Source organism: Streptomyces sp. NPDC002742 (assembly GCF_042888885.1).
In the GTDB taxonomy this organism is placed as follows: Bacteria; Actinomycetota; Actinomycetes; order Streptomycetales; family Streptomycetaceae; genus Streptomyces.
In genome coordinates, this window is the sequence record NZ_JBIAQF010000014.1 from 114,135 (window position 1) to 162,801 (window position 48,667).

At 71.1% G+C, this 48,667-nt stretch carries 49 protein-coding genes and 2 pseudogenes (1 of these 51 running past the window's edge); 24 read left to right on the forward strand and 27 right to left on the reverse strand.

All coding sequences use genetic code 11. From position 1 onward, the window contains the following. The 5 genes from ACFYW8_RS25410 to ACFYW8_RS25430 form a co-directional block, all read right to left on the reverse strand. Positions 1 to 1,839 carry the 5' portion of a 3-hydroxyacyl-CoA dehydrogenase NAD-binding domain-containing protein gene (locus tag ACFYW8_RS25410; RefSeq protein WP_389080314.1) on the reverse strand. It extends 354 nt beyond the left edge of the window, so 1,839 of the gene's 2,193 nt are visible here — the first part of the coding sequence; its start codon is at positions 1,837 to 1,839; its stop codon lies off the left edge, out of view. A 38-nt stretch (positions 1,840 to 1,877) separates the two neighbouring features. Next, positions 1,878 to 3,092: an acetyl-CoA C-acetyltransferase gene (locus ACFYW8_RS25415; RefSeq protein WP_389080316.1), complete on the reverse strand. Its 1,215-nt coding sequence runs from the start codon at positions 3,090 to 3,092 to the stop codon at positions 1,878 to 1,880. Positions 3,093 to 3,112: 20 nt separating this feature from the next. After that, positions 3,113 to 4,255: an acyl-CoA dehydrogenase family protein gene (locus ACFYW8_RS25420; RefSeq protein ID WP_389080318.1), complete on the reverse strand. Its 1,143-nt coding sequence runs from the start codon at positions 4,253 to 4,255 to the stop codon at positions 3,113 to 3,115. Between the two features lie 118 nt (positions 4,256 to 4,373). Then, positions 4,374 to 5,510, reverse strand: a complete 1,137-nt coding sequence (locus ACFYW8_RS25425) for a CaiB/BaiF CoA transferase family protein (protein WP_389080321.1) — start codon at positions 5,508 to 5,510, stop codon at positions 4,374 to 4,376. Between the two features lie 128 nt (positions 5,511 to 5,638). Then, positions 5,639 to 6,019 (reverse strand): MmcQ/YjbR family DNA-binding protein, encoded by a 381-nt coding sequence (locus tag ACFYW8_RS25430; protein ID WP_389080324.1) that lies wholly within the window; start codon positions 6,017 to 6,019, stop codon positions 5,639 to 5,641. A gap of 144 nt (positions 6,020 to 6,163) precedes the next feature. Between ACFYW8_RS25430 and ACFYW8_RS25435 the strand changes: the two genes are divergently transcribed. Next, on the forward strand, positions 6,164 to 7,336 hold the full coding sequence (locus ACFYW8_RS25435) for a saccharopine dehydrogenase NADP-binding domain-containing protein (RefSeq protein ID WP_365869678.1): 1,173 nt from the start codon (positions 6,164 to 6,166) through the stop codon (positions 7,334 to 7,336). Between the two features lie 87 nt (positions 7,337 to 7,423). Here the strand turns inward: ACFYW8_RS25435 and mmpA are convergent, their stop codons facing one another. The 4 genes from mmpA to ACFYW8_RS25455 form a co-directional block, all read right to left on the reverse strand. After that, on the reverse strand, positions 7,424 to 7,570 hold the full coding sequence (gene mmpA / locus ACFYW8_RS25440) for a morphogenic membrane protein MmpA (RefSeq protein WP_389080677.1): 147 nt from the start codon (positions 7,568 to 7,570) through the stop codon (positions 7,424 to 7,426). A 144-nt stretch (positions 7,571 to 7,714) separates the two neighbouring features. Next, positions 7,715 to 8,404 carry an endonuclease V gene (locus ACFYW8_RS25445; RefSeq protein ID WP_389080328.1) on the reverse strand — a complete coding sequence of 230 codons (690 nt, stop codon included), beginning with the start codon at positions 8,402 to 8,404 and terminating at the stop codon, positions 7,715 to 7,717. A 210-nt stretch (positions 8,405 to 8,614) separates the two neighbouring features. Beyond that, positions 8,615 to 8,953, reverse strand: coding sequence for a hypothetical protein (locus ACFYW8_RS25450; protein WP_389080331.1), 339 nt, complete (start codon positions 8,951 to 8,953; stop codon positions 8,615 to 8,617). Between the two features lie 116 nt (positions 8,954 to 9,069). Then, on the reverse strand, positions 9,070 to 9,699 hold the full coding sequence (locus tag ACFYW8_RS25455) for a DUF3887 domain-containing protein (RefSeq protein WP_389080334.1): 630 nt from the start codon (positions 9,697 to 9,699) through the stop codon (positions 9,070 to 9,072). A gap of 269 nt (positions 9,700 to 9,968) precedes the next feature. Between ACFYW8_RS25455 and ACFYW8_RS25460 the strand changes: the two genes are divergently transcribed. Both ACFYW8_RS25460 and ACFYW8_RS25465 read left to right on the forward strand, forming a co-directional pair. After that, complete coding sequence (locus tag ACFYW8_RS25460) at positions 9,969 to 10,955, forward strand: LLM class flavin-dependent oxidoreductase (RefSeq protein ID WP_389080337.1); 987 nt, start codon at positions 9,969 to 9,971, stop codon at positions 10,953 to 10,955. A 145-nt stretch (positions 10,956 to 11,100) separates the two neighbouring features. Next, positions 11,101 to 11,907 (forward strand): hypothetical protein, encoded by an 807-nt coding sequence (locus ACFYW8_RS25465; RefSeq protein WP_389080339.1) that lies wholly within the window; start codon positions 11,101 to 11,103, stop codon positions 11,905 to 11,907. A gap of 208 nt (positions 11,908 to 12,115) precedes the next feature. Here ACFYW8_RS25465 and ACFYW8_RS25470 read toward each other — a convergent pair whose 3' ends face one another. Beyond that, positions 12,116 to 13,219, reverse strand: coding sequence for a WD40/YVTN/BNR-like repeat-containing protein (locus ACFYW8_RS25470; protein ID WP_389080342.1), 1,104 nt, complete (start codon positions 13,217 to 13,219; stop codon positions 12,116 to 12,118). A gap of 282 nt (positions 13,220 to 13,501) precedes the next feature. Here ACFYW8_RS25470 and ACFYW8_RS25475 point away from each other — a divergent pair, with 282 nt between their 5' ends. Beyond that, complete coding sequence (locus ACFYW8_RS25475; RefSeq protein WP_365869670.1) at positions 13,502 to 13,918, forward strand: SsgA family sporulation/cell division regulator; 417 nt, start codon at positions 13,502 to 13,504, stop codon at positions 13,916 to 13,918. Positions 13,919 to 13,942: 24 nt separating this feature from the next. Here ACFYW8_RS25475 and ACFYW8_RS25480 read toward each other — a convergent pair whose 3' ends face one another. Further along, positions 13,943 to 14,779: an isocitrate lyase/phosphoenolpyruvate mutase family protein gene (locus tag ACFYW8_RS25480; protein WP_389080347.1), complete on the reverse strand. Its 837-nt coding sequence runs from the start codon at positions 14,777 to 14,779 to the stop codon at positions 13,943 to 13,945. A gap of 225 nt (positions 14,780 to 15,004) precedes the next feature. After that, the gene (locus ACFYW8_RS25485) at positions 15,005 to 15,685 is read right to left on the reverse strand and encodes a GPP34 family phosphoprotein (RefSeq protein WP_365869668.1); all 681 of its coding nucleotides are present in this window, start codon (positions 15,683 to 15,685) and stop codon (positions 15,005 to 15,007) included. 329 nt (positions 15,686 to 16,014) lie between these two features. Between ACFYW8_RS25485 and ACFYW8_RS25490 the strand changes: the two genes are divergently transcribed. From ACFYW8_RS25490 to ACFYW8_RS25505, 4 genes are all read left to right on the forward strand, one after another. Then, the gene (locus tag ACFYW8_RS25490) at positions 16,015 to 17,649 is read left to right on the forward strand and encodes an ABC-F family ATP-binding cassette domain-containing protein (protein WP_389080351.1); all 1,635 of its coding nucleotides are present in this window, start codon (positions 16,015 to 16,017) and stop codon (positions 17,647 to 17,649) included. 127 nt (positions 17,650 to 17,776) lie between these two features. Continuing rightward, on the forward strand, positions 17,777 to 18,553 hold the full coding sequence (gene ddaH / locus ACFYW8_RS25495) for a dimethylargininase (protein ID WP_365869666.1): 777 nt from the start codon (positions 17,777 to 17,779) through the stop codon (positions 18,551 to 18,553). A gap of 216 nt (positions 18,554 to 18,769) precedes the next feature. Next, the gene (locus tag ACFYW8_RS25500) at positions 18,770 to 19,747 is read left to right on the forward strand and encodes an acyl-ACP desaturase (protein ID WP_365869665.1); all 978 of its coding nucleotides are present in this window, start codon (positions 18,770 to 18,772) and stop codon (positions 19,745 to 19,747) included. Positions 19,748 to 19,862: 115 nt separating this feature from the next. Further along, on the forward strand, positions 19,863 to 20,276 hold the full coding sequence (locus ACFYW8_RS25505; protein WP_389080355.1) for a hypothetical protein: 414 nt from the start codon (positions 19,863 to 19,865) through the stop codon (positions 20,274 to 20,276). 11 nt (positions 20,277 to 20,287) lie between these two features. On the opposite strand, the gene ACFYW8_RS25510 is transcribed toward ACFYW8_RS25505, so the two are convergent. Next, positions 20,288 to 20,533 (reverse strand): WhiB family transcriptional regulator, encoded by a 246-nt coding sequence (locus ACFYW8_RS25510; protein ID WP_365869663.1) that lies wholly within the window; start codon positions 20,531 to 20,533, stop codon positions 20,288 to 20,290. Positions 20,534 to 20,803: 270 nt separating this feature from the next. Between ACFYW8_RS25510 and ACFYW8_RS25515 the strand changes: the two genes are divergently transcribed. Beyond that, on the forward strand, positions 20,804 to 21,595 hold the full coding sequence (locus ACFYW8_RS25515; protein ID WP_389080359.1) for a VOC family protein: 792 nt from the start codon (positions 20,804 to 20,806) through the stop codon (positions 21,593 to 21,595). Between the two features lie 157 nt (positions 21,596 to 21,752). Here the strand turns inward: ACFYW8_RS25515 and ACFYW8_RS25520 are convergent, their stop codons facing one another. The 8 genes from ACFYW8_RS25520 to ACFYW8_RS25555 form a co-directional block, all read right to left on the reverse strand. Continuing rightward, positions 21,753 to 22,790, reverse strand: coding sequence for a LacI family DNA-binding transcriptional regulator (locus ACFYW8_RS25520; protein ID WP_365869661.1), 1,038 nt, complete (start codon positions 22,788 to 22,790; stop codon positions 21,753 to 21,755). Between the two features lie 404 nt (positions 22,791 to 23,194). Further along, positions 23,195 to 24,226, reverse strand: a complete 1,032-nt coding sequence (gene ligD, locus ACFYW8_RS25525) for a non-homologous end-joining DNA ligase (RefSeq protein WP_365869660.1) — start codon at positions 24,224 to 24,226, stop codon at positions 23,195 to 23,197. Positions 24,227 to 24,628: 402 nt separating this feature from the next. Further along, the gene (locus ACFYW8_RS25530; RefSeq protein WP_389080364.1) at positions 24,629 to 24,838 is read right to left on the reverse strand and encodes a hypothetical protein; all 210 of its coding nucleotides are present in this window, start codon (positions 24,836 to 24,838) and stop codon (positions 24,629 to 24,631) included. Continuing rightward, the gene (locus ACFYW8_RS25535) at positions 24,835 to 25,044 is read right to left on the reverse strand and encodes a hypothetical protein (protein WP_389080367.1); all 210 of its coding nucleotides are present in this window, start codon (positions 25,042 to 25,044) and stop codon (positions 24,835 to 24,837) included. Before ACFYW8_RS25535 ends, ACFYW8_RS25530 begins: the two co-directional genes overlap by 4 nt. Further along, complete coding sequence (locus ACFYW8_RS25540) at positions 25,041 to 25,505, reverse strand: hypothetical protein (protein ID WP_389080370.1); 465 nt, start codon at positions 25,503 to 25,505, stop codon at positions 25,041 to 25,043. Before ACFYW8_RS25540 ends, ACFYW8_RS25535 begins: the two co-directional genes overlap by 4 nt. Positions 25,506 to 25,592: 87 nt before the next feature. Further along, entirely contained in the window at positions 25,593 to 26,438 is an 846-nt protein-coding gene (locus ACFYW8_RS25545) for a helix-turn-helix domain-containing protein (RefSeq protein ID WP_389080373.1), read from the reverse strand. Then, a complete protein-coding gene (locus ACFYW8_RS25550; RefSeq protein ID WP_389080376.1) occupies positions 26,435 to 26,971 on the reverse strand; it encodes a DUF6879 family protein in 537 nt (178 codons plus the stop codon). The genes ACFYW8_RS25545 and ACFYW8_RS25550 overlap by 4 nt, the downstream gene beginning before the upstream one ends. Before the next feature lie 3 nt (positions 26,972 to 26,974). Beyond that, a complete protein-coding gene (locus ACFYW8_RS25555) occupies positions 26,975 to 27,178 on the reverse strand; it encodes a hypothetical protein (RefSeq protein WP_389080379.1) in 204 nt (67 codons plus the stop codon). 226 nt (positions 27,179 to 27,404) lie between these two features. Here ACFYW8_RS25555 and ACFYW8_RS25560 point away from each other — a divergent pair, with 226 nt between their 5' ends. Beyond that, positions 27,405 to 27,911 carry a hypothetical protein gene (locus ACFYW8_RS25560; RefSeq protein WP_389080382.1) on the forward strand — a complete coding sequence of 169 codons (507 nt, stop codon included), beginning with the start codon at positions 27,405 to 27,407 and terminating at the stop codon, positions 27,909 to 27,911. Between the two features lie 840 nt (positions 27,912 to 28,751). Further along, entirely contained in the window at positions 28,752 to 28,967 is a 216-nt protein-coding gene (locus ACFYW8_RS25565) for a hypothetical protein (RefSeq protein ID WP_389080385.1), read from the forward strand. Positions 28,968 to 29,070: 103 nt separating this feature from the next. On the opposite strand, the gene ACFYW8_RS25570 is transcribed toward ACFYW8_RS25565, so the two are convergent. Beyond that, complete coding sequence (locus ACFYW8_RS25570; RefSeq protein WP_389080387.1) at positions 29,071 to 29,583, reverse strand: hypothetical protein; 513 nt, start codon at positions 29,581 to 29,583, stop codon at positions 29,071 to 29,073. A 243-nt stretch (positions 29,584 to 29,826) separates the two neighbouring features. On the opposite strand from ACFYW8_RS25570, the gene ACFYW8_RS25575 reads away from it, so the two are divergent. Further along, positions 29,827 to 30,453, forward strand: coding sequence for a hypothetical protein (locus tag ACFYW8_RS25575; protein ID WP_389080390.1), 627 nt, complete (start codon positions 29,827 to 29,829; stop codon positions 30,451 to 30,453). A gap of 82 nt (positions 30,454 to 30,535) precedes the next feature. Beyond that, positions 30,536 to 31,057: pseudogene (locus ACFYW8_RS25580) on the forward strand (hypothetical protein). Between the two features lie 60 nt (positions 31,058 to 31,117). Here the strand turns inward: ACFYW8_RS25580 and ACFYW8_RS25585 are convergent. Both ACFYW8_RS25585 and ACFYW8_RS25590 read right to left on the reverse strand, forming a co-directional pair. Next, complete coding sequence (locus ACFYW8_RS25585) at positions 31,118 to 31,357, reverse strand: hypothetical protein (RefSeq protein ID WP_389080393.1); 240 nt, start codon at positions 31,355 to 31,357, stop codon at positions 31,118 to 31,120. Positions 31,358 to 31,550: 193 nt separating this feature from the next. Beyond that, a pseudogene (locus ACFYW8_RS25590) lies at positions 31,551 to 31,814 on the reverse strand (hypothetical protein); the annotation flags it as partial. 498 nt (positions 31,815 to 32,312) lie between these two features. Here ACFYW8_RS25590 and ACFYW8_RS25595 point away from each other — a divergent pair. Both ACFYW8_RS25595 and ACFYW8_RS25600 read left to right on the forward strand, forming a co-directional pair. Continuing rightward, the gene (locus tag ACFYW8_RS25595; RefSeq protein WP_389080396.1) at positions 32,313 to 33,383 is read left to right on the forward strand and encodes an ATP-dependent DNA ligase; all 1,071 of its coding nucleotides are present in this window, start codon (positions 32,313 to 32,315) and stop codon (positions 33,381 to 33,383) included. A 182-nt stretch (positions 33,384 to 33,565) separates the two neighbouring features. Next, positions 33,566 to 34,555, forward strand: a complete 990-nt coding sequence (locus ACFYW8_RS25600; protein WP_389080398.1) for a DUF3048 domain-containing protein — start codon at positions 33,566 to 33,568, stop codon at positions 34,553 to 34,555. A 143-nt stretch (positions 34,556 to 34,698) separates the two neighbouring features. Here ACFYW8_RS25600 and ACFYW8_RS25605 read toward each other — a convergent pair whose 3' ends face one another. Then, positions 34,699 to 35,187: a MarR family transcriptional regulator gene (locus ACFYW8_RS25605; protein ID WP_365869653.1), complete on the reverse strand. Its 489-nt coding sequence runs from the start codon at positions 35,185 to 35,187 to the stop codon at positions 34,699 to 34,701. Between the two features lie 316 nt (positions 35,188 to 35,503). On the opposite strand from ACFYW8_RS25605, the gene ACFYW8_RS25610 reads away from it, so the two are divergent. The 6 genes from ACFYW8_RS25610 (at position 35,504) to pcaD (ending at position 40,869) form a co-directional block, all read left to right on the forward strand. Continuing rightward, the gene (locus ACFYW8_RS25610) at positions 35,504 to 36,286 is read left to right on the forward strand and encodes a CoA transferase subunit A (protein ID WP_389080402.1); all 783 of its coding nucleotides are present in this window, start codon (positions 35,504 to 35,506) and stop codon (positions 36,284 to 36,286) included. Continuing rightward, positions 36,286 to 36,933 carry a CoA transferase subunit B gene (locus tag ACFYW8_RS25615; protein ID WP_389080406.1) on the forward strand — a complete coding sequence of 216 codons (648 nt, stop codon included), beginning with the start codon at positions 36,286 to 36,288 and terminating at the stop codon, positions 36,931 to 36,933. Before ACFYW8_RS25610 ends, ACFYW8_RS25615 begins: the two co-directional genes overlap by 1 nt. A gap of 114 nt (positions 36,934 to 37,047) precedes the next feature. Next, a complete protein-coding gene (pcaH, locus tag ACFYW8_RS25620) occupies positions 37,048 to 37,824 on the forward strand; it encodes a protocatechuate 3,4-dioxygenase subunit beta (protein ID WP_389080409.1) in 777 nt (258 codons plus the stop codon). After that, a complete protein-coding gene (pcaG, locus tag ACFYW8_RS25625) occupies positions 37,821 to 38,384 on the forward strand; it encodes a protocatechuate 3,4-dioxygenase subunit alpha (protein WP_389080412.1) in 564 nt (187 codons plus the stop codon). The genes pcaH and pcaG overlap by 4 nt, the downstream gene beginning before the upstream one ends. Continuing rightward, a complete protein-coding gene (gene pcaB, locus ACFYW8_RS25630) occupies positions 38,381 to 39,730 on the forward strand; it encodes a 3-carboxy-cis,cis-muconate cycloisomerase (protein WP_389080415.1) in 1,350 nt (449 codons plus the stop codon). Before pcaG ends, pcaB begins: the two co-directional genes overlap by 4 nt. Next, positions 39,727 to 40,869, forward strand: coding sequence for a 3-oxoadipate enol-lactonase (pcaD, locus tag ACFYW8_RS25635; protein WP_389080418.1), 1,143 nt, complete (start codon positions 39,727 to 39,729; stop codon positions 40,867 to 40,869). The genes pcaB and pcaD overlap by 4 nt, the downstream gene beginning before the upstream one ends. Positions 40,870 to 41,152: 283 nt before the next feature. Here pcaD and ACFYW8_RS25640 read toward each other — a convergent pair whose 3' ends face one another. Then, a complete protein-coding gene (locus ACFYW8_RS25640) occupies positions 41,153 to 43,819 on the reverse strand; it encodes an ATP-binding protein (protein ID WP_389080421.1) in 2,667 nt (888 codons plus the stop codon). 636 nt (positions 43,820 to 44,455) lie between these two features. Between ACFYW8_RS25640 and ACFYW8_RS25645 the strand changes: the two genes are divergently transcribed. Then, positions 44,456 to 45,448 (forward strand): DUF2510 domain-containing protein, encoded by a 993-nt coding sequence (locus ACFYW8_RS25645; RefSeq protein WP_389080424.1) that lies wholly within the window; start codon positions 44,456 to 44,458, stop codon positions 45,446 to 45,448. A 161-nt stretch (positions 45,449 to 45,609) separates the two neighbouring features. Here the strand turns inward: ACFYW8_RS25645 and ACFYW8_RS25650 are convergent, their stop codons facing one another. Beyond that, on the reverse strand, positions 45,610 to 46,227 hold the full coding sequence (locus tag ACFYW8_RS25650; RefSeq protein ID WP_365869644.1) for a TetR/AcrR family transcriptional regulator: 618 nt from the start codon (positions 46,225 to 46,227) through the stop codon (positions 45,610 to 45,612). Positions 46,228 to 46,456: 229 nt separating this feature from the next. Here ACFYW8_RS25650 and ACFYW8_RS25655 point away from each other — a divergent pair, with 229 nt between their 5' ends. Together ACFYW8_RS25655 and ACFYW8_RS25660 are read left to right on the forward strand one after the other, a co-directional pair. Further along, positions 46,457 to 47,365 (forward strand): phosphatase PAP2 family protein, encoded by a 909-nt coding sequence (locus ACFYW8_RS25655; protein ID WP_389080427.1) that lies wholly within the window; start codon positions 46,457 to 46,459, stop codon positions 47,363 to 47,365. Continuing rightward, positions 47,362 to 48,330 (forward strand): hypothetical protein, encoded by a 969-nt coding sequence (locus ACFYW8_RS25660; RefSeq protein WP_389080429.1) that lies wholly within the window; start codon positions 47,362 to 47,364, stop codon positions 48,328 to 48,330. The genes ACFYW8_RS25655 and ACFYW8_RS25660 overlap by 4 nt, the downstream gene beginning before the upstream one ends. Positions 48,331 to 48,667 lie beyond the last annotated feature (337 nt).

The following is a 48,667-nucleotide window of genomic DNA, read 5'->3' on the forward strand; positions in this document are numbered from 1 at the left end:
CAGCCTGGTGCGCTTGCCGTCCTCGCCGTACTCGTAGAAGCCCGCGCCGCCGCTGCGGCCGGGGCGCCCGAACTCGTCGACCATGCGGTCGATGACGGCCTCGGCGGGGTGGGTCTCCCACGTGCCGCCCGCCTCCTCGACGGCCTGCTTCGACTCCTTGCGGATCTTGCGCGGCAGGGTGAGCGTCAGCTCGTCCATGAGGGAGAGCACCTTGGCCGGGTAGCCGGCCTGGGCGGCGGCCTGCTCGACGGAGGCGGGCTCGATGCCCTCGCCCACCATCGCGACGCCCTCGTTGATGAAGTGCCCGATGACCCGGGAGGTGAAGAAGCCGCGCGAGTCGTTGACGACGATCGGGGTCTTCTTGATCTGCCGTACGAGGTCGAAGGCACGGGCCAGTGCCTCGTCGCCGGTGCGCTCGCCCTTGATGATCTCGACGAGCGGCATCTTGTCGACGGGCGAGAAGAAGTGCAGCCCGATGAAGTCCTCCTGCCGTTCCACGCCCTCGGCGAGCGCGGTGATGGGCAGCGTCGAGGTGTTGGAGCAGAGCAGGGCGTCGGGCTCGACGATGCCCTGGATCTCCTGGAACACCTTGTGCTTGAGCGCGGTGTCCTCGAAGACGGCCTCGATGACGGCGTCACAGCCGGCGAGGTCGTTCGGGTCGGCGGTGGGCGTGATGCGGGCGAGCAGCTGGTCGGCCTTCTCCTGGGTCGTACGTCCCCGGGACACGGCCTTGGCGCAGAGCTTCTCGGAGTACGCCCTGCCCTTGGCCGCGGCGTCGGCGGAGACGTCCTTGAGGACGACGTCGATGCCCGCGCGGGCGCAGGAGTACGCGATGCCCGCGCCCATCATCCCGGCGCCGAGGACGGCGACCCTGCGGACCGGGCGCGGCTCGATGCCCTGGGGGCGGTTGGCGCCGGAGTTGACGGCCTGGAGGTCGAAGAAGAACGCCTGGACCATGTTCTTCGACGTCCGGCCGGTGACCAGCTCGGTGAAGTAGCGGGCCTCGATGACCAGCGCGGTCTCGAAGTCGACCTGGGAGCCCTCGACGGCGGCGGCGAGGATGTTGCGCGGGGCCGGGTAGGGCGCGCCGCCGAGCTGCTTGCGCAGGCTGGCCGGGAAGGCCGGCAGGTTCGCCGCGAACTTCGGGTTGGCGGGTGTTCCGCCCGGGATCCGGTGACCCGGCTTGTCCCAGGGCTGCTGGGACTCGGGGTTGGCGTCGATGAAGGCGCGCGCCTTGGCGAGCATCTCCTCGCGGGTCGCGGCCACTTCATGGACGAGACCGTTCTCCAGGGCTCGCCGCGGCGCGTACTGGGTGCCCTGGAGGAGCACCTTCAGGAGCGCGTCGGCGATGCCCATGAGGCGGACCGTGCGGGTGACACCGCCACCGCCGGGCAGCAGGCCGAGGGTTACCTCGGGCAGGCCGATCTTGGAGCCGGGCGCGTCGAGGGCGACCCGGTGGTGGGAGGCGAGGGCGATCTCGTAACCGCCGCCGAGGGCCGCGCCGTTGATCGCGGCGACGACCGGTTTGCCCAGGGTCTCGATGCGGCGCAGCGAGGACTTGATGGCGGTGCTTTCCTCGAAGACCCGCTGGGCGTCCTCGGGACCCGCCTGGATCATGTCCTTGAGGTCGCCGCCCGCGAAGAAGGTCTTCTTGGCGGAGGTGTAGATGATGCCGCGGATGGAGTCCTTCTCGGCCTCGGCGCGCTCGGCGACCGCCGCGATCGAGTCCTTGAAGGCCTGGTTCATGGTGTTCGCGGACTGGTTGGGGTCGTCGAGGACGAGGGTGACGACGCCGGTCTCGTCCTGTTCCCAGCGGATGGTGGTGGGCTCAGTGCTCATCAGGGGATGCTCCGTAGATCCTTGATCCGTTGGGGAGGTCAGACGCGCTCGACGATCGTGGCGATGCCCATGCCGCCGCCCACGCACAGGGTGGCGAGGCCGTACCGCTTGTCCTGGCGCTCCAGTTCGTCGACGAGGGTGCCGAGGATCATCGCGCCGGTGGCACCGAGCGGGTGGCCGAGCGCGATGGCGCCGCCGTTGACGTTGACCTTGTCCAGCGACAGGCCCATGTCCTTCACGAAACGCAGGACGACGGCCGCGAAGGCCTCGTTGATCTCGACGAGGTCGATGTCGTCGATGGTCAGCCCGGCCTTCGCGAGCGCCTTGCGGGTCGCGGGCGCGGGCCCGGTGAGCATGATGGTGGGCTCGGAGCCGGAGACGGCCGCGGAGACGATCCGCGCGCGCGGGGTGAGGCCGTAGCGCTCGCCGACCTCCTTGGAGCCGATGGCGACGAGTGAGGCGCCGTCGACGATGCCGGAGGAGTTGCCCGCGTGGTGGACGTGGTCGATCTGCTCGACCCAGTGGTACTTCTGCAGGGCCACGGCGTCGAAGCCGCCCAGTTCGCCGATGTCCGCGAACGACGGCTTCAGCCTGGCGAGCGAGTCGGCCGTCGTGCCGGGGCGCAGGAACTCGTCGTGGTCGAGGACCGTGAGACCGCTGCGGTCCTTGACGGGGACGACGGACTTCTCGAAGCGGCCGTCCTTGACGGCCGCGGCGGCGCGCTCCTGGGAGAGGGCCGCGTACTCGTCGACGTCGCGGCGCGAGAAGCCCTCGATGGTGGCGATGAGGTCGGCGCCGATGCCCTGCGGCACGAAGTTGGTGGCCAGGTTGGTCATCGGGTCGGCGAACCACGCGCCGCCGTCCGAGGCCATCGGCACCCGCGACATCGACTCGACGCCGCCCGCGAGCACCAGGTCCTCCCAGCCCGAACGGATCTTCATCGCGGCCAGGTTGACGGCTTCCAGGCCCGAGGCACAGAAGCGGTTCTCCTGGACGCCGGCCACCGTGTCGGGCAGTCCGGCGGCGATCGCCGAGATACGGGCGATGTCGGAGCCCTGGTCGCCGACCGGGCCGACGACGCCGAGCACGATGTCGTCGATGGCGGCCGGGTCGAGGCCCGGGAAGCGGCGCTGCACCTCGTGGATGAGCCCGACGACCAGGTCGATGGGCTTGGTTCCGTGCAGGGCGCCGGTCTGCTTGCCGCGACCGCGCGGGGTGCGGATCGCGTCGTACACGTACGCTTCGGTGCTCACTGGTAAGCCTTTCGGGGAGGTTAGCCGAGCAGGGAGCGGCCGATGATCTCCTTCATGATCTCGGTCGTCCCGCCGTAGATGGTCTGGATGCGTCCGTCCGTGAAGGCCCGTGCGACCCGGTACTCCGTCATGTAGCCGTAGCCGCCGTGCAGTTGGAGGCAGCGGTCGGCCACGCGCTTCTGCAGTTCGGTCGCCCACCACTTGGCCATCGAGGCGTGCACCGCGTCGAGTTCGCCGTTCGAGTGGTCGACGATGCAGCGGTCCAGGAAGGTGCGCGTGACGGCGCACTCGGTGGCCATCTCGGCTATCTCGAAGCGGATGTGCTGGAGTTTCGCGAGCGGCCGCCCGAACGCCTCGCGCTCCTTCACGTACTGCGTGGTGATCTCCAGCAGGTGTTCGGCTCCGGCGATGGCGGCGACGGCGATGCCCATGCGCTCCTGCGCCAGGTTCGTCATCAGGTGGACGAACGCGCCGTTCAGCTCGCCGAGCAGGTTCTCCTTGGGCACGCGCACGTCGTTGAAGAACAACTCGGCCGTGTCCTGCGACTTCTGGCCGATCTTGTCGAGGTTGCGGCCGCGCTCGAAGCCCTCCGCGCCGCGTTCGACGACGAGCAGCGACAGACCGCGCGCACCGCCTTCGGGGGTGGTCTTCGCGACCACTATCACCAGGTCGGCGAGGATGCCGTTGGAGATGAAGGTCTTGGAGCCGTTGAGCAGGAAGTGGTCGCCCTTGTCCTCGGCGTGGGTCGTGATGCCCTGGAGGTCCGATCCGGCGCCGGGTTCGGTCATGGCGATCGCCGTGATGAGCGTGCCGTCGCAGAAGCCGGGCAGCCACCGCCGCTTCTGCTCCTCGGTGGCGAGGTCCGTCAGATACGGCCCGATGATGTCGTTGTGCAGCCCGAGGGCGAGTCCCGCCGCTCCCGCGCGCGTGAACTCCTCGGCGAGTACGGCGCTGTAGCGGAAGTCGGTGGTGCCGCCGCCTCCGTACTCCTCGGGCACGGCGAGTCCGAGCAGGCCCTGCTTGCCCGCCGCCCGCCAGGCCTCGCGCGAGACGATGCCGTCCTTCTCCCACTGCTCGTAGTGGGGCAGCACCTCCTTGGCCAGGAAGGTGCGCACCGTCTCGCGGAACGCGTCGTGCTCGGCGGTGAAGATCTGCCGCTTCATGCGGGAAACGCCTTCCTGGAGGTCGCGGGGGAACCCTCGTGAAGCGCGGTTCCGGGGCTCGCGGGGGTTCCCGCGGGCGCGCGGTCCGCGCCGGGGGCGGGCGGTCGGTCGAGCTCCATCAGCCGCCGTCCTTCGTCAGCCGGGGTACGTCCCAGTCGCGTGCCACGTCCGCGGTGTCGGCGCCCGGCTGGGCGGGACCGCCGCGGACCGAGGTGGGAGTGGCCGAGAAACGCGGCGCGGGGGCCGGCTGGGTGATGCCGCCGTGGTCCACGAAGGTGCCGCGGGCGGCGAGGTGCGGGTGCTCGGGGGCCTCGCGCAGCGACAGGACCGGCGCCACGCAGGCGTCGGAGCCCTCGAAGACGGCGGTCCACTCGTCCCGGGTACGGGTCCTGAAACGGGCGGCGACGCTCTCGCGCAGTTCCTCCCAGCGGGCCGGGTCCTGGCGGGCGGGGCCGAGTTCGGGGATGCCGAGCAGTTCGACGAACTCGTCGTAGAACCGCTGCTCCAGGGGTCCTACCGCCATGTACCGGCCGTCGGCCGTCGCGTAGGTCCCGTAGTAGGGGCAGGCGCCGTCGAGGAGGTTCGCTCGACGCCGGTCCTGCCAGGCGCCCGCGGCCATCATGCCGTGGATCATCGTGGAGAGGTGCGCGGCGCCGTCGACGATGGCCGCGTCCACGACCTGCCCGACTCCGGTCACGCGCGCGTGCTGAAGGGCCGCCAGGACGCCGACGACGAGGTAGAGGGAGCCGCCCGCGTAGTCGCCGAGGAGGTTCGCGGGGACCGCCGGCGGCTCACCCGGCTCACCGATCATGCCCAGGGTGCCGGTGAGCGCGATGTAGGCGATGTCGTGCCCGGCCCGGTGGGCGAGCGGGCCTTCCTGGCCCCACCCGGTCATCCGGCCGTACACGAGCTCCGGGTTGCGGGCACGGCAGGCCTCGGGGCCGACACCCAGACGCTCGGCGACCCCGGGGCGGTAGCCCTCGATCAGGATGTCGGCCCGTTCGGCCAGGTCGAGCACGCTCGCCGCGCCGTCCTCGGACTTGAGGTCCACGATCACGGACCGCTTGTTGCGGTTGGTGACGTCGTAGGCCGGATCGACCCCGATCCCGGGGCCGCCGGGCCGGTCCACCCGGACGACGTCCGCTCCGAGATCGGCGAGCATCATGGCGGCGAACGGGCCGGGACCGATGCCCGCCAGCTCGACCACGCGCACCCCGGCGAGGGGACCGTGCCCCGGCGTTCCTGCCGCTGTCATCAAGCCCCCAGCACTGTGACACCACTGATGTGACATCAGCGATGTTAAGAACGTGTTCCACTTCGAGCAAGCCCTTGGCGAGCAAGCGCTTAGTTAAATTCCGGACGGGTATCGGACCGGTTCCGGGATCAGCGTCGGTCCAGCTCCGCGATCACTCTCTTGGGCGCTATGACGCGATAGCTCTCCTCGACCCAGTCGCACAGCAGCTCCGCCGCGGGAGCCCCTTGGTCCTCCAGGGGTACGCGCACCCAGCCGGCCTTGCCCAGGCCGTACCCGGCGGGCTCCGCACCGGGTGAGGTGAGCGCGTGGGCGTGCGCCGCCTCGTCCTTGAGCTTCACCGTGACGCCCAGGGGATAGCTGCCGTCGTCGAGACCGAGGAAGACGAAGACCTTCTTGTTGACCTTCGCGACCGTCTCGCCCCAGGGGAACTCCTCCGTGGCGCCGGGCAGGCCGAGCGCGAACTCGCGCACCTTCTGCCACTTTTTCAGCGCGTTTTTCGACACGGCCACGGCTGCCTCCGGCCTGTTCGTGCGACCTCGTCGTCCGACTGTTCGTACCTCACGCTAGCCTCAGCCACCGACAACGGCGCTTCGCGCACGACGTGGCGGGCGGGCACCGCACGATCGAGCGCAGCCCACAGTGCGGAGGGTGTCATGAGCAGGCTGATCGAGTCGGACCGCGCGTACGACATCGTGCTCTTCGGAGCCACGGGGTTCGTCGGGGAACTCACGGCGGAGTACCTGGCCGCTCACGCGCCCGAGGGGCTCCGGTGGGCGATCGCCGGGCGCAGCGCGGAGAAACTGGAGCGACTGCGGGAGCGGCTGGGCGGCGTACCCGCTGTGCTGCGGGCGGACGTGACGGACCCGGATTCGGTACGCGAACTCGCCCGCCACGCGCGCGTGGTGGCCACGACGGTGGGGCCGTACATCACCTACGGGGAGGACCTGGTGGCCGCCTGCGCGGACGCCGGGACCGACTACCTGGACCTGACCGGCGAGCCCGAGTTCGTGGACCTGATGTACGTCCGGCACGACGCACGCGCGCGGGAGACGGGCGCGCGGCTCGTGCACGCCTGTGGCTTCGACTCGATCCCGCACGACCTGGGCGCCTACTTCACCGTGCGGCAGCTCCCGGAGGACGTGCCGTTGCGGGTCGACGGATTCGTGCGCTCCCAGGCGATGTTCTCGGGCGGCACCTTCGCCTCCGCGCTCAACCAGTTCGCCCGTGGCCGCCACATGCTGGCCGCGGCGAGGGAGCGCAGGCATCACGAACCGCGCCTGATGGAGCGCCGAGTCACAGCCCCGCTGGGCGCGCCACGGTTCGCCGCGGAGGTCGGGGCGTGGGCCCTGCCGCTCCCCACGATCGACGCCCAGGTCGTGCAGCGCTCGGCGCGCGCACTGGCGCGGTACGGGCCGGACTTCCGCTACCGCCACTACGCGGCCGTCGAGCGGCTGCCCATCGCCCTCGGCGGGGTCGCCGGAGTGAGCGCGGTGTTCGCCGCCGCCCAGCTGCCGCCCGCGCGCCGCTGGCTGTCCGACCGGATCAAGCCGGGCGAGGGGCCGAGCGCCGCACGCCGTGCGAAGAGCTGGTTCTCGGTGCGCTTCGTGGGTGAGGGCGGCGGCCGGCGCGTGTTCACCGAGGTCTCGGGCGGCGACCCCGGCTATGACGAGACCGCGAAGATGCTCGCGGAGTCCGCGTTGTCCCTCGCCCTCGACGAGCTGCCGAAGACGTCCGGCCAGGTCACACCGGCGGTGGCAATGGGCGACGCGCTGCTGGAACGGCTCGGCGCGGCGGGGATCACCTTCCGGGTGGCGGCGGTTCGGTAGGGACGGGAAGTCAGGTGGGGCCCGGAAGAATCCCGAAGGGCCGGGTACTCCGGCGGGTGCGACGCGGGCGTGAGGGTTGGGTGACCCTCACGACGCCCAGGCCATGACCGTGTAGATCATCCCGCCCATCCAGGCGAGTCCGGCCGGAACGGCGAGGACCAGTGCGGCCGTCACGGCGCGTTCGGCGGGCCGAGCGGGGTCGGCGGCGGGCTTCGGGGCACGGTGCGTCGTCATACGGATCAGTTTGCCGATCATGGCGGCTTCATACATCCGTACGAGTACTCAGAACACGTACTCAGACCGTCCCGGCCGCCGCGTGGGAGGCACCGGGCGGGCCGGCGGTCGAGGGACGCCGGACCGGCCGACAGTCCGAAGACGTCAGGCGGTTGCCTCCTGGAGGGCCCGTCTGCACAGCGAGTCCGCGCGTCGGGTGGATTCCGGCAGGCGGTACTTAGGGCTGAGCGCGAGGGTGTGCGCGCAGGCGTTGTCGAGGTCCACGCGATGGCCGACGGACACGAACACGGGCTTGATCCCGTCCTGGGTGCGCAGGGCGCGGCCCACCTCGTCCGTGCCGGCGAGGAGCGGCGACGCGCTGCCGCGCCGGACGCCCGGCTCCTCGTAGGAGAAGGTGAACGGGTTCTTGGCGACCCCGATCACGGGGAGCCCGGTGAGGACGCCGAGGTGACTGGCGAGGCCGAAACGGCGCGGGTGGGCGAGTCCGTACCCGTCGCAGACGACCAGTCCGGGCGGGCAGGGCAGGGCGTCCAGCGCGGCCAGGACGGCCGGGATCTCGCGGAAGGCGAGCAGTCCGGGGACGTACGGAAAGGAGACCCGGCCGACGGCGGTGGCCTCCGCCACGACCTCCAGGGTCGCCGCGTCGAGGACCACGGCCGCCGCGACCACGACGTCCCGCTCGTCGTCGTAGGCGACGTCGACGCCCGTCACCCGGCCGGTGCCGGGCGGCGGGCCCGGCTCGTCGAGCACCACCCGCTCACGCAACTCGTCCTGCACGAGGCGGGCTTGTTCCTCGGTGGCGGGCCAGCCCGCGGGAATCCTCACGGTCGTCATGATGGGGACGAGCCTAATGACTGATCGACGTCCCCGATGACGAGGTCCACGGCCCTCCACTCCGCGGCCCTCCTCTCCGCGGGCCCGCGGACGAGCCGACTGGGGCCGGCTCAAGCCGTTCCGGCCGGGACTGAACCAGCCCGGCAGCTCTACGGGCCCGCCTGAGGACACCTGCGAGTGCGCGCGCTCCGGCAAGCCGGCCGGTCCCGATCACCCGCCGTCGACACGCTCGGCGAGGATGCGCCGGACGGCGTCCGGGTCGTCGGGCGTGATCGTGGGACGTACACGGTGTCCGACGTCCATCACGAGCGCCATGTCCTTACGGGGCCGCCGCGCATCGAGGTTCCACCAGTGGACGAGGTCTCCCGACCCCCAGATGCGCCACTTCCGGACCGAGTTCGCGCCGGTCAGGGGAAGCGTGGTGACCCCTCTGATCGAGGTGTAGGGGATCCACTTCGTCCCCCACGGGTAGTAGCGCCGGATGGTGAGGCCCTGCTCGTCGCAGCGGATCCCGCCGTCGGCATAGGGAGTCGTGCTCTCGTGGCTCAACTGCGTCTCCTCGTGTTCGCTGCGGGCCGATCGTCCGCTGCTGTCGGCGCGTCAGCGGATCCGCGCCCTGGCCGCGGACGCACGTGGACGAACAGGAACGGATAAGGACGCACACGTCACGGGGTCTCGGGCGCGAGGACGAAGATTCCGGCGACCTTCTCGTCGGAGTCGAACGCGACCCGGGCCTTCATGTCACCGGCCTCGTAGCGCAGCGGGATGTCGACGACGGTGTGGTCGCCGACGCGCCGGACGAACGGCTCGCCTTCCGCGAAGCCCTCGAACGCGCCGACGAGTCCGGCGACCGTGGCCAGGCCGTCGGCCCGGACCTTGTCGGTGAAGGCCTCAAGGACCTGCGCGTTGAACGACGGCCGGGCGTCGTCCATGCGGTCCTCCAGGACGGCCGTGACGATGGTGAGGGCGCGTTCCGCGGCGTCGGTCATGCGCACCGTCTTGTCCATGGGTTCTCCGGTTCGGGGGTCGATGGGCTTGCCGAACCGCTGGAAGGCGGCCTGGCGGGTGACTCCGAGCAGGTCCCCGATCTCCTGCCAGGTGTGACCGGCGTCGCGTGACTGCTGGACGCACAGCTTGAGCACCTGTTCGCCCAGGGCATCGATGCCCTGGGCGCGTCCGACCAGGTCGAGGTAGGCGGGAGGGGTCACCGGGCTGCCCAGAGAGGCGGCCAGGGCCGATGCCTGCTCGGCGAGCTGGACGCATACGGCCGTGAGGGACGGCGAAGAATCGGTCACACGTAAAGGATGCCTTTACACGATCGGGCGCGTCAAGGATTCCTTTACACCTTCACCGGCGGGAGTGCGGGCCGTGCCGGGTGCCGGGCGTGCAGGGTGCCGGGTGCCGGGTGCGGGGCGTGCCGGGCGTCCGCGGCCGAGTCCGCCGGAACTGCCCCTCGTTCAGGCCCGAGCACCCCGAGCTGTGCGCCCCCGCGGTCGGCGTGGAGGCCGAACTTCCTTGCGAGCAAAGGCATTTGATACCGATGGGTGATTCCTATACTGACCGAATGATCACTGTTCCGCTCAGCGCGCTCGAAGTGGCCATGGTCCAGACGGGCACCCGGGCCGCAGACACGTTGCGCGACACCGCCGCGTTCGCCCGGCGCATCGAGGACCTCGGGTATCTGCGTCTCTGGTACGCCGAACACCACCACTCTCCGGCCATCGGAGCGTTCCCGCCCGTCGTTCTGACCGCCCACGCAGCCGCGTTGACGTCGTCCATACGGCTCGGCTCCGGGGGTGTCCTCGCCCCCAACCACGCCCCGATCATGCTGGCCGAGCAGTTCGGCACGCTGTCCGCACTGCACGAGGGACGGATCGACCTGGGCATCGGCCGTGGCCCGGGAACCTTCGACGAGTCCACGGCGCGGGCCCTGCGCCGTGGGGCCGGGCCGACGACGGACGACGAGTACCGCGACGATGTCTCCTCGACGCTGCGCCACTTGGTGGACGAGGTCGCGCTCGGTCCGCTCCCGGAGCCGTGGCTGCTGGCTTCGAGCACAGCCGGTGCCGCGCTCGCCGGGGAGCTCGGACTGCCGATCGCCTTCGCCCATCACATTCGCCCGGACAACACCCTGGCCGCGCTCAGCCACTACCGCGGGTGTTTCTCCCCCTCCCCCTGGTGCGCGCGCCCGCGCGTGCTGATCTGCGTGGAGACGGTGTGCGCCGAGACGGAGAAGGAGGCTTCCTGGCTCGCCGGCCCCATGGATGTCGTCAAGGCCGGACTCCTCAAGGGGCGAGGCGACATCCCCTTCCCCACACCCGCGGAAGCAGCGGCTCACTCCTTCACCGCGGAAGAGGCGCAGGCGCTGGCGAGCTTCCGTGCACACCAGGCACACGGCGCACCCGAGACGGTCGCCCGGCATCTGACGGATCTGGTCGACCTGACGGGTGCGGACGAGCTCATGCTGGTGACGCCCGTCTACGCGTTGGTCGACCGATTGAGGTCGTACGAACTCGTCAGGCAGCACGTCACGATGCCCACGGCACCCTAGGGCATGATCGCCTAGTGGGTGGACGCGGGCGGACAGCACATCTGCGGGGCGGAGCGGGGCTGGGTGGCTCGACCCGGGTTCTGGACACGGAAGGGTGCCGACCTGCGCGTTCGCCGTCGGCAGGCGTTCGCTACGCTCTCGCACCATGTCAGATACGCCGGACTTCCGGGGCGAGACCATCGACGCGATAATCGGTCATGCCGGCCGCGCGACCCTGCCCTTCAAACGAGCCAACCGCGACGAACAGCACGCCACCGCCTTCTGGTTCAACGACCTCGTGGAGACCACCTCCGAGGGGGAGTTCGTCCGGCAGTTCCTCGTGACCGCGAGTGAGCCGACGAAGGTCGAGATGGCCGAGTTCACCCTCCGGCACGACCTGTGCGCACCCGTGCCGAGCTCGGAGAACTTGATGATGCTCGACTTCGCCGGGGGGTGGACCCATCTCGACGGCCTGGGAGTCGCGGTCATGCCCACCGGCGGGCTGCACGCGCACGGCGCTCGCAAGGGGTGGCACTGGACGACCGACGAGATCACCGACGGCATCGCAGCCGGGCCGGAGGACATCGCGGGCCTCGGTCCGAACCCGGTCACGGCCTATCTGCTGGGCCACGACGTCGGTACCGGGAAGCGGCCCGCACGCGATCAGGCTGTCGTCCTCGGCGAGGTCACCCGCACCGGCGACGGCAGCGTCCATTGGGCGGGAACCCTGCCGCAAGGCTGCGTCGGCGCACCGGTGTTCATCGACGTCCCCCTCGACGGGAACAGCTTCAAGCTGGTCTGCGTCGGGGTGGCAGTGCCCGGAGAAGACGGCCACCACACGATCGCGCCCTTCGACCGGATCCGTACCGCCCTGCGCGCCCTCGGCCAGGTCACCGCACCCGTCCTCGCGGTCACCGAACCCCCTGCCCAGCCGCGCGAACCGAAGCGTCGCTGGTGGCAGCGGCGTGGCTGATCAGCCCCTCGTCGAAGGACGGAAGACCACGGGTGACCTGGCCGAACGCCTTCGCGGGAATTCACGGGAAACGGCCGTGCACACGGCTCGCCGGGGCTGATCGTCGCCGTCCGCTCGCGGTGCACATGCCCCAACGGCGCGGCACGGGACAGGAGAAGACCGCAAGAGACGGCACGGGACAGCAGGAGACCGCACGGGACGGCGCGGCTCAGCGCTCCAGCCGCGCGACCCGTCCCTTCTCGCCGGAGGCCCAGCAGCCCAGGTCCGCGGCGCAGTCCACGGTGTCGTACGAGCCGGTGTCGAGGGTGCGCCAGGTTCGGCCGCCGTCGGTCGTCAGGTCGGTGCCGGTCGGGCCGACCGCGAGGGCGGCGGCAGGGCTGTGCGGAAGCCAGGTGACGCCGGAGCGGTAGGCGGGCGGGGGCCGGTCCGCGGCGGTCCAGGTGCGGCCTCCGTCGGAGGTGGTCGCGGCGGCCTGCGGTGAGGCCTGGTCGGCGCGGTAGTCGCCCCCCACCACGAGTCCGTGGACGCGGTCGCGGAAGGCGAGGGCGAAGACACCGCGCGCCGGATCGCCCGCGGGGACCGGTGTGTCGGCGGCGGTCCAGGTCAGTCCGCGGTCAGCGGAGTGCAGCACACGCGCGCGTGCGCCTCCTCCCGTGGCCAGCCACACATCCCGGGGCCCCGAAGCGACCAGGCACCGGCCGCTCGCGGCGAAGCCGGCCTCGCCCTCCTGCGCGGCGGGCATCCCGCCGCTGGGCAGCACCTTCCAGGAGCGGCCGCCGTCGCTGGTCGACAGGATGCGGAACCTGCCGTCCACCGGATCGCTCATCGCCAGACCATGACGCCGGTCGAGGAAGGTGAGGCAGTCGTAGAAGGCCTTGGGATCGGTGTTGCGGAAGGACTCGGTCCAGGTGGCGCCGCCGTCCTCGGTCCGGTAGACACGGGAGGCCTCGCCCTCGCCGATGGCCAGGACCACCGCACGCCGCGCGTCGAACGCCTCGATGTCGCGGAACTCCAGGTCCGCCGCCCCGGGCGGCGACACGTTCCGCCAGAGCGCGCCGCCGTCGGCGGTGCGCAGCACGGTGCCCTTCGAGCCGGCCACCCACGCGGTGGCCCCGCTGACGGCCGACAGTCCACGGAAGCGGACGTCCCCACCACTGTTCTTGAGAGTCCAGCGCGGGGTCCGCGCCGCCTCGCGGTCCGCCTCGTGCGCCTGCGCGGGTGCCGCCACCGCGAGCGCCGCGGCGAGTGCGGCCGCCCCCAGTCCCACGCCGACCGTCCGACTCGTACGTCTCGTCTTCCCCAAGACCCTCATGGCGGGCGAAGTTAGTCCACTCCCCCGATGGCGTCCATATGGCGTCCATATGGCCTCCCGCGGGAACCTCGGGGCCCGCCCGGGTGTCCTCTTCGGTGTCGGGTGGGTTCGGATTGGAAAGGGATCACCAGGGCCGGGGGAAAGTGGATCTACCCGGTGCATGACTTCGGTGACAGAGGTCACTCGGCTCAGAGGTGCACGCGCCGGGTCATTCTTCCGTCTCTTCAATTGACCGGCTTCATCCGCCCGGAGTTCGTTCAGCCGTCACAAGGGAGCAAGGCGTTGTCCACCGTCATCGAGCAGCCCGTAGAGGCCCGCCTCGTCGCCGCCGCGCCGCGGATGCCGAGCATTCCCGCCACGCTCCACTACGACCGGACCGACCCGTTCGCGGTCCGCATGACCTTCCCCGCACCCGCCACGCTCGAAGGCGTGGAGGTCTGCTGGACCTTCGCCCGCGAACTGCTCGTGTCGGGCCTCGACGACTCGGTGGGGTACGGAGACGTACGGGTGCGGCCGTACGGATACGACCGCACCGTCCTGGAGTTCCACGCCCCCGAGGGCACCGCCGTGGTGCACGTCCGCTCGGGCGAGGTGCGGAACTTCCTGCAGCAGACCACGGAGCTCGTGCCGGCCGGCCTGGAACACCTCCAGGTGGACCTGGACCACGATCTCGCGGAACTCATGCGGGGCAGCTGCTGACCCGGCGCAGGTCCGTTCAGCACCTCAACCGACATGGCCCAACAGGGCGTTGAGCCCGGCGTAGTCGAGCTCGCCGGTCGGCGTGCGGCAGGTCCCCGTGCCCAGCAGTTCCCGCGCGGCACGCCGGACGAGGGCGTACGCGGCCACCGCGATGCTCGAACCCGCACTGATCCGGGCCACCCCGAGGGCGGCCAGCTCGTCGACGGACGGCGCTCCGGGACCCACCAGGATGTTCAGGGGGCCCTCGATGCCCTCGACGAGTGCCTTCACGGTCACCGGGTCGACGGTTCCCGGGACGAAGACGCCGTCGGCTCCCGCCGCGAGGAAGGCGGCAGCCCTCTCCAGGGTCTCCTCCACCCCGCCCGCGCCGCGCAGGAACGTGTCGATGCGGGCATTGACGAACAGCGGTACGCCCGCCGCGTCGGCGGCCGCTCGGGCCGCCGCGACGCGCTCGGCCTGTTCGTCCACCGGGCGCAGCGGCCCGGCGCCCTCCGTGTGGAGGGCGTCCTCGATGTTCACGCCCACGGCGCCCGCCGCGAGCACCGCGCGGACGGTGTCCCCCACGCCCTGCGCTTCGGGCGCGTAGCCGCTCTCGATGTCCGCGCTGACCGGCACCCCGACCGCGGCGGCGATCCGTGCGACGGCCGCGAGGGCGCCCTCCCTGTCCAGCTGGTCCCCGTCCGCCGCGCCCAGGGCCCAGGCCAGCCCCGCGCTGGTCGTCGCCACCGCCCCCGCGCCGGCCTCCTCGACGATCCGGGCGCTCGCCGCGTCCCAGGCGTTCGGCAGGACGAGCGGGCGGCCGGGCACGTGCAGGGCACGGAAGGCGAGGGCTGTTTCGCGGAGCTGCTCGGTGTTCGTCATGACCGGAAGCCAAACACGGGCCGCGCGACGTGGCTGGCAGGAATCCGACATCTGGGCGGGGAGCGCGTGTGAGCGTGTGAGTGTCCGGGAGACCGCGTTCCCGGTGCGCGTACCGCCGTCCGGGGGTTCGCGCGGCCGAAGTCGCGCCACTGTCCGGGATCCCCGTGCTCACGGACGGCCCCCGCGGGAACTCGCGTTCCCCGGGGCGCCTCGGCCAGGGTCCGGTCAGTTCGCCGTGGTCACGGTGGTGGCCGACGCCGTCGTGGCCGCCACGCTCACGGCCGTACGGACCTCCTGGACGACCTTCCTCAGGGCCGGGGCCGCCGCGCCGCTGCGTTCGGTGAGTTCGTCGATGCGAGCCTTGTGGAACCTGCGCTCCTTGGGCGACGCGAGGGTGCGGAGCTCGGCCGCGGTGGCTAGGGCCACGAGGGCCGCGTCGCGGTCACGGACATCGGCGACGGGCACCGGCCCCTCCAGCACCTGTCGCGCCTCCGCGCGCAGGGCCTGAACGGCGGGCACCCGGTCCAGCTCGTACTCCACGGAGGGGAAGAAGCCGAGGACCCGCTTCCTCCGCGCCCGCAGATATCCCTCGGCGACGAGCTGGGCACGTACGGCGTCCAGAGTGACCCTGGCCCGCGACGTGACCCAGGGCTTCCATCTGCGCGGCCGGGACTCCGCCACGAGCTCCAGGAGCCCGTCGAGAACGAGGTCCCCCGTCCGGGAGTCGGCGTCCACCGGGGTGACGATGCCGTCGTCGTCGACGAGCAGCCCACGCTGGGCGAGCTCGGTGAGGGCTCCGGCCCGCACCAGGTGATGGAGATGGGTCGACCCGGTGATCCTTCGTTTCGTGGTGTCCCAGGCCAGGAGGTAGAGCCGGGCGGGCAACGAGAGCGGGCCGTTCGGCACGAGGTCTCCTAGGTTCGTCGGGGGGCGCGCGTTAATCCTTTGACAGCCCACAGGGCCGCCCCTACGGTGTACAGCGGTTCTGTTGCCGTCGAATGGAGAAGGACGTTGCTCGTCTGAGGTCTGAGACACCGCGTCACGCACAGCCGGATCTGTGATCTGTCCGGCCCGCGTGTGCGCTGCGTGCGACCTCGGCGTTCGAGCCGTCCTTGGGTACGGAGCCTTCTTCTCGCTCTCCTCCGACTTCTCGCTCTCCTCCGAACTGGATCGTCGTCGCCTCGCGGTGTCCCGTACGCGTACCCCCGACCGCATCCAGCAATCGCGAGGCACTCATGTCAGCGTCCCCCACATCCATCACCTGCACCTCCCTGTCCTTCGCCTGGCCGGACGGCACCGAGGTCTTCGACGGCCTCCAGATCGCCTTCGGACCCGGCACCACCGGGCTCGTCGGCGTCAACGGATCGGGCAAGTCGACCCTGTTGAAGCTGATCTCCGGAGAGCTCACCCCCGCCGACGGCACCGTCCGGATCGCGGGCGAGGTGGGCCATCTGCCGCAGAGCGTCACCCTCGACACCGCCCTGCGGGTCGACGAGGCACTCGGCATCTCCGCCGTCCGCGCCGCCCTGCACGCGATCGAGGCCGGCGACTCGGCCGAGGAGCACTTCGACGTCATCGGCGACGACTGGGACGTCGAGGAGCGGGCCCGCGCCACCCTCGGCGAACTCGGCCTCGGACACATCGAGTTGGACCGCACGATCGGCGAGGTGTCCGGCGGCGAGTCGGTGCTGCTGCGGCTGGCCGCACTGCTGCTGAGCCGGCCCGATGTCCTCCTCCTCGACGAACCCACCAACAACCTCGACCTGTACGCGCGACAGCGCCTGTACGCGGCGGTGGAAGCCTGGTCCGGGGTCATGATCGTGGTCAGCCACGACCGCGAACTGCTGGACCTGGTCGACCAGATCGCCGATCTGCGGTCGGGAGAGGTCACCTGGTACGGCGGGAACTTCTCCGCGTACGAGGAGGCGCTCGCGGGCGAACAGGAGGCGGCGGAGCGCATGGTGCGCGTCGCCGAGTCCGATCTGAAGAAGCAGAAACGCGAACTGGTCGACGCGCAGGTCAAGTTGGCCCGGCGCAAGCGGTACGGCCAGAAGATGTTCGAGCAGAAGCGCGAGCCGAAGATCGTCATGGGTGCGCGCAAGCGGGCGGCCCAGGAGTCCGCGGGCAAGCACCGCGTCATGCACGAGGAGAAGCTCAGCGAGGCGAAGGAGCGTCTCGACGAGGCGGTGGAAGCCGTACGGGACGACGACGAGATCCGGATCGACCTGCCGTACACGGCCGTACCGCCGGGGCGCACCGTCCTCACCCTCGACCGGCTGCAGCTGAGGTACGGCACACGGGTGGACGGCGTTCTCGATCTGCGCGGACCCCAACGGATCGCGCTGATCGGGCGCAACGGAGCGGGCAAGACGACGCTCCTCCGGACGATCGCCGGAGAGCTGGACGCCGTTTCCGGTGAGGCCCGCGCCCACGTTCCCCTGCGTTTCCTGCCACAGCGGCTCGACGTTCTCGACGACGCGCTGACCGTCGCCGAGAACGTGGCCCGGTATGCGCCCGCCGCCACCAACAACCGGATCCGGGCCCGTCTGGCCCGCTTCCTGTTCAAGGGCGCGAAGGCCGACCAGCGGGCGGCGACGCTCTCCGGCGGTGAACGCTTCCGGGCGGCGCTCGCGGCCCTGATGCTGGCCGATCCCGCGCCGCAGCTCCTGATGCTCGACGAGCCGACGAACAACCTCGACATGGCGAGCGTCCGCCAGCTCACCACGGCCCTGGAGTCGTACGAGGGTGCCCTGATCGTCGCCAGCCACGACATGCCCTTCCTGGAGTCGATCGGCATCACGCGACGACTGCTGCTGGAAGGAGGAGAACTGAAAGAAATCGCCTCGGAAACTGTGGGGTATTCCTCCTAGTGCGGAAGGTGGGGGCGGCCTAGCGTCGGGGGTGGGTGGTGCCCGGCTTCAGGCCGGGGGCTATTGCGCGCGCGAACCGCGCTGCATGATGTTGCGCCGACACCCCCTGCCGATTCGGAGACCACCCGTGCCCAGTCAGAAAGCGCTAGTACGCCGGCCCAGCCCCCGCCTCGCCGAGGGGCTGGTGACGCACGTGGAGCGCACGACGGTGGACGTCGACCTCGCGGTCGAGCAGTGGGAGGCGTACACCGAGGCGCTGCGCACGCACGGCTGGGAGACCGTGGAGGTGGACCCGGCCGAGGACTGCCCGGACTCCGTGTTCGTCGAGGACGCCGTCGTCGTCTTCCGCAACGTCGCCCTCATCGCCCGCCCCGGCGCCGAGTCCCGGCGCGCCGAGACTCCGGGGGTCGAGGAGGCCGTGGCACGCCTCGGCTGCTCGGTGAACTGGATCTGGGAGCCGGGCACCCTCGACGGCGGCGACATCCTGAAGGTGGGCGACACGATCTACGTGGGTCGTGGCGGCCGCACGAACGCGGCCGGGGTCCAGCAGCTGCGGGCGGTCTTCGAACCGCTCGGGGCGCGGGTCGTCGCCGTTCCCGTCAGCAAGGTGCTGCATCTGAAGTCGGCGGTCACCGCGCTGCCCGACGGAACGGTGATCGGGCACGAACCGCTCGTGGACACCCCCTCGCTCTTCCCGCGCTTCCTGGCCGTACCGGAGGAGTCCGGGGCGCACGTGGTGCTCCTCGGCGGCGGCAGGCTGCTGATGTCGGCGAGCGCCCCGAAGACCGCGGAACTCCTCGCGGACCTCGGCCACGAACCGGTCCTGGTGGACATCGGCGAATTCGAGAAGCTCGAAGGCTGTGTGACATGCCTCTCGGTACGGCTTCGGGAGCTGTACGGCTGAACGAGTGACCGAGACATCCGTCCGGCCCTGGAGCCTCGACGCCGAGGGGCTCCCCCGGCACGGGCCGGAAAAAAGGACGGGTCCTCGCCTGTAACACCGCTGATCAGCGACCTTTACAGGGCTCTTAACCTACGGTGTCGTAACCTACGGAGACGTAGCCTACGATGCCGTAGGTTAGCTTTTCCGCTCGTTGTCCCGTCCCTCCCTGGAGCACCCGTGACGATCACTTCTCCTGACCTCGGCAGCCCGGCAGCAGCCTGGACCGACGCTCGCCTGCTGTACGCGCTGGAGGAAGTGGTCGAGACAGAGCTGAACCGCCACCTGAAGGTCGCCAAGGACTGGATGCCGCACGAGTACGTGCCCTTCAGCGACGGCCGCAACTTCCCCGGGATCTTCGAGGACGGCGAGGCCTGGGACAAGGAGCAGTCCAAGGTCACCGAGATCGGCCGCATCGCGCTGGTCGTCAACCTCCTCACCGAGGACAACCTCCCGAGCTACCACCACGAGATCGCCTCCCTCTTCGGCCGTGACGGCGCCTGGGGCACCTGGGTGCACCGCTGGACCGCGGAGGAGGGCCGGCACGGCATCGTGATGCGCGACTACCTGCTCACCTCGCGCGCCGTGGACCCGGACAAGCTCGAAGCGTTCCGTATGCAGCACATGAGCGAGGGCTTCGAGTCGGACAACCGCCACTCGATGCTGCACTCCGTCGCGTACGTCGCCTTCCAGGAGCTGGCGACCCGCATCTCGCACCGCAACACCGGTCACCAGTCGGGCGACCCGGTCTGTGACCGCATGCTGGCGCGCATCGCGACCGACGAGAACCTTCACATGGTCTTCTACCGCAACCTCCTGAAGGCCGCGTTCGAGCTCGCCCCCGACCTGACCATGCAGGCCGTCCGCGATGTCGTCGTCAACTTCCGGATGCCCGGCCACGGCATGCCCGGCTTCGAGCGCATGGCCGCGCAGATGGCCATCGGCGAGGTCTACAACATGCGTATCCACCACGACGACGTGCTCCAGCCCGTGCTGCGCCACCTCAGGGTCCTGGAGATGGACGGCCTCGGCCCCGAGGGCCTCAAGGCCCAGGAGGAGCTCGGCTTCTTCATGGGCGGTCTCGACTCGGAGGCCTCGAAGTTCGACGAGAAGCTCGCCGCCCGCAAGGCCCGCATGGCGGCCCGCGCGACCGCGTAGCTCCGCCCGCGATCGTGCGGCTCCGTAGGTGAGCCGCACGAGCACGCGGCCCCGCGCCTCGCCCCCGGCTCACGCCGCCCCGCCTCCCGCGGGGACGTGATCCGGGGGCTCGCGCGTGTCGGGACCCGCGTCGGTCGGCGAGGTGCCCGGCGTCCGGGTCGGCGACGCGGTCCACGGTCGACTCGGCGTCGCGTCCGACGGACTCCGCAGCCGCCACGACGCCGATCCCCCGCTCGTGGGGGCCGTCCGCGTCGAGTTCCTCCGGCACCGGGCGCAGTTCGTCCACGTCCCCTACGCGCAGGACGAGTTCGCGCACGCGGGCGCGAGCGGCGCGGATACGGGTACGGAGGCGGGGACGGGTACGGGTACGGAGGCGGATCGAGAGCGTCGAATCGAGAGCGTCGAGCGGGCTTTCGACGATCCGCCGCGGGTCCGGCCCATGGGGGATCGCACCTGTCGGCGGTGGGGCGGCGACCCGGTCCACCGGTGCCCGCGACGGGCGCCCGCCGCGTCAGGTGGCCGCGGGTGACACGCTCCGTGTCATTCCATGGCGCGCCGCAAGCCCAGGCGCTCCTTCTCGGAGAGACCGCCCCACACGCCGAAGCGTTCGTCGTTGCTCAGCGCGTAGTCGAGGCACGCGGAACGCATCGCGCACATCCCGCAGATGCGCTTCGCCTCGCGCACCGAGCTGCCCGGCTCGGGAAAGAAGAAGTCCGCCCCCGTCTGCGCGCACAACGCCTGCTCCTGCCAGGCGAGGTCGGACGGAGTAATGGTTTCCGAGTACATGCTCACGATCGTGCCTCGCGGCGAAAAACGTTCGATCAACACGGGATCAACGCCACGTTCCAAGGCCCCCGGCGGCCTCGATGATGGCCCTGGGGGAGGGTTCCGGGCACGGCGGCGCGCGGGAAGGACGAGAACAATACGAAACGCGGCGGCACCGAGAGTAAGCGCGTCGGTCGCTTCTGGGCGGCTTGCGCGTCTCGACCCCGATTGTCAGTGGGCGGTGGAAGACTCGGCACCAAAGGCAACGGGACCCCTCAAAGGAGGGCAATCATGCTCACCACTCGCTTTGTCAACGGTGCCCCGAACTGGCTGGATGTCGGCACAGCCGACATCGATGGCGCCACCACCTTCTACGGAGGCCTCTTCGGCTGGCAGTTCCAGTCGGCAGGACCCGACGCCGGGGGCTACGGCTTCTTCCAGGTCGACGGAAAGACCGTGGCCGGCGGTATGCAGATCACCGACGAGCAGGGCCCGCCGTCCTGGAACGTCTACTTTCAGACAGCGGACGCCGAAGCCACGGCCAAGGCGGTCGAGCAGGCCAAGGGCACGGTACTCATGCCGCCCATGGACGTGATGGGCGAAGGCCACATGGCCATGCTCGCCGACGAGGCGGGCGTGACCTTCGGTATCTGGCAGCCGGGCCGGACCAAGGGTCTGGGCATGGCCGGTGACCCTGGCTCGCTGTGCTGGGTCGAGCTCTACACCCCGGACATCGCGGCGGCCGCCGCCTTCTACGACTCGGTATTCGGGTGGAACACCTCGGCGGTCCCGTTCCCGGGCGGCACCTACACCTGCGTCAACCCCGCCGGGACCGAGGAGGAGAGCATGTTCGGCGGTGTCATGCCGCTCGCCGACGACCCGGTCGAAGCGAAGACCGGTGCGTACTGGCTGCCGTACGTCGAGGTCCCCGACACGGACGCCGTGGTCGCCAAGGCCCAGGAGCTCGGCGGCACGGTCCGTATGCCCGCGACGGACATGGAGGGCGTCGGCCGTATGGCCAAGCTCGCCGATCCGTACGGGGCACGCTTCGCGGTGATCAAGAGTGCGCCGCAGCAGAGCTGACGCCCCCGATCGGCGGGCCCCCGCACACGGGACCCGCCGGTCACCGTCACCCTCACGCACCACCGCCGAGGACCGAGGTCCTGGGCGACCCGGGCCCGCACCGGTGAAGTGAGGGACCTGCGCGGAGCCTGCCGGACCGGCGCGGAGCCCGCCGGAGCTACGCGGAGACCCGTCGCACGACCGTCGTCGGCAGGACCACTCCGGAGGGCTCGGACACCGGGTCCTCCGCCTCCGTCCCACCTTCCAGGCCACGGATCAGCAGTCGCGCCATCAACCGGCCCATTTCCTCTATGTCCTGACGAATCGTCGTCAGCGGCGGATCCGTCTGCTCGGCGATCGGCAGCATGTCGTCGAAACCGATCACGGCGACGTCCTCGGGCACCCGCCGTCCGTGCTCACGCAGCACGCGCAGCACGCCGAGGGCCGACAGGTCGTTCCCCACGAACACCGCGTCGACGTCGGGGCGGCGCTCCAGCAGCTCCCGCATCGCGCGTTCGCCGCCGGCGGGGGTGAAGTCGCCCTGCGCGACGAACGCCGGATCGGCGTCGGGCAGGACGTCCCGGAAGCCGTCCAGCCGGTCGACCGCGGAGGTCTGGTCGAGGGCACCGGTGATGTGGGCGACGCGCGTCCGCCCGAGACCGAGGAGATACCGAACGGCCTGCCGCGCACCGCCCCGGTTGTCGCAGTCGACGTAGACCGCCTCGCGGACACCCGCGCCCCAGCCGGGCCGCCCGCCGAACACGGTCGGCACGCCCGCGCCGTGGATCAGGCCGGGCAGCGGGTCGTCGAGGTGCAGCGAGAAGACGAGGGCGCCGTCGACATGGCCTCCGGCGAGATAGCGGGCGACGCGGGCATGGTCGTCGCGGCCCTCCGTGAGCAGCAGTACGAGCTGCGAGTCGTTCGCTGTCAGTTCCTTGCTGATGCCCCGGAGTTGGAGTGCGAAGAAGGGGTCGGCGAAGACCCTGGTCTCCGGCTCGGCGATCACGACGGCCACCGCGTCGTGGCGCCGGGTGACGAGGCTGCGGGCGGCCTGGTTCGGCACGTACCCGAGTTCTTCGACGGCCCGGCGCACCCGTTCGGCCAACGGCTCGCGGACCCCGTCCCCACCGTTCACGACCCGCGACACGGTGGCCCTGGAGACCCCGGCCCGCGCGGCCACGGCCTCCAGCGTGGGGCGCGACGCTGTCTCGGTCACCTCAGGGCACCTCCTCGGCGGATGCGGATCAGGATAGCCGCGCGGCCGCTCGGTCCGTGAAAGCGCTCCCCGATCACCGAGAACGGCTCGAACGGATCACGTCGAAGAGTCCGGGACGAGAGGGCGGCCCAGGCGCACCGGGCGTCCAGGCCGAGAGGACGGGCACCGCTCGAATCCATGCGCCGGGCGGCCTAAACCGCCCCGCCGCGACGGGAGTTGGTGGCGGGCGGCTTCGGGAATACTGCTCACCTCGGCCCGACACCCCCACAGGTCCCGACCCCACAGGAGACGTGCGCACCTCACCGGGAGCCTACGACGCAGGGCTCCTGCCACACGGGGATCGAGCCGTGCGGCGACCATGCCATGCGGAGACCATGCCCCATGGGTGATCCGGCCGCCGGTGATCAGCTGCTCGGCGGCTGAGCGTCCTCGTGTCTGGCGCGGCTCGGCTGTACGCGCTTGGGCTCGCCCGGCATCTTCGGGTACTCGGGCGGGTACGGGAGATCGCCGAGACCGTGGTCGTGCTCGTCGCGGCTGGCGAGTTCCAGCAGGGCCTCCAGGGAGAAAGCGTGGTCATCCATGTCCGCGTGCACATCGCCGAGTTCGGCGAAGCGCCCCGGCATGGTCGCCAGATCGAAGTCCCGGGGTCTGGCGTCCTCCACCTCGTCCCAGCGCAGCGGCGCGGAGACGGGGGCGTGCGGGCGGGGGCGTACGGAGTAGGCGGAGGCGATGGTGCGGTCCCGCGCGGTCTGGTTGTAGTCCACGAAGATCTTTTCTCCTCTCTCCTCCTTCCACCACTCGGTGGTGACCCGATCGGGCATACGGCGTTCGAGCTCGCGCCCGACGGCGATGGCGGCCCGGCGCACCTGGGTGAAGGTCCAGCGCGGCTCGATCGGCACGAAGACGTGCAGCCCGCGGCCCCCGGAGGTCTTGGGCCAGCCCCGCAGATCGCCGTACTCGTGCAGGACCTCGCGCAGTTCGTGGGCGGCGCGCACCGCGTCGGCGTAGTCCGTGCCGGGCTGCGGGTCGAGGTCGATGCGCAGTTCGTCGGGGCGGTCGACGTCGTCGCGGCGGACCGGCCAAGGGTGGAACGTGAGCGTGCCGAACTGGGCGGCCCACAGCACGGCGGCGGGCTCGGTCGGGCACATCTCGTCGGCGCTGCGACCGCTGGGGAAGGTGATGTGGGCGGTCGGGATCCAGTCGGGCATGTTCTTGGGGGCCCGCTTCTGGAAGAAGGACTCGCCGGTCACTCCGTCCGGGTAGCGCTCCAGCGTGGTGGGGCGGTTGCGGAGGGCGCGCAGGATGCCGTCGCCGACGGCGAGGTAGTACTGGGCCAGATCCAGCTTCGTGAAGCCGCGCTCCGGGAAGAAGATCTTGTCCGGGCTGGACAGACGTACGCTCCTGCCCGCCGCTTCGAGTTCCACCGCATCGCCCATGCGAGCCACGGTAGGCGCAGCACGCGGACCGCGCTCACCGGGCGGATGCCCGCGCCGCCACGCAGAATCGAAGCCTGGTTCTGCGGGATTTTCGATAGCTGTTGCACGCGGACCCGCCTGACCTCTGAAAATCGCAGGTTCGTCCGGACGCGGGCCGGAAGCGACGTGCGGCATCCCTTCGGCCGTGGGCAGCGTCGGCAGTCAAACGGGCAGCCGATCTCTCGCGGCTGAACGTGTCTCATGCCGCGTGGTGGGCGGGCTTCCTTCCATCGAGCCCGCCCGCCCTCGTGTCACCTGGGGTGCTGAGGGCGGGCGGGCAGCCGTCACCGGCCCGCCGCCCCGCCGGGTCTACGGGCCGGGCGGCCCCTGCTCGCGGCCGGCCACGGGGCCGACCACGAGAGCTCATGATCTGTTCGCAGCCCGGTACGTCTCCCACAGTTCCCCGGCCGTCGTGCAGGCTGTGCTGTCCACCGCGCACGTCGCGCACCCGCCGCCACGGGCGATGTACGCCCGGTACGCCCGCTGTACCTTGTTGAACTGGCCCGCCGCAGCGACCCGCTGCAGGTGGCCGTAGCCGATCCCGGTGTCGACGAACTCGAAGCGGCTGCTCACGAGGATCGCCGCCGACGATGCGGTGAACGGTGGCCGCGGATCTCGATGTTGCAGTCGCTCACCTTGGACCAGTCGCCACTTGCTTCGGCTTTGGCGCGTTGCCGGGCAAGCGCCGCGCACACCTGACAGTCCGCTGCCGGCTCCGGCTGGTCCAGCGGTAGGGGCAGGCCGATGAGGCCGTCGTCCATGGTCGTCTGCTGCTTCATCCGAAAGCCTCCGCGGGGATTCGAGGTCCGCCGCCGGGGCCGAGTGCGGCGCCGAGGAGGACAGGATCGGTCAGGCGCCCTGAGCCGTCCGGCCGTTCGATCCATACGCGGCCACGTAGCGGGTACAGCACGGGCGGGCAGCGCAGGAGCCAGCCCCGGGGGCGGACGGTAATCGTGCAGACGTCGTCGAGGTTGTCGCCGAGGGTCGGCGGGAGCAGCCACCAGGCCATGCCCTGGCTGACGTCGGCCAGGACCGGGCCCCGCCGGACGGGCGGGATGCGCTTAACCGCGTCCATCGTGTGGGTGAGCGATGCTTCGGCCACCATCCAGTGACCGCCGACAGGGAACGCGCCGAGCTCATCCGCGTCCCACAGGGCTCGTATCTCGGCGGGGGTGTCGGCGCAGGACAGGAGCCAGTCCTGTCCTGCCTGCCGTGCGTACGGGGCAGGGCGTGAGTCCATGACCAAGACCGTAGGAACTCCGATTGCGCGGCCGCGCGCCGATTGCGCCGGATTGCTCGCGGTGCACGAGGTGTTGCTGCCGGTTGCTCACGACAGGTTCAACGCGGCCCGCGCCCGCCCGATCAGCCGGTGTGCCGACGCCCCGTGGACCGCGGACTCGGCCAGCCACTCCCACGCCCGCTCGTACAGGGTGAGGCTCTCCTCGTCGTCCAGCCACATCTCCGTGCTGAGCGTCTCGACGATGACCAACCGGCGGTCGTAGATCCAGAAGCCGTGCGAGGGGCTGCGGCGCAGTTGCGCCGAGAACGGCACGATGCCGAGTTCCACGGTGTCCAGGCCGATCAGGGAGACGAGCCGGTCCAGTTGGGCCGCCATCACCTCGCGCGGGCTCGTGAGGGCGTACAGGGCGCCCTCCCAGATGAGCATGCGGAAGGAGCGGCCCCGCTCGTACAGGGCGCCCTGGCGGCGTATGCGGGCCCGGACGGCGTCCTCGATGTCCATGCCGGGGATCTGCCGGAACGCGGCGTTGGCAGCGAACACGTGCCGGGCGTACTCGGCGGTCTGGAAGATGCCGGGGATCCGTACGACTTCAACGCCGCGGATCATCTGGGTCTGCTCGGTCTCGGCGACGGCCAGCTCCTGGCGAGCGCGGTGCCCATTGGCCAGCTGCCGGCGCATCGACCGGTACTGCGTCTCAAGACCGGTGAGCCGCCCGGACAGTTCGGCTGTGACGTCCGGCCGCCCGACAGCCTCGGCCCACAGCTTCAAGTCGTCGCTGCCCGGGGTCTGCTTGCCGTTCTCGAGGCGGCTCACTTTGGAGCGCTGCCAGCCAAGGCGCTCGGCGATGCCCTTGCCGTCCAATCCGGCCTCGGTGCGCAGCTCCCGAAGGCGCGCACCGAGGGCGACCCGGGCGGACTGGTAGTCGGTGCTCACACGTTGGAACGTACCCGCCTGGCGAAGTCGGCGGTACGGGTCGCGTAATGCCAGGCCGCATCCCGTGCCTGGCACGCGGCGAGGACCTCGGCCGGTTCCTCCGACACCGTCACCCCGAGCGTGGTGTCCGCGTCGTCGAAGACGAACCGCAGCAGGGTGCGCGAGTCGATGAGCCAGAAGTCGAAGTCCGGCAGGCCGAGCCGGACCGCGTCCGCGCGGAGCAGGTAGCGGACCTCGTCACCCGCAGAGACGTTGCTCGGCGCGCGGGCCAGGAGGAACTCCTGCCCCTCGGTGAGCGGCTCGTCGACAACCCGCACGCGGCCGAACCTCTTGCCCCGCGCTGTCTGCTCAGCGACGTTGCGGCGCCACGCGTCCGGCGGGTCGTGAGCGACGTCCTCGCCCGCCTGCCACCGCGCCCACGCTTCGCCGCTCCGGTCCGTTGCGTAGCCGCGCTGGGTCTCGAGTCGCCAAGCGGTGTGCTCGAAGTCCTCGAAGACGTGCGCGATCTCCTTGAAGGGGATCACCTCCGGCACGGGCTACTCCTTCGGCGCGAAGCGGGTGAGCAGCTCGCGCGGGATGACGACGAACGTCTCGGAGTCCTTCACGTCGCGTAGCTGCGCGAGGTGTTCGGGGTCGATGAGCTTGTCGCCCTGGACGACGATGTCGCCCGTCTCCTCGACCTCGTACAGGGTGGGGCAGTCACCGCCGTCGCTGGTGGTGCCGAGGAACCTGAGCGTCATGGCGTCCTCCGTGTCCGGTTGGAGATCCCAGGATGCGCGAGCTTGCTCGCCATCGCAGGTGGATTGCTCAGGATTGCTGAGCACGACCGAACGCCGCCGATTGCGCGCAACCGTGTCGCTCCGTACCGCAAAGGTGACTTCGTGTCACGGAAAGGAGACAACGTCCACATGCGGCGATGCAACAGAGCAACATCCCTCATCTGACCCTTTTATCCTTGGGGGGACCTTGCGTACCAAGCCCGCGATTGCGACGACGGCAGTCGCGCTCAGTTTTCTGTTCGCCGGTTGCGGCGGTGGCATCAGCGCCGCGCCCGAGCAGGCGGCGACTCCCTCGACCTCGGCGTCAGCAAGGCCCAGCACCGGTACCGCGACCAAGGTTCACGCCTGGGCAGAGGCTGGCGGCTTCGATTCCCTTGACACCCTCACGAAGAGTCTGCGGCAAGTGGAGAAGGACTCGGACCCAGTGAACCTGGCAGCACTACAGACCAGCTGCGCGCAGCTCACCGCAGACGTCGAAGCGATTGCGCAGGAAGACCCGATGCCGGACGACAAGCTGGCCGCGCGCTGGAAGCTGGCACTGGATCACCTGGGGAAGTCTGCCTCCGCCTGCACGGTGGGTGCGAACAGCGAGGATCAAGCGTCGTTCGATCTGATGGCTGCCGAAATGTCCATCGGTAACGAGCACTTGGACGCCGTGGCGACTCGGATCAACGAGATCGCCGAAGCCTCGTAGGCTGCGGTGATGGATGCGATCAACTGGGGTGACACCCCTACGTGGTTGTGGGCCGTGTTCGCAGCGGCCGCCGCCGCGGTGTGGACGTTGAAGAGTCAGCGGGACCAGATCGACGAGCAGCGGGTTTTCATCGCCGAGCAGTCCGCCACGCTCGCGCTGGAGCGTGCTGCCCTGCGCGATGCCGCTGGGGACCGTCGACGGGCGCAAGCCGAGACGATCGAGTGGGACCCGACGGAGCGAGGGACGTCGTTGACCCTCACGAACCACGGTCGGTCTCCCGTCACGGACATGACCATGGACACCCCTATAGGCCGATCGAGCTCTGCGTTGTGTGGGGCAGCGAGGGCAGACGGACCGGCTTCGGGTTCGGGCTGGATCCCACCACGCACCCGTACGCGGTACCGGGAAGCGGGAAGCGGGTCGGCTGCCATCAGCCCGACTCGTCCGAACCCGTGGTCGCAATGTTCACCGACTACGCCGGCGTGCGATGGCGGCTCGACCAGCAAGGCAAGTTGGACGAGGTTCCGCCCACTCCCTAACCGCATAGAGGTTGCGGTGTGCTGTCCCTGACCTGCGGATGCTCAGGGTGATGGCACTCGTCTGGCACGCCTGGCAAGTGCAGGAGGGCGACGCGTCAGACCCCCGTACGGCCATGACGACTGCGCGAGGTGGCTAACCCAACTCATCGAACTGCTTGCAGGCGGCCGAGACACCGATCCGCACGTCTGGTACGCCCGAGCGCGCCCTTGTTTCGGCGCCTCCTGCGCTAGTAATGCAGAGCCATCGCGTGCACAGATGGGTATGGATGCGGGCTGCCCCGGGCGGGGTCATGCTGGCTGAATGGCTTCCCCGATGCCCGTGATCGTGTACCCGCCCGACGAGGAGGGCGGCCGGCGCGTCCGCGCCGACGGGGTGATCCTCGGCCGCGCGTTCTCGGTCCGGGACATCGTCGCGTTCCTACAAGAGGCCGGGCTCCAAGGCTGGGACGAGATGGACGTGGTCCGATCCGAGCGGATCGAGTGGCGCGGAGGCGGGCCCGAGGTCTGGACGACATGACGAAAGCCCCCGCTCGGCTATCAGCCCGAGCGGGGGCCATGCCCGTCCCCCTGCACGCGCAGGCCCGCCCGCGCCGTGCACGACCGGCCGATGAGCGGGTGGGTCAGAAGTCGGGGCAGATGTTCTTGTGCGCCACGTCGAGGATCTTTGCGGCCTTGGCGAGGCCGTGGCCCTCCGGGTGGGTGGGGCTGCTCCACCGCTTGTTGGTCTGATCGATCTGCTGGGTTTCGTCGCTGGGGAATCGCTTGAGGATGCCGCACGTGTCGATGCCGCGGCTCACCGCCTTGTCGTCCTTGCCGTGGACGATGTCGGTGTCGATGGCGTTCAGGCCCTTGAGGAAGGCCCGGCGTTGCGCGGCCTTGGGCGCGGGCGGGAGGCCGGCGGCTTCGAGCGCCTTGTCGAGGTCCGCCTGGCTGATCTTGCTCGGCGTCGCGGACGGCGTGGGTTTGGCGGCGGGCTTGGTGCCGGCGGCAGCCTTGGGCTTGGTGTCGCTGGAGTCGTTGCCGCCGCAGGCATTGACGACGCCGCCGAGGATGAACATCGCGAAGAGGACGCCGAAGATCTTCTTGTTGCGGCTGCGGCGCTGTGCCTCTTCGGCAGTGAGCTGTGTGTGCATGATCCCCCTGGGACGTTGTGCTTGAGGGACATCATGCGGCATGTGAGGGATTGATAAAGACGCAGGTCGCGCGGCGCCACGCGTTGTGAGCAGGGCGCCGAGGCGCAGTCGGAGCTTGTCGTCCTCTGACAGGTGATCTTGACCATTTGCCGGGCGAGTTCGACCGGTCGGGTCTGTGTCGGCACTGCCATCGATTCGGCAACTCAGTGGCCGCATGTCAGAACTGGGTGGTAGGTATCGGCTGTGGATACCAATGACTCCCGCCTGCCATCTGTCGATCACCCTGCCGAGATCGCTTTCAGACGCGGGTGCCAGGCCCTGAACACGGGGGACCGGGAACGCGCACGCAGCCTGTTCGAGGAGGCAGTTGGCGGTTCCGGCCCGCAGATGCTCTGGCACGTGGCCGAGGCATGCCTGGAAACCGACCAAAGCGCATTCTGGATGAGTCGGGCCGTGGTCTCGGAGAGCGAGCCGGGCGGCATCACGGTAGACCCGGGCGCGCTACGCATTCTGGGGGGCAACGGCGATATGTTTCAACAGCACTGGGAGATCGCCGTCGAGTCGAACGACCCGGCCCGTGCGGTCGCGGCGCTCACCGCCGCGCAACGCCGCCTGGGGTGCGTGCTCGAGGACGGCCGCGAGCTCTCGCCGGAGGAGGCCGACGACGTCATGGCCGACATCGACCTCTACAGCCCCAACTACGTCGCCGTCGACGACACGGTCCCCCGGGTGTGGATGGACTGCAAGGGCGGGATGTTTCCGCACATGGCCCGCACCGCGCTGCGCATCGTGGCAGACGAACTGCGCAAGGCCGGGGTACGGCACGCACACCTGTTCACCCGTCCCGCATCGCACCCGTCAGGCAGCTAGTGCTCTGACCATATGGGTTCGCCGCGTTGGTGGTCACGGCGGTTGGATGTGCGGTGACGTCCGTCCGATCGCCGGGGGTGTGTTGGCTGATCCTGTTCGTGTGCGCAGGTTGTCCGACCAGGAGGGCAGAAGCTGCAGCGGATCGTGCGCCGGGGCAGCACCAGTACGGTGCGCTATCGGCGGGCGATGACGCTGCGGGCCTCGGCCGGCGGGAACCGGGTGCCGGTGACCCTGAGCGCGACGCCAAGCTCGACCGCATTGAGCACGTCCTGGACCGCTTCCCTGACCGCGTGTTCGCGTTCGACGAGTTCGGCCCGCCCGGCATCCGCCCCACCGCCGGATCGTACTGGGCCCGGGCCGGCCACCCCTAGCGGCATCCCGCGACCTACCACCGCACCCACGGTGTCCGGTACTTCCACGGCTGCCACTCCGTCGGCGACGACACCTTGTGGGGCGTCAACACTTCGGACCGCTGCGGCAGTTCACCGTCGCCCACTCCAACCACCGCGACCACACGGTCCAGACCCGGGCCCTGCACGCCTACCTGCGGCGGCGCAACAAGAACGCCCGTCACCCCGACGTCCTCGCCGCCCAGCGGAAGTAGCGTGCTCGCATCCGCAGCGAGAGGGGCATCCGTTGGGGCGGACGATCGCTCGCCGCGTGATCAGTCGCTGACGTTCAACGTCGTGTACTCCTGCACGCCGAGCCCGGCCAGCACGGAACGAACCCGTTCCAGTGCCACCCCGCGATCGAGGCTTCCCTCGATCTCCAGGTCGAGATGACAACGTCCCATCCCGCTGCCCGCGCCCGTGATCTCCCCGGCGGGGCCAAACGCAGCGTCCAACGCTTCCTCGACCTCATCTCGGTCGATGGGCAGACCGGCAAAGACGATCTCGACGAACATCGCGTTCCTCCCCTTTGGCCCGGCGAACCATACCGGTCACGGCACTGGCGGATTTCGCTGGGAACCCGGGCGAGCAGGGTGCGGGTCTCCGCAACGACACGGTCGCTGAATACGGCGTCACGCACCTGGGCGGAACCGAGCATGGGCTTGCCGTTCTCGTCGTAGTACGCCCCTGACTGATGCGACTGGCCCGTCAGCACCCCGGCGAGAAGCCGAGCGGCACGCTTCGGGCTTCGGCGGAGATGTAGCGCGCGCCGCGGAAACCGGCGGTGACCGCGGGCTTGCGCTCCGGATCCTCGACGCCCGAGCAGGTGAAGACGACGTTCGCACCGTCGGGCAAGTGGGGAATGAGCGCCTCCGTCAGGGTGAACGGTCCGAGGTGGTTGGTCGTGAAGGCGAGGTCCCAGCCCTGCGCGGTCCGGTCGGTGCGGGACGTCATGATGCCTGCGTTGTTGAGAAGGCCGGCAAGCGGCCACGACCACCGAACCGGTGACCCATGCGGTCACAGCACTGGCGACGACCGCCGACGGGGCCGGGCACCGCTGGACGACCGTCGGCGGTGGCAGAACGGACTTGCCGCGGGCCTTGCGTCGGTCGGTACGGACCCGGGGCCCACGACGCGGAGGATCTCGCCGGCGGAGTGCGGGTCCTTGTCCGTGATCGCCACGGCAGGAACTCGCCGTGGCGATCCAGTGATCCAGCAGGCCGATGCCGACGATGTGATGTGACACAGAAGGACATCTGCGAGGCCACGGGGTACACCCGCCGGCAGGTCCGCCGCATCGTGCTCGTCGGCGAGACCGAGACGGCCACCGAGCCCTGACAGGCGGGGCGGCCATCTCACATTCATGTCACGGCCCTGCCGCTATGCAGCGGCAAAAGCCCAGGCCGACGGGACCCCGGCGGTCGATCGGAGCAGCATGCGGACACCATGGACGGCTCTTAGAGTCGAAGCATGGACCTGCCGGTGATGCCGCCCGTGAAGCCGATGCTCGCCAAGTCCGTGGCGAAGATCCCGCCGGACATGCACTACGAGGCGAAGTGGGACGGCTTCCGGGCCATCGTGTTCCGCGACGGCGACGAGGTGGAGATCGGCAGCCGCACCGGCAAGCCACTGACCAGGTATTTCCCTGAGCTCGTCGAGGCGCTGTCGGAGCGGTTGCCGGAGCGCTGCGTGATGGACGGGGAGATCGTGATCGCCAGGGACGGGCGGCTCGACTTCGACGCGCTCTCGGAGCGCATCCACCCGGCGGACTCGCGGGTGCGGATGCTGGCCGAGAAGACCCCCGCCTCTTTCGTGGCCTTCGACCTGCTGGCGCTGGCCGACGAGTCGCTGCTCGACGTTCCGCTGGGCGACCGGCGCACGCTGCTGGTGGCGGCGCTGTCCGGGGTGACCGCGCCGGTGCATGTGGCGTCGGCGACCAAGGACCGCGAGGTGGCGCAGCGCTGGTTCGAGCAGTACGAGGGGGCGGGGCTCGACGGGGTCATGGCTAAGCCGCTCACGCTGCCCTATCTGCGGGACGAGCGGGCCATGTACAAGATCAAGCACGAGCGGACGGCGGATGTCGTCGTCGCCGGATACCGCTTCCACAAGAGCGGACCCGTCGTGGGGTCGCTGCTGCTCGGCCTGTACGACGCGGGCGGCACGCTCCAGCACGTGGGCGTGAGCGCCGCGTTCACGATGAAGCGGCGTGAGGAACTGGTGGAGGAACTGGAGCCCCTGCGGCTGGAGGACGCCGCGGATCATCCGTGGGCGGCCTGGGCGCGGGAGTCGGCGCACGAGACGGCACGGTTGCCGGGCGCGCCCAGCAGATGGTCGGCGAAGAAGGACCTGTCCTGGATCCCGATCCGGCCCGAGCGGGTGGCCGAGGTGGCGTACGACCACATGGAGAACGGCGTACGGTTCCGCCACACGGCCCGCTTCCGCCGTTGGCGCCCCGACCGCACCGCCGAAAGCTGCACGTACGCACAACTGGACGAGCCGGTCGGCTACGACCTCGCGGAGATCTTGGGCCCGCCGGACTGACCCGGCGAACTGACCCGTCGGACGCGGAACAGCCCCCCTCCGCGGTTCCGTTTCACCCTGCCCGGATCTTCCCGGCGAGCCGATCAACTCGGTCGACGCGCGCAATCAGAAACGAACGGGTATGGCCACCGATGAACTGATGAGCGCACAATCGATGGCACGGGACAGGTGGCACGGTGGGCATGCGAGAGATGGTGCGGATGAGGCGCGGCGCATGGACGGCGGCGCTGCTGGCCGTCACGGTGACGGGCTCCCTGATCACGGGCTGCACCTCGGGGGGCGGAGCGACCGACGACGGCCGGGGCCGTTCCCCGAGTCGGAGCCAGAGCCCGAGCGACAGCGGGAACGGCCGCCCCGACGTCGGCTCGGTGCTCGCGGTGAAGATCGACAATGTGCCCGGGGCCCGCCCCCAGACGGGGCTCGACGCGGCGGACGTGGTGTACGCGGAACAGGTCGAGGGCGGTCTGAGCCGGCTGATGGCGGTCTTCGCGAGCACGCTGCCCAAGGCAGTCGGACCCGTGCGCAGCGCCCGCGAGTCGGATCTGGAACTGCTGAGACAGTTCCACGAGCCGACGCTCGCCTTCTCCGGGGCCCAGCGCAGATTGCTGCCGCTGATCGACGACGCGCCGTTGAATCCCGAGCCGCCGGGGAAGGTGTCCGGCGCCTGGTACCGGGGCGCGGGCAAGGCCGCGCCGCACAATCTGTATCTGCATCCGCAGCGACTGGTGGGCTCCGCGCCGGGCGAGGCCGCGCTGACCACGGGATTCCGTTTCGGTGCGGCGCCCACGGGCGGCACCCCCGAGACCTCCCGCACGGTCCGCTTCCCGTCCGCGCGCTTCACCTTCACCTGGTCCGCCCAGCGCGGGCGCTGGCTGGTGGCCATGGACGGAACGCCGACGGTGACGACCGACGGCACCTCGGTGACTCCGGCGACGGTGGTCATCCAGTACGTGAAGGTGCGCAGCTCCAAGTACCACGACGTCCTCGGCAACAACTCGCCCTACACGGAGTCGGTGGGCTCCGGCACCGCGCAGGTCCTGCGCGACGGCCGCGCGTTCGACGCGAACTGGACGCGGCCCGACGCGGCCGACGGCACACGGTTCACGGCCCCGGACGGCACGCCGATGAACTTCGCGCAGGGCCAGGTGTGGGTGGTCTTCGCCAAGGCGTGAGACGTCAGGCGGGTTCCGGGGCGGGTTCCGGCGCCCACCGGCCCCGCGTTCGCGCCACGTGCCGGTCCCGGATCCGGGGCCGGCCCGCGTCCACGCCACAACCGACCCCATCTCCGGAGCCGTGCCCACCCGGCCGCCTCGCCTCACCTCGCCCCGCCGGGCAGCCCCTGGTGCTCCGCGCCGAGGGGCTCCGCGGGGTTGCGGAGCCCCTCGGCGGCGTCCGAGACCCGCTGGATGAGGTCGAAGAAGACGGTCTGTTCCGCGGCGGAGAGGGGGGCGAGGAAGACCTGGTTCATACGCGCGGTGCGGACGGTCAGTTTGCGGTGGACGCGCAGCCCGTCGTCCGTGAGGCGGAGCAGGAAGCGCCGCCCGTCCTGCGGATCGCGCACCTTGTCGAGCAGCGAGCGGCGCCCGAGCCGGCTGATGACCTCGGCGATCGTGGACCGGTCGAGCCCGACCCGCTCCCCCACCGTGCGCTGGTCGAGGCCGGGCTCGGCGACGAGCGCGTTCAGGACCGCGAACTGGGGCGAGGTGATCTCCTCGGAGACCATCGTGTTCCACAGCAGGTAGTGCGCCTGCTGCAGTCGCCGGGCCAGGTGCCCGGGGTGGGTGGAGAGGTCCACCGCGGCCATGTGCGCTCCTCGGGTCCGGTACGCGCCGGTGACCGCGCCGCACCAGGGTCGTATGCGTTGATGCATCGAAGTCGATGCAGTGGAGTCGATGCAGTGGAGTTGATGCATCGACTTCGTTCGTGCACTGAACGATACCCGTCCACCCGGTCGGCCGCCCCGGCCTCAGAGAACCTCCACGATCCCCCGAAATTAGCCCCCATCTGGGGTCTTGACTGCCCTGAGTTCGGGTGGCAGCGTGTCGAGGGCCCCGGGAGAATTAGTCAGTGCCCTGATTAATTTCGGGCGCTGGACACTCGGGAGAGATGAGGCTTCACGGATGGACAAGGTGGTCGCCACGGCGCTGGAGGCCGTGGCCGATGTACCGGACGGCGCGACGCTCGCGGTCGGCGGATTCGGTCTCAGCGGTGTACCGAACGTGCTGATCGAGGCGCTCCACGAGCTGGGCGTCCATGGGCTCGGGGTGGTCTCCAACAATTGCGGGGCCATGGACTCCGGGCTCGCGACCCTGCTCGCCGCCGGACGCGTCGCCCGGGTCACCGGCTCGTACATCGGCGGCAACAAGGAGTTCGCCCGGCAGTACCTGGCCGGCGAGCTGGAGGTCGAGATGATCCCGCAGGGCACGCTGGCCGAGCGGCTGCGCGCGGGCGGCGCGGGGATCCCCGCCTTCTACACACCCGCCGGGGTCGGCACGCAGGTCGCCGACGGCGGGCTGCCGTGGCGGTACGACGGCCGGGGCGGCGTCACACTGGCCTCCCCGGCGAAGGAGGTGCGCGAGTTCGACGGCACCCCGTACGTCCTGGAGCACGGCATCCGCACCGACTTCGCCCTGGTACGGGCCGCGAAGGGCGACCGGCACGGCAATCTCGTCTTCAACAAGTCCTCCCGGAACTTCAACCCGCTGGCCGCGATGGCCGGCCGGGTGACGATCGCCGAGGTCGAGGAACTCGTGGAGCCGGGCGGGATCGATCCGGACGCGGTGCATCTGCCGGGCATCTTCGTCCAGCGCGTCGTGGCCCTGACCCCCGAGCAGGCGCGCGCCAAGATGATCGAGAAGCGGACGGTCTCGCCGTCCGCGGCGGACGGAACGGTGAGCGAGTAATGGCCTGGAGCAGGGAAGAGATGGCCGCCCGCGCCGCGCGTGAACTCACGGACGGCCAGTACGTGAACCTCGGCATCGGTCTGCCGACGCTGATCCCCAACCACCTCCCCGCGGGCGTCGAGGTGGTCCTGGAGTCGGAGAACGGCATCCTGGGCACCGGTCCCTACCCGGCCGATGACGAGGTCGATCCCGATCTCATCAACGCCGGCAAGGAGACCGTCACGGTCCTGCCGGGCGCCTCCTACTTCGACTCGGCGCTCTCCTTCGGGATGATCCGCGGCGGGCACATCGATGTCGCCGTACTCGGCGCGATGCAGGTCTCGGCCGGCGGCGACCTGGCCAACTGGGCCGTCCCCGGAAAGATGATCACCGGCATCGGTGGCGCGATGGACCTCGTCCACGGCGCCCGTACGGTCATCGTCGTGATGACCCACACCGCCAAGGACGGCTCGCCCAAGATCCTGCGGGAGTGCGAACTGCCGCTCACCGGAAAGGCGTGCGTCAACCGGATCATCACCGACCTGGGCGTTCTCGACGTCACCGCCGAGGGCCTCCTCCTGGTGGAGACCGCGCCGGGTGTCACCACCGGTGAGATCGCGGCGAGGACCGCCGCCGAGGTCGTCGTCGCGGAGGGGACCGGTTCATGAAGGACCTCCGCATCGCCGCCGCTGTCCGGACGCCCGTCGGCAGGTACGTCGCCACCCTCTGTATCGGCGTGGGCCAGGGCCTCGCCCTCGTCCTCGAACGCTAGGAAGTCGACCATGGCTCTGACTCAGTCGGACATCGACGTCGAGATCAAGGATCTCCAGGACGCGTACGACAAGGCGGTGGCCGGCGGCAAGCCCGTACGCCACCACCCCGCGCGCGACTACCCCCCGTACCGCAGTTCCCGGCTGCGACACCCGAAGCAGCCGCTGGTCGCGGTGAGCGGCGGCGACCCGGAGACGGTCGAGCTCTCGGGCCCGGTCTTCGGGGTCACCGACATCACCGAGATCGACAACGACCTCACCCTGCAGCACCGGGGCGAGCCGATCGGCGAGCGGATGACCGTCTCGGGCCGGCTGCTCGACCGCGAAGGCCGTCCGGTACGCGGCCAGCTCATCGAGATCTGGCAGGCCAACGCCGCGGGACGGTACGCCCATCTGCGCGAGCAGCATCCGGCTCCGCTCGACCCCAACTTCACAGGTGTGGGACGCACCCTGACGGACGATCAGGGCCGGTACGCCTTCACCACCATCAAGCCGGGACCCTACCCGTGGGGCAATCACGCCAACGCGTGGCGGCCCGCCCACATCCACTTCTCCGTGTTCGGCACGGCGTTCGCCCAGCGCCTGGTGACCCAGATGTACTTCCCCGGCGACCCGCTGTTCCGCTACGACCCGATCCTGCGGTCCGTGACGGACGAGGCGGCCCGCGACCGGCTGATCGCCTCCTACAACCACGATCTCTCGCGGCCCGAGTTCTCCATGGGCTACGAGTGGGACATCGTCCTCGACGGTCCCTCCGCCACCTGGATCGAGGAAGGCCGTCGATCATGACCGAGCGCTTGCTCCCCACCCCCTCCCACACCATCGGCCCCTTCTACGGCCACGCGCTGCCCTTCCCTGGCTGCGGGGACGTCGCACCCCAGGGCCACCCCGACACGATCACCCTGCACGGCCGTGTCCACGACGGGGCGGGCGCGCCGGTCCCCGACGCCCTGCTCGACTTCTGGCAGGCCGGGCCCGACGGCTCCCTGAAGGGCGCCCCCGGCTCCATGCGCCGCGACCCGTCCACGGGCGGCTTCCTCGGCCGCAACGGCGTCGACTTCACGGGCTTCGGCCGGGTCGCCACCGACGCCGACGGCCACTACGCGCTGCGCACGCTGCCGCCGGGGAACGCCGGACTGCCGTACATCGGCGTGTGCGTCTTCGCACGCGGTCTGACACACCACCTGTTCACCCGCGCCTATCTGGCCGACGGCACGGACCCGCTGCTCGACGCGCTGCCGGACGAGCGGCGCGCCACGCTGATCGCGGCCGAGGGCGCGCCGCGGACGTACCGTTTCGACATCCGCCTTCAGGGCGAAGGCGAAACGGTCTTCCTGGAGTTTCAGTGACAGCTGCCGACCCCGTCGCCTCCGACACCGGTCTGCTCGCTCCCGGCCGGGCGGGTTCCCCGGCGTCGGACGCGACGAGCGACACCGCGTATCTGCGGGCCCTGCTCGACGCGGAGGCCGCGCTCACCCGGGCCCAGGCGTCACTGGGGCTGGCCCCGGCCGGGGCCGCGACGGCGGTGTCCCTCGTGGCCGACAGCGCGGACTTCGACGTCACCTCGATCGCGTTGCGCGCCCGGGGCGGCGGCAACCCGGTGATTCCCCTGGTCGCGGACCTGACGGCCGCCGTCGCCGCCGAGTTCGGCCCGTACGTCCACCGGGGCGCCACGAGCCAGGACATCCTGGACTCGGCCGCGATGCTCGTCGCGACCCGCACCCTGGACCTGGTCCTGAGCGACCTGGACCGGACCGGGCGGGCGCTGGCCCGGCTCGCGGCGGAACACCGGGACACCGTGTTGCCTGGACGCACGCTCACCCAGCACGCGGTGCCGACGACCTTCGGGCTGAAGGCGGCGGGGTGGCGGTCGCTGGTGCTCGACGCCAGGGACCGGGTCCACGCCGTACGGCTCTCCCTGCCCGCCCAACTCGGCGGCGCGGCAGGCACCTTGGCCGCTTTCACCGCTTTCGGCGCGGACGACACCAGGGCCCTGACCAACGCGTACGCCCGCGAACTGGGCCTCGCCGAACCCGAATTGCCCTGGCACACGCTGCGTACGCCGATCGCGGACCTGGCCGGAGCGCTGGCGTTCACGGCCGGCGCGCTCGGCAAGACGGCCGTCGACGTACTCACCCTCTCGCGCACCGAGATCGGCGAGCTGGCCGAGGGGTCCGGTGGCGGTTCGTCCGCGATGCCGCACAAGGCGAACCCGGTGCGGGCCACTCTCGTGGCCGCCGCCGCCCGGCGCGCTCCGCTGCTCGCGGCCACGCTGTACGGCGCGATGGCGGCCGAGGACGAGCGGCCGGCCGGGGCCTGGCACGCCGAGTGGGAACCCCTGCGCGATCTGCTCCGGCTGGTCGGCGGGGCGGCACGTGACGCGGCCGAACTGGCCGAAGGACTAAGGGTGAACGCCGAGGCCATGCGCGAACACCTGGGCCTCACACACGGGTTGATCGTGTCAGAGCGGCTGGCCGCCGAACTCGCACCGGTGCTCGGCCGGGCGGGCGCGAAGGAGCTGCTGACACGAGCCGCCGAGCGGGCCGTCGTCGAACGGCGCCCCCTCGCGGACGTGCTCGGCGAGGAGCCCGGCCTCAAGGACCTCCCGGGTGTCGAACTCGCCGGCCTCACCGACCCGACCCGCTACACGGGCTCCGCCGGAGTCCTCACCGACCGTGCTCTGGAGCGACGTTGACCGTGAACCTGCTCAACCACCGCGTCGAGGGATCCGCCACCGCTCCCCCACTGCTCCTCGGGCCCTCGCTCGGGACGTCGTACGCCCTGTGGGACAAGATCGCGCCCGAACTGTCCGTCACCCACCGGGTGGTGCGCTGGAACCTGCCCGGGCACGGGGGCTCCCCGGCCGACCTGATCGGCCCCGGGGCGACGGTCGCCGACCTGGCCGCGCTCGTGCTGGAACTGGCCGACTCCCTGGGCATCGAGCGATTCGCGTACGCCGGTGTGTCACTGGGCGGCGCGGTGGGCCTGCATCTGGCGGTCCACCACCCCGAGCGGCTCTCGTCCCTCGCCGTCATCTGTTCCTCGGCGCATTTCAACGGGTCGAAGCCGTGGGAGGAGCGGGCCGAGCTGGTCCGCCGCGAAGGCCTCGGGCCCGTCGCCGCGACCGCCGACACCCGCTGGTTCACCGCCGGTTTCACCGTGCCGGAGCTGGTCGAGGACCACCGTGCCGCCGATCCGCGGGCGTACGCGGCCTGTTGCGACGCCCTGGCCGCGTTCGACATCCGCGACCGGCTGGCGTCGCTCAGCGTACCGACGCTGCTGATCGCCGGGCGCGAGGACCCCGCGACGCCGCCCGCGCATCTGCGGGAGATCGCGGACGCTGTGCAGGGCGCGGCGCTCGTCGAGATTCCGGGCGCCTCGCACCTCGCGCCCGCGCAGTGCCCGGAGGCTGTGCTGACGGCCCTGCGGGCGCACTTCTCGGCAGGGGGTGGCCGGCGCGGGATGGAGGTACGCCGTCAGGTTCTCGGCGACGAGCACGTGGACCGTGCGCAGGCGCGCCAGACCCCGTTCACGGCACGGTTCCAGGACTTCATCTCACGCTACGCCTGGGGCGAGATCTGGACCGATACGACGCTGACCCGCCGCGAACGCAGCATGATCACGCTGACCGCGCTGGTGGCGCACGGCCACCACGACGAGTTGGCGATGCATGTCCGCGCGGCGCGGCGCAACGGGCTCACGCCCGAGGAGATCGGCGCGGTGCTGCTGCAGACGGCGGTCTACTGCGGTGTCCCGGCCGCCAACTCGGCCTTCTCGGTGGCCCAGCGGGTGCTGGCGGAGGAAGCCGCGGAGGACGGCCCCCATTCGGACTGACGGCGGGAGGCGGGTCGCCTCGCGGCGCCGGGCGAGGATGGTGTGCCGACGAGGCGGGGCGGCTTGCGAGCTGGACGGGAGAGCTTACGGGCACGGCTCCCCCGGTCGCCGCCCCGCTCCTCCGGACCGGCTTTGGACGCACCCCCAGGCCCCGCTCCCCGAACGCGGGCAGCGGGCAGCGGGCAGCGGGCAGCGGGCAGCGGGCAGCGGGCAGCGGGCAGCGGGCAGCGGGCAGCGGGCAGCGGGCAGCGGATCATGCCGTGGCCCCGTGCCGGGCGGCCGGCTAAAGACCCGCCAGGGCCGCGCCCGCCTTCGCCACCAGGCCGTCCGCCCCGCAGGTGCGCGCCAGTGTCAGGCCCTTGTTGAGTTCCGTCACCGAGCGGGACACGATGCCGTACTCGATACGGGCCGCCGCGTGTTCGTACTGACAGGGGGAGGCTTCCAGGTAGGCGACCGCCTGGGATGCCAGCCGGACCGCGCGCTGGCCGGTTTCGAGGGCGGCGGCGCAGCGGAGCGCTTCACCGATCGCCGTGTCGGTACCGAACCGCTCGGCATGGCGTCGGGCGTCACCGGCCAGGGTGGCGGCCCGTGACGGGTCCTCGGTGGCGAGCGCCCTCGCGAGGTCCACGGCCCAGGGTGCGAGCACCGTGTTGTGGTGACCGCGGGCGGCGGCGGCCTTCTCCGCCGCCTCCAGTTCGTTGATGCCCTCCTTCGTGCGCCCGACGGCGAGCAGCAGGCGGCCGCGCACCGAGCGGGTGTCGGGAAGGACGATGGTGGAGGGGTACGGAGGTGCGAAGCCGTAGCGATCGGCGATCTCCGCGGCCTGCTCGACGTGTCCCCGGGCCAGCAGGGTGTCGATGAGCCCGCAGGTCGCCGACCAGTAGAGCGGCAGTCCGCGCCCGACCCGCTCCGCGAGGCGCAGCGATTCGCGCTGGTAGTGCTCCGCGTCGGCGAGGCGGCCGCGCCTGCGGTGGGCGAGTCCGAGGTAGGCGTTCGCCAGGGAGAGGTGACCGCCGCTCCAGCCCGCCTTCACATAGGCGTGCAGGGCCTCGCTGAACAGGCTCTCGGCCCGGTCGAGCCGGTCCGCGTAGGCGTACGCGCTGCCCAGCATGAGGAGGAGTTCGACGCCCCACTCGGTGTCGGTCCAGGCGAGTCCGGGTGCGAGACGGCCGTTGACGAGGGCCTGATCGCAGAATTCCACGACCTCCTCGGCGTTCTCGCCGCGGGTCATCGCGTCGAAGCCGCGCAGTATGAGAAGGGCGCGCTCGGAGTTGTCGCGCCCGGTACAGGTCGTGACGAGTTCCGCGAGACCGCTGGAGTGTCCGGCGCGTTCCTCGCCCGCGTGGATGCCCTCCCACATGTAGTGCACGGCCTGGAGCCGCATCCGGGCGGGTCCCGGTTCGAGCCGGTCGACCTCTGCGTCGACCGTGCGGACGGCTTCGTCCAACTGGTTGTTGTGGAGCAGCGCTTGGGAGAGCCGGAACACGGCGTCCACCCGTTCCGTGTCCTCCAGGCCGGGCCGTTCGAGCGCGGCACGCAGATGGCTGATGGTCGTGGACGGCGCGGTCAGGAGCGTGGCGCAGCCCAGCTCGTAGAGCACGCGCGCGTGCACCTCGGGAAGCGGCGGCTCCTTCAGAGCGCGCTCCAGACAGCGCCGGGCCGCGTCCGGGGCGCCCACGGCGAGGTGTTCGCGGGCCGCGTCGCGCATCTGCTCGACGAGTTCGGGATCGTCGTCCGGATGCACTTCGAGGAGGTGACGGGAGGCCGCGGCCGCACCGCGTCCGGACTCGGTGACCGCCCAGGCCGCCTGACCGTGCATCGCCGTGCGCAGGGCGTCCGGGATCGAGCGGTAGACCGCTGTCGCGATCAGCGGGTGCACGAACTCCAGGTCACCGTCCGGCCGGTGGCCGTTCTCGGATCCGGCCGCCGTCAAGATACGGGCCGCGCCCAGCAGTTCGGCGCAGCGGGAGGCCTCGTCGTCCGGCATGCCGGCGAGTTGGGCGGCGAGGTCGAGGGAGATGCCGGTGCCGAGAATGGCGGCCGCCCAGGCGAAACGGGTGGCGTCGATGCCGAGGCCTTCGAGGCGGGCGACGAGTCCACGGCCACGGGCGGAACGGTTCAGGTCGCGCAGCTCTGCGGCCGAGCCCTCGCCCGGCTCCAGTTCGCTGTCCTGGACCTTGGCGAGGAGTTCGACGGTCTCGTACGGGTTGCCGCCGGTGACCGCCCACACCTCGCGGCAGAAGGGCGCGTCGGCGTGCTCGCCGAGCGTGGCCCGGGTGAGTCCCTCGGTGGCGGCCGGGGTCAGCGCGCTCAGGGTGGAGATCGGACCGGCCGCGTCTGCCACGACGTCGAGCAGCCGGGCGCTCTCGCCGGTGACCCCGCCGGGCCTGCGGGCCACCACGACGAGGACGGACAGGTCGTCGAGACGCTCGGCGAACGCGGCGAGCCAGCGCAGGGTCTCCTGGTCGGCCCAGTGCGCGTCGTCGATGAGCAGGACGAGCGGCCAGTCCCGCTTCGCCAGCCGCCGCACCGCGGCGACCAGGCCGTCACAGACGCCCTGCGGGTCGGGCTGCCGGTCTCCTGGCTCGGCTATGCCCAGCGCGGGGCCGGCGATGTCGTACCAGTCGCCCAGATATTCGCGTGCCTCCTCCGGAAGCAGCGAGACGAGGGCCGGCTGGAGCAACTGCCGTACGACGTTGAAGGGGACGGACGTGACGGTCTCGCCGCCGCGCGCCGACCACACCGCGCAGCCCCTGCTCTCCGCGATGCGGCGCGTCTCGGCGAGGAGGGCCGTCTTGCCGAGCCCCGCCTCGCCGCTGAGCACCAGCAGGGTGCCCGAGGTCGCGGAGTCCGCGCGCAGCGCGGTGATCGCCTCCTCTAAGGTGGCGACCTCCTCATCGCGCTCCCACAGGGAAGCCGAGGCGACCGTTCCGGGCCGTGCCTCCGTCATCCCGCTACCTCCCCAGGTCGCCCAAACGACGTAACTGCAATGAGCCTAGCCTCCTGGAAGGCACGGTGGAGGCGGGACCCGGCAGCAGTTGCCGGGACGAGTGACGGCGATGTCGCGAAGGCGACGCCACCGGATGCCGGACGGTCCCGGGTGAAAGGTGTCGACAGTCAACTGCGCGGAAAATAAAGGTAATGTCCCGCCTTCGTTCGCGCCGCCGGGCCGGGGATCGACCGGCCCTCGCACACCTGAGGAGGGACCGGCACGAGCGCCCCCGCGCGCGACCGTGACCTGCGCGCCCTCCGTTCCGGTGCTCCCGCGGAACCCCGCTCGCCGGCTCCGCGGGCAAGTTCGCCGCCCGGTACGAGTTCGGCGTCACGGCTCCTGCGCGGATGGTCGTCGCGGACCGCCTCATCACCCTGGAGGGCGGCCGCCGGCCCGAGGCGCACATGAGACGTACGCGCTCTTGGCACTGGCGTTCTTCATCCGTCCGGTGGAGGTGTCGACGTCCTGGCCATGCCCGCGCCGGGTCCCGGAGCGGTCCCCGGGCGATCCCCGGGCGACTCTGGCGGGCCTCCGGCCGGCGTCGGAGGGAGCCCCTCTCATCCGCTTTTCACCCTGGACTCATACGGTTGGCCCATGACGCAGGTGACTCCCCCCGGCTGGTATCCCGACCCCGGGCAGACAAGTGACGCTCCCGCCACCGAGCGCTGGTGGGACGGTAAGGCATGGACGGACCAGATCCGCCCCGTCGGGTCGGCGGCCGTATGGGGTCCACCGGCATACCCGCCGGAGGCGGGACCGTATCCGCCGCACGCCCCGGCCGGCCCGCGGCGCGGGCTGCGCACGGGCATAGCCGTCGTGGCGGCGATCGCCGTCCTCGCGGGCATCGGCGGCGTCGTGTACGCGGTGACCAACGACAGCGGGGGCGGCGGCAGCGCGGCTTCCCGGGGCCCCTCCGGGCCGGACGGCCAGGGCGGACCGGGCGGCGGCCGGGGCGGCTCGGGCGGTCCGAGCGGTGCGCCCGGCGACTCCGGAGGCTCCGGAGGTGGCGGACAGACGCCGGCACCGGGCACGTCGGGTCAGCCGCAGACCGAGGACGGCTACGCCACGGACGTCTACAACGGCATCAGCATCCCGGTCCCGGACGGCTGGACCGGCCGGAACGGCGCGGGCACCGCCGCGGTCTCCACCAAGGATGCCTACAAATGCCCTGGTGACACCACGCAGAACTGCCAGCGCGGCGGCGCCTACTCGGCTCCGGCGACGGCGCAGAAGCTGAAGTCCACGACGGCGGAGGCGGCGGCCAAGGAGGACATCCCCAAGAACGCCGCCGAGTCGTACGGCAAGGGCTACGGCTCGATCACCTCGCACACGCAGCTCGCCTCCAAGGCGGTCACGGTGGCCGGTGAGAAGGGCTATCTGGTCCGCTGGAAGGTCGTGACGAGCAAGGGCGACGACGGTTACGTCGAATCGCTCGTCTTCCCGTCCCCCGCCGACCCCGCCGCGCTCGTCGTCGTCCGCTTCGGCGTCGACGTCAGCTCCAAGGCCCCCCGGCTGTCGGTCATCGACACGATCACCAAGGGCATCAAGGTGGCGCCCGGGACCGGCGGCAACGGACAGAACGTCTAGGACCGCCACCGCCGCGCATCCCGGACATGGATCGGCCGGGTGGAGCGCCCCTCCGCTCAAGGGGAACCCCACCCGGCCGGGGGGTGCGCGCCGCCCCCGTCCCCACGGTGCGGCGCGTTACAGGCCGATGTCCGGTCATCCCACGGACGGCGGCCTGAGTATCAGGCGAGGCCCAGCGTCGGCAGCACGACCGCCTCCACGAACCGTGTGAGATATGCCGCGTCCGCGTACTGACCCTCCAGGAGGGGGCGCACCCGCAGAACGCCGAGCATCTGTGCCGGGATGAACTCCAGTGCCGGGTGACCGGCGGCGACCTCGCCGCGCTCCACGCCGCGGCTGACCATCTGCCGCAGCTCGGCGACCTCGGGTTCGACGAGAGCGTCGCGGAGCGCCTGCTGGAGCTCCTTGTCCTGCATCACGGCGTTCCCGAGGCCCTGCAGCAACTGCGTGCTGTCCCTGGCCGACCATTCGCCGGCGGCCCTGGCGGCCTCTCGCAGGTCCCCGGCGAGCGAGCCGGTGTCGATCCCCGTGAACCGCGGACAGCGGTTGTTGCGCAGCGCGGCGGCCACGAACTGGGGCTTCGTCTTCCACTGCCGGTAGAGCGTGGACTTGCTGCACCGGGTGCTGGCGGCGACGCCCTCCATGGTGAGCGCCTCGTATCCGCACTCCCGGATCTGTTCGAGTACGGCGTCGTAGAACTCCTGCTCACGCTCGGGCGTGATCTTGGAGCGGCGCGAGGCGACGACCGTCTCCGGTCCGTCCGCGGCCTGCGACGTCATGGCGCTTCTCCTCGCTCGATCCGGCTCACACCGGTGCGGTCTTGCGCTCAGTGTAATCGATACGCGAGGGTACCGGTACGCCTCCGTATCGGTACCCTCGCGTATCGGTACACTGCCGTATCGATGAGCCTCGGACAGGATCCACCCCTCCCCACGGAGGCCGAGTGGATCCTGTCCTGGGCTCACCGCGCACCGACCGACACGAGACCGTCAGCAAGGGGGCCGGGGGATGGATTCCCGAACCGAGCCTGCAGAGTCCGCATCCGAGTCCGCCTCGGAACCGGAGCCGCCCGACGCGGCCATACCCGCGACCGCGTCACACGACGCGCCCGCCCGGGCGCACCCGCACGCGGACCCGGACGACACCGCGGCGCGCCCGCCGCTCCTGCGCGAGCTGCTGCTGGTCGCCGGCCTCTTCGCCGTCTACAAGGCCGGCCGCCTGCTGGCCACCGGCCACACCGACGAGGCCTTCGCCAACGCGCACCGAGTCTGGGGCTGGGAACGGTCCCTGCGCATGCCCGGCGAGGGCGCCGTACAGGCCACGCTGTTGCACGGCGACACACTCGTGCACATCGCGAACACCTACTACGCGGCCGTCCACTTCCCGGCCACCGTCGCCTTCCTGGTGTGGCTGTACCTGCGACGCCCCGGTCACTACGTCTGGGCCCGCCGGGTCCTCGCCCTGGTCACCGCCGCCGCCCTGGTCGGGCACCTCGCGTTCCCGCTCGCACCGCCGCGGCTGCTCGCCGAGGCGGGTCTCGTCGACACCGGCCAGGTGTACGGGCCCACGGTGTACGGGGCCCACCCCGCGGCCGACGCGCTCGCGAACCAGTTCGCGGCGATGCCGTCGCTGCACTTCGGCTGGGCGCTGATGGTCGCGATCGGCCTGATCACGGCGACCCGGTCGCGCCTTCGTGTGCTGTGGCTGCTGCATCCCCTGCTCACCCTGCTGGTGATCGTCGGCACCGCGAACCACTACTGGCTCGACGCGATCGTCGCGGCCGCGCTGCTCTGCGTCGCCCTCGCCGTGGTCCGTCCGCCGCACCGGACGGTGACGGCCGTGGGGTCCGGCCGGGCGCGCGAGCGCGCCGAGGTCCCCGTGCGGGATCTGCCCGAACTCGTGGGAGCGGGGCGATGAACCCGACGCTCACCGCCGTCGTCCTGTCCCTCTTCTCCGCCGTCGCGTACGCCTCCGCGGCGGTCGCCCAGGAGCGGCTGGCCGCCCGGTCGGCAGGCTCCGGCACACTGCGCCTGCTGGCCCGCGGTGCCTGGTGGTGGTCGGTGGCGCTGAACGCCGCGGCCGCGCTGCTGCACGTCGCGGCCCTCAAGTACGGAACTCTCACGCTGGTCCAGCCGCTCGGGGCGCTCACGCTCGTGGCGGCGGTGCCGCTGGGCGCGCGGATCGCCGGACGGCGGGTCAGCTCGGTCGAGTGGCGCGGTACGGCGCTCACGCTGACCGGCCTCGCCGCGCTGCTCGTCACGGCGTCCGGGCCCGCGCCGGACGATGTGCTGAGCCTGCCGCAGGCGTTGGCCGTCGCGGGAACGACCGCCGTGGTCATCGGCGGGCTCTCACGGGGTGCGCGGCCGGGCCTGCGGCACGCCACGGCCTCCGGGTTCGCCTCTGGCGTCGCGTCGGCCCTCACCCAGACCGTCACGGTGGCCGCCACGGACCGTTCGGACCCGCCGCTGAGCGCCCAAGTCGTCGTGGTGGCGCTGCTCGTGGCCGTCTTCGCTGCGGGCGGGCTGCTGCTGTCGCAGACCGCCTACCAGGGCGGACTCGGTGCCCCGCTGGCCGTCGTGACGCTCGCCAACCCGCTTGCCGCGGCGGCGATCGGGCTTTCGCTGCTCGGCGAACGTCTCCAGGGCGGCGCGGCGGGCCTGCTGCTCGCGCTCACGGGGGCGTCGATCGCCGGATGGGGCGTGGTGACGCTGTCCCGCTCGGCACCGGAGTCGGCCGCGGCCCCGATGGACGCCGCGCCGGACATCCTCGTGGACGACGACCACCCGGTCGCCGCGGTGCTGGCGCTCGAACCGGGATCGGCGGCTTGCGAACCCTCGTTGGCGCCCCGGCAACCCAACTCGGGCCATCTCACGTCGCTGTAGGACCAGGCGGCTCGCGCCTCTGCGACGAGCGGGCTCGTGCGACCGCGAAGAACGGGCCCCTGGCCGCGAGAAGCCGGCTCGCACGACCGAACGGGCCGGCTCGTGTAACGTCCACCGGCACGTGAAGAGCCGGTTCACAAGCCCGGGGAGGACCGGTTCACAAGCCCGAGAAGACCGGCTCGTGTCACCGCCGGGGACAAGCGAGAAGGGGGGGGGCGGGGCGGGGCCCCCCCCCCCCCCCCGGCCCCCCCCCCCCGGCCGCCCCCCCCCCCGGGGGGCCGCGCCGGGGCGCGGGGGCGGGCGCGGGGCCGCCCGCCCCCCCCGCGCGCGACCGCCC

Excerpts from the sequence above, each read along its gene's own strand:
- ACFYW8_RS25420 (WP_389080318.1), bottom strand. The coding sequence starts at position 4,255 with ATGAAGCGGCAGATCTTCACCGCCGAGCACGACGCGTTCCGCGAGACG.
- ACFYW8_RS25425 (WP_389080321.1), bottom strand. The coding sequence starts at position 5,510 with ATGACAGCGGCAGGAACGCCGGGGCACGGTCCCCTCGCCGGGGTGCGC.
- ACFYW8_RS25435 (WP_365869678.1), top strand. The coding sequence starts at position 6,164 with ATGAGCAGGCTGATCGAGTCGGACCGCGCGTACGACATCGTGCTCTTC.
- mmpA (WP_389080677.1), bottom strand. The coding sequence starts at position 7,570 with ATGACGACGCACCGTGCCCCGAAGCCCGCCGCCGACCCCGCTCGGCCC.
- ACFYW8_RS25445 (WP_389080328.1), bottom strand. The coding sequence starts at position 8,404 with ATGACGACCGTGAGGATTCCCGCGGGCTGGCCCGCCACCGAGGAACAA.
- ACFYW8_RS25460 (WP_389080337.1), top strand. The coding sequence starts at position 9,969 with ATGATCACTGTTCCGCTCAGCGCGCTCGAAGTGGCCATGGTCCAGACG.
- ACFYW8_RS25465 (WP_389080339.1), top strand. The coding sequence starts at position 11,101 with ATGTCAGATACGCCGGACTTCCGGGGCGAGACCATCGACGCGATAATC.
- ACFYW8_RS25470 (WP_389080342.1), bottom strand. The coding sequence starts at position 13,219 with ATGAGGGTCTTGGGGAAGACGAGACGTACGAGTCGGACGGTCGGCGTG.
- ACFYW8_RS25480 (WP_389080347.1), bottom strand. The coding sequence starts at position 14,779 with ATGACGAACACCGAGCAGCTCCGCGAAACAGCCCTCGCCTTCCGTGCC.
- ACFYW8_RS25490 (WP_389080351.1), top strand. The coding sequence starts at position 16,015 with ATGTCAGCGTCCCCCACATCCATCACCTGCACCTCCCTGTCCTTCGCC.
- ACFYW8_RS25510 (WP_365869663.1), bottom strand. The coding sequence starts at position 20,533 with ATGTACTCGGAAACCATTACTCCGTCCGACCTCGCCTGGCAGGAGCAG.
- ACFYW8_RS25515 (WP_389080359.1), top strand. The coding sequence starts at position 20,804 with ATGCTCACCACTCGCTTTGTCAACGGTGCCCCGAACTGGCTGGATGTC.
- ligD (WP_365869660.1), bottom strand. The coding sequence starts at position 24,226 with ATGGGCGATGCGGTGGAACTCGAAGCGGCGGGCAGGAGCGTACGTCTG.
- ACFYW8_RS25535 (WP_389080367.1), bottom strand. The coding sequence starts at position 25,044 with ATGAAGCAGCAGACGACCATGGACGACGGCCTCATCGGCCTGCCCCTA.
- ACFYW8_RS25540 (WP_389080370.1), bottom strand. The coding sequence starts at position 25,505 with ATGGACTCACGCCCTGCCCCGTACGCACGGCAGGCAGGACAGGACTGG.
- ACFYW8_RS25555 (WP_389080379.1), bottom strand. The coding sequence starts at position 27,178 with ATGACGCTCAGGTTCCTCGGCACCACCAGCGACGGCGGTGACTGCCCC.
- ACFYW8_RS25565 (WP_389080385.1), top strand. The coding sequence starts at position 28,752 with ATGGCTTCCCCGATGCCCGTGATCGTGTACCCGCCCGACGAGGAGGGC.
- ACFYW8_RS25570 (WP_389080387.1), bottom strand. The coding sequence starts at position 29,583 with ATGCACACACAGCTCACTGCCGAAGAGGCACAGCGCCGCAGCCGCAAC.
- ACFYW8_RS25585 (WP_389080393.1), bottom strand. The coding sequence starts at position 31,357 with ATGTTCGTCGAGATCGTCTTTGCCGGTCTGCCCATCGACCGAGATGAG.
- ACFYW8_RS25595 (WP_389080396.1), top strand. The coding sequence starts at position 32,313 with ATGGACCTGCCGGTGATGCCGCCCGTGAAGCCGATGCTCGCCAAGTCC.
- ACFYW8_RS25600 (WP_389080398.1), top strand. The coding sequence starts at position 33,566 with ATGCGAGAGATGGTGCGGATGAGGCGCGGCGCATGGACGGCGGCGCTG.
- ACFYW8_RS25605 (WP_365869653.1), bottom strand. The coding sequence starts at position 35,187 with ATGGCCGCGGTGGACCTCTCCACCCACCCCGGGCACCTGGCCCGGCGA.
- ACFYW8_RS25610 (WP_389080402.1), top strand. The coding sequence starts at position 35,504 with ATGGACAAGGTGGTCGCCACGGCGCTGGAGGCCGTGGCCGATGTACCG.
- ACFYW8_RS25615 (WP_389080406.1), top strand. The coding sequence starts at position 36,286 with ATGGCCTGGAGCAGGGAAGAGATGGCCGCCCGCGCCGCGCGTGAACTC.
- pcaH (WP_389080409.1), top strand. The coding sequence starts at position 37,048 with ATGGCTCTGACTCAGTCGGACATCGACGTCGAGATCAAGGATCTCCAG.
- pcaG (WP_389080412.1), top strand. The coding sequence starts at position 37,821 with ATGACCGAGCGCTTGCTCCCCACCCCCTCCCACACCATCGGCCCCTTC.
- ACFYW8_RS25640 (WP_389080421.1), bottom strand. The coding sequence starts at position 43,819 with ATGACGGAGGCACGGCCCGGAACGGTCGCCTCGGCTTCCCTGTGGGAG.
- ACFYW8_RS25645 (WP_389080424.1), top strand. The coding sequence starts at position 44,456 with ATGACGCAGGTGACTCCCCCCGGCTGGTATCCCGACCCCGGGCAGACA.
- ACFYW8_RS25650 (WP_365869644.1), bottom strand. The coding sequence starts at position 46,227 with ATGACGTCGCAGGCCGCGGACGGACCGGAGACGGTCGTCGCCTCGCGC.
- ACFYW8_RS25655 (WP_389080427.1), top strand. The coding sequence starts at position 46,457 with ATGGATTCCCGAACCGAGCCTGCAGAGTCCGCATCCGAGTCCGCCTCG.
- ACFYW8_RS25660 (WP_389080429.1), top strand. The coding sequence starts at position 47,362 with ATGAACCCGACGCTCACCGCCGTCGTCCTGTCCCTCTTCTCCGCCGTC.